Annotated in this window: 50 protein-coding genes (2 of these 50 cut by a window edge); 20 read left to right on the forward strand and 30 right to left on the reverse strand. The window is 73.2% G+C overall.

What is annotated here, in order from left to right; all coding sequences use genetic code 11:
- Positions 1-980: the 3' portion of a sensor histidine kinase gene (locus ACFY7C_RS06455; RefSeq protein WP_389644610.1), read on the forward strand. The gene continues 226 nt to the left of window position 1, outside the view; the window shows 980 of its 1,206 coding nt (coding positions 227-1,206); its start codon lies beyond the left edge, outside the window; it ends in the stop codon at positions 978-980.
- The gene (locus tag ACFY7C_RS06460; RefSeq protein ID WP_389644613.1) at positions 977-1,603 is read left to right on the forward strand and encodes a response regulator; all 627 of its coding nucleotides are present in this window, start codon (positions 977-979) and stop codon (positions 1,601-1,603) included. Before ACFY7C_RS06455 ends, ACFY7C_RS06460 begins: the two co-directional genes overlap by 4 nt.
- A 38-nt stretch (positions 1,604-1,641) precedes the next feature.
- Here ACFY7C_RS06460 and ACFY7C_RS06465 read toward each other — a convergent pair whose 3' ends face one another.
- A complete protein-coding gene (locus ACFY7C_RS06465) occupies positions 1,642-1,980 on the reverse strand; it encodes an alpha-amylase (RefSeq protein WP_389644616.1) in 339 nt (112 codons plus the stop codon).
- A gap of 296 nt (positions 1,981-2,276) precedes the next feature.
- Positions 2,277-2,636, reverse strand: a complete 360-nt coding sequence (locus ACFY7C_RS06470; protein WP_389644619.1) for a DUF5955 family protein — start codon at positions 2,634-2,636, stop codon at positions 2,277-2,279.
- 158 nt (positions 2,637-2,794) lie between these two features.
- Here ACFY7C_RS06470 and ACFY7C_RS06475 point away from each other — a divergent pair, with 158 nt between their 5' ends.
- The 3 genes from ACFY7C_RS06475 (at position 2,795) to ACFY7C_RS06485 (ending at position 6,742) form a co-directional block, all read left to right on the forward strand.
- Positions 2,795-3,484 (forward strand): NTP transferase domain-containing protein, encoded by a 690-nt coding sequence (locus ACFY7C_RS06475; RefSeq protein WP_389644622.1) that lies wholly within the window; start codon positions 2,795-2,797, stop codon positions 3,482-3,484.
- A 227-nt stretch (positions 3,485-3,711) separates the two neighbouring features.
- Entirely contained in the window at positions 3,712-5,334 is a 1,623-nt protein-coding gene (gene aceB, locus ACFY7C_RS06480; RefSeq protein ID WP_389644625.1) for a malate synthase A, read from the forward strand.
- 259 nt (positions 5,335-5,593) lie between these two features.
- Positions 5,594-6,742, forward strand: coding sequence for a GDSL-type esterase/lipase family protein (locus tag ACFY7C_RS06485; RefSeq protein WP_389644628.1), 1,149 nt, complete (start codon positions 5,594-5,596; stop codon positions 6,740-6,742).
- Here the strand turns inward: ACFY7C_RS06485 and ACFY7C_RS06490 are convergent.
- Both ACFY7C_RS06490 and ACFY7C_RS06495 read right to left on the reverse strand, forming a co-directional pair.
- Positions 6,729-8,558, reverse strand: a complete 1,830-nt coding sequence (locus tag ACFY7C_RS06490; RefSeq protein ID WP_389644631.1) for a hypothetical protein — start codon at positions 8,556-8,558, stop codon at positions 6,729-6,731. The genes ACFY7C_RS06485 and ACFY7C_RS06490 overlap by 14 nt on opposite strands.
- A 34-nt stretch (positions 8,559-8,592) precedes the next feature.
- Entirely contained in the window at positions 8,593-9,561 is a 969-nt protein-coding gene (locus ACFY7C_RS06495) for a fibronectin type III domain-containing protein (protein WP_389644634.1), read from the reverse strand.
- Between the two features lie 165 nt (positions 9,562-9,726).
- Here ACFY7C_RS06495 and ACFY7C_RS06500 point away from each other — a divergent pair, with 165 nt between their 5' ends.
- A complete protein-coding gene (locus ACFY7C_RS06500; RefSeq protein ID WP_389644637.1) occupies positions 9,727-10,290 on the forward strand; it encodes a hypothetical protein in 564 nt (187 codons plus the stop codon).
- 88 nt (positions 10,291-10,378) lie between these two features.
- On the opposite strand, the gene ACFY7C_RS06505 is transcribed toward ACFY7C_RS06500, so the two are convergent.
- The 9 genes from ACFY7C_RS06505 to ACFY7C_RS06545 form a co-directional block, all read right to left on the reverse strand.
- Positions 10,379-11,098, reverse strand: a complete 720-nt coding sequence (locus ACFY7C_RS06505) for an aspartate/glutamate racemase family protein (protein ID WP_389644640.1) — start codon at positions 11,096-11,098, stop codon at positions 10,379-10,381.
- Positions 11,099-11,169: 71 nt separating this feature from the next.
- Complete coding sequence (locus ACFY7C_RS06510; protein ID WP_389646009.1) at positions 11,170-12,519, reverse strand: nucleobase:cation symporter-2 family protein; 1,350 nt, start codon at positions 12,517-12,519, stop codon at positions 11,170-11,172.
- A gap of 394 nt (positions 12,520-12,913) precedes the next feature.
- Positions 12,914-14,305: an 8-oxoguanine deaminase gene (locus ACFY7C_RS06515; protein WP_389644643.1), complete on the reverse strand. Its 1,392-nt coding sequence runs from the start codon at positions 14,303-14,305 to the stop codon at positions 12,914-12,916.
- A gap of 48 nt (positions 14,306-14,353) precedes the next feature.
- Complete coding sequence (locus ACFY7C_RS06520) at positions 14,354-15,760, reverse strand: nucleobase:cation symporter-2 family protein (protein ID WP_389644646.1); 1,407 nt, start codon at positions 15,758-15,760, stop codon at positions 14,354-14,356.
- Positions 15,761-15,832: 72 nt separating this feature from the next.
- Positions 15,833-16,756, reverse strand: coding sequence for a factor-independent urate hydroxylase (pucL, locus tag ACFY7C_RS06525; RefSeq protein WP_389644648.1), 924 nt, complete (start codon positions 16,754-16,756; stop codon positions 15,833-15,835).
- A gap of 5 nt (positions 16,757-16,761) precedes the next feature.
- Complete coding sequence (uraH, locus tag ACFY7C_RS06530) at positions 16,762-17,169, reverse strand: hydroxyisourate hydrolase (RefSeq protein ID WP_389644651.1); 408 nt, start codon at positions 17,167-17,169, stop codon at positions 16,762-16,764.
- Positions 17,169-17,684 (reverse strand): 2-oxo-4-hydroxy-4-carboxy-5-ureidoimidazoline decarboxylase, encoded by a 516-nt coding sequence (gene uraD / locus ACFY7C_RS06535; RefSeq protein WP_389644654.1) that lies wholly within the window; start codon positions 17,682-17,684, stop codon positions 17,169-17,171. The genes uraH and uraD overlap by 1 nt, the downstream gene beginning before the upstream one ends.
- A gap of 155 nt (positions 17,685-17,839) precedes the next feature.
- On the reverse strand, positions 17,840-18,178 hold the full coding sequence (locus tag ACFY7C_RS06540; RefSeq protein ID WP_389646012.1) for a helix-turn-helix domain-containing protein: 339 nt from the start codon (positions 18,176-18,178) through the stop codon (positions 17,840-17,842).
- 44 nt (positions 18,179-18,222) lie between these two features.
- On the reverse strand, positions 18,223-18,498 hold the full coding sequence (locus tag ACFY7C_RS06545; RefSeq protein ID WP_389646015.1) for a hypothetical protein: 276 nt from the start codon (positions 18,496-18,498) through the stop codon (positions 18,223-18,225).
- 141 nt (positions 18,499-18,639) lie between these two features.
- On the opposite strand from ACFY7C_RS06545, the gene ACFY7C_RS06550 reads away from it, so the two are divergent.
- The 4 genes from ACFY7C_RS06550 (at position 18,640) to ACFY7C_RS06565 (ending at position 23,259) form a co-directional block, all read left to right on the forward strand.
- Positions 18,640-19,473 (forward strand): TIM barrel protein, encoded by an 834-nt coding sequence (locus ACFY7C_RS06550; RefSeq protein WP_389644657.1) that lies wholly within the window; start codon positions 18,640-18,642, stop codon positions 19,471-19,473.
- A gap of 66 nt (positions 19,474-19,539) precedes the next feature.
- Positions 19,540-20,430 carry a 2-hydroxy-3-oxopropionate reductase gene (locus ACFY7C_RS06555; RefSeq protein ID WP_389644659.1) on the forward strand — a complete coding sequence of 297 codons (891 nt, stop codon included), beginning with the start codon at positions 19,540-19,542 and terminating at the stop codon, positions 20,428-20,430.
- A 191-nt stretch (positions 20,431-20,621) separates the two neighbouring features.
- Positions 20,622-22,079 carry a catalase gene (locus ACFY7C_RS06560; RefSeq protein WP_389644661.1) on the forward strand — a complete coding sequence of 486 codons (1,458 nt, stop codon included), beginning with the start codon at positions 20,622-20,624 and terminating at the stop codon, positions 22,077-22,079.
- Between the two features lie 505 nt (positions 22,080-22,584).
- Positions 22,585-23,259, forward strand: a complete 675-nt coding sequence (locus tag ACFY7C_RS06565; protein WP_389644664.1) for a DUF1524 domain-containing protein — start codon at positions 22,585-22,587, stop codon at positions 23,257-23,259.
- Here ACFY7C_RS06565 and ACFY7C_RS06570 read toward each other — a convergent pair.
- Complete coding sequence (locus ACFY7C_RS06570; RefSeq protein WP_389644667.1) at positions 23,195-24,397, reverse strand: MFS transporter; 1,203 nt, start codon at positions 24,395-24,397, stop codon at positions 23,195-23,197. The two genes, ACFY7C_RS06565 and ACFY7C_RS06570, sit on opposite strands and share 65 nt — an antisense overlap.
- A gap of 111 nt (positions 24,398-24,508) precedes the next feature.
- Between ACFY7C_RS06570 and ACFY7C_RS06575 the strand changes: the two genes are divergently transcribed.
- A complete protein-coding gene (locus ACFY7C_RS06575; protein ID WP_389644669.1) occupies positions 24,509-25,549 on the forward strand; it encodes an ArsR/SmtB family transcription factor in 1,041 nt (346 codons plus the stop codon).
- Between the two features lie 33 nt (positions 25,550-25,582).
- On the opposite strand, the gene gcl is transcribed toward ACFY7C_RS06575, so the two are convergent.
- A complete protein-coding gene (gene gcl / locus ACFY7C_RS06580; protein ID WP_389646018.1) occupies positions 25,583-27,361 on the reverse strand; it encodes a glyoxylate carboligase in 1,779 nt (592 codons plus the stop codon).
- Between the two features lie 225 nt (positions 27,362-27,586).
- Between gcl and ACFY7C_RS06585 the strand changes: the two genes are divergently transcribed.
- The 3 genes from ACFY7C_RS06585 (at position 27,587) to ACFY7C_RS06595 (ending at position 30,137) form a co-directional block, all read left to right on the forward strand.
- Complete coding sequence (locus ACFY7C_RS06585) at positions 27,587-28,639, forward strand: hypothetical protein (protein ID WP_389644672.1); 1,053 nt, start codon at positions 27,587-27,589, stop codon at positions 28,637-28,639.
- A 75-nt stretch (positions 28,640-28,714) separates the two neighbouring features.
- Positions 28,715-29,500 carry a TIGR04222 domain-containing membrane protein gene (locus tag ACFY7C_RS06590; protein WP_389646020.1) on the forward strand — a complete coding sequence of 262 codons (786 nt, stop codon included), beginning with the start codon at positions 28,715-28,717 and terminating at the stop codon, positions 29,498-29,500.
- Between the two features lie 115 nt (positions 29,501-29,615).
- A complete protein-coding gene (locus ACFY7C_RS06595; protein ID WP_389644675.1) occupies positions 29,616-30,137 on the forward strand; it encodes a GNAT family N-acetyltransferase in 522 nt (173 codons plus the stop codon).
- A gap of 12 nt (positions 30,138-30,149) precedes the next feature.
- Here ACFY7C_RS06595 and ACFY7C_RS06600 read toward each other — a convergent pair whose 3' ends face one another.
- Together ACFY7C_RS06600 and ACFY7C_RS06605 are read right to left on the reverse strand one after the other, a co-directional pair.
- Positions 30,150-31,799, reverse strand: coding sequence for an AMP-binding protein (locus ACFY7C_RS06600; protein WP_389644677.1), 1,650 nt, complete (start codon positions 31,797-31,799; stop codon positions 30,150-30,152).
- On the reverse strand, positions 31,796-33,523 hold the full coding sequence (locus ACFY7C_RS06605) for an AMP-binding protein (protein ID WP_389644679.1): 1,728 nt from the start codon (positions 33,521-33,523) through the stop codon (positions 31,796-31,798). Before ACFY7C_RS06605 ends, ACFY7C_RS06600 begins: the two co-directional genes overlap by 4 nt.
- Before the next feature lie 107 nt (positions 33,524-33,630).
- Here ACFY7C_RS06605 and ACFY7C_RS06610 point away from each other — a divergent pair, with 107 nt between their 5' ends.
- Positions 33,631-34,437 (forward strand): response regulator transcription factor, encoded by an 807-nt coding sequence (locus tag ACFY7C_RS06610; protein ID WP_389644682.1) that lies wholly within the window; start codon positions 33,631-33,633, stop codon positions 34,435-34,437.
- Between the two features lie 41 nt (positions 34,438-34,478).
- Here ACFY7C_RS06610 and ACFY7C_RS06615 read toward each other — a convergent pair whose 3' ends face one another.
- Positions 34,479-35,570, reverse strand: coding sequence for a winged helix DNA-binding domain-containing protein (locus ACFY7C_RS06615; RefSeq protein WP_389644685.1), 1,092 nt, complete (start codon positions 35,568-35,570; stop codon positions 34,479-34,481).
- A 186-nt stretch (positions 35,571-35,756) separates the two neighbouring features.
- On the opposite strand from ACFY7C_RS06615, the gene ACFY7C_RS06620 reads away from it, so the two are divergent.
- Entirely contained in the window at positions 35,757-36,848 is a 1,092-nt protein-coding gene (locus ACFY7C_RS06620) for a magnesium and cobalt transport protein CorA (protein WP_389644687.1), read from the forward strand.
- Between the two features lie 10 nt (positions 36,849-36,858).
- Here the strand turns inward: ACFY7C_RS06620 and ACFY7C_RS06625 are convergent, their stop codons facing one another.
- Positions 36,859-38,853 (reverse strand): serine/threonine-protein kinase, encoded by a 1,995-nt coding sequence (locus ACFY7C_RS06625; protein ID WP_389644690.1) that lies wholly within the window; start codon positions 38,851-38,853, stop codon positions 36,859-36,861.
- Positions 38,854-38,952: 99 nt separating this feature from the next.
- Complete coding sequence (locus tag ACFY7C_RS06630) at positions 38,953-39,477, reverse strand: hypothetical protein (protein WP_389644693.1); 525 nt, start codon at positions 39,475-39,477, stop codon at positions 38,953-38,955.
- A 351-nt stretch (positions 39,478-39,828) separates the two neighbouring features.
- Here ACFY7C_RS06630 and ACFY7C_RS06635 point away from each other — a divergent pair, with 351 nt between their 5' ends.
- The 4 genes from ACFY7C_RS06635 to ACFY7C_RS06650 all read left to right on the forward strand — a co-directional run bounded on the left by ACFY7C_RS06635 (position 39,829) and on the right by ACFY7C_RS06650 (position 44,794).
- The gene (locus ACFY7C_RS06635) at positions 39,829-40,869 is read left to right on the forward strand and encodes an inosamine-phosphate amidinotransferase 1 (protein WP_389644696.1); all 1,041 of its coding nucleotides are present in this window, start codon (positions 39,829-39,831) and stop codon (positions 40,867-40,869) included.
- Between the two features lie 116 nt (positions 40,870-40,985).
- A complete protein-coding gene (locus ACFY7C_RS06640) occupies positions 40,986-42,251 on the forward strand; it encodes an ATP-grasp domain-containing protein (protein ID WP_389644699.1) in 1,266 nt (421 codons plus the stop codon).
- A gap of 24 nt (positions 42,252-42,275) precedes the next feature.
- On the forward strand, positions 42,276-43,481 hold the full coding sequence (rocD, locus tag ACFY7C_RS06645) for an ornithine--oxo-acid transaminase (RefSeq protein WP_389644701.1): 1,206 nt from the start codon (positions 42,276-42,278) through the stop codon (positions 43,479-43,481).
- A gap of 23 nt (positions 43,482-43,504) precedes the next feature.
- Positions 43,505-44,794: an ATP-grasp domain-containing protein gene (locus tag ACFY7C_RS06650; protein ID WP_389644704.1), complete on the forward strand. Its 1,290-nt coding sequence runs from the start codon at positions 43,505-43,507 to the stop codon at positions 44,792-44,794.
- 33 nt (positions 44,795-44,827) lie between these two features.
- Here ACFY7C_RS06650 and ACFY7C_RS06655 read toward each other — a convergent pair whose 3' ends face one another.
- From ACFY7C_RS06655 to ACFY7C_RS06700, 10 genes are all read right to left on the reverse strand, one after another.
- Positions 44,828-46,630: an ABC transporter ATP-binding protein gene (locus tag ACFY7C_RS06655; RefSeq protein WP_389644707.1), complete on the reverse strand. Its 1,803-nt coding sequence runs from the start codon at positions 46,628-46,630 to the stop codon at positions 44,828-44,830.
- Positions 46,627-48,366 (reverse strand): ABC transporter ATP-binding protein/permease, encoded by a 1,740-nt coding sequence (locus ACFY7C_RS06660; protein ID WP_389644709.1) that lies wholly within the window; start codon positions 48,364-48,366, stop codon positions 46,627-46,629. Before ACFY7C_RS06660 ends, ACFY7C_RS06655 begins: the two co-directional genes overlap by 4 nt.
- On the reverse strand, positions 48,363-49,772 hold the full coding sequence (locus ACFY7C_RS06665; protein ID WP_389644712.1) for a SagB/ThcOx family dehydrogenase: 1,410 nt from the start codon (positions 49,770-49,772) through the stop codon (positions 48,363-48,365). The genes ACFY7C_RS06660 and ACFY7C_RS06665 overlap by 4 nt, the downstream gene beginning before the upstream one ends.
- Before the next feature lie 8 nt (positions 49,773-49,780).
- Positions 49,781-51,160, reverse strand: coding sequence for a YcaO-like family protein (locus tag ACFY7C_RS06670; protein WP_389644715.1), 1,380 nt, complete (start codon positions 51,158-51,160; stop codon positions 49,781-49,783).
- Positions 51,157-52,776, reverse strand: a complete 1,620-nt coding sequence (locus tag ACFY7C_RS06675) for a CocE/NonD family hydrolase (RefSeq protein ID WP_389644718.1) — start codon at positions 52,774-52,776, stop codon at positions 51,157-51,159. Before ACFY7C_RS06675 ends, ACFY7C_RS06670 begins: the two co-directional genes overlap by 4 nt.
- Positions 52,773-53,747, reverse strand: a complete 975-nt coding sequence (locus tag ACFY7C_RS06680) for a hypothetical protein (protein ID WP_389644721.1) — start codon at positions 53,745-53,747, stop codon at positions 52,773-52,775. The genes ACFY7C_RS06675 and ACFY7C_RS06680 overlap by 4 nt, the downstream gene beginning before the upstream one ends.
- A 90-nt stretch (positions 53,748-53,837) precedes the next feature.
- Positions 53,838-53,951 (reverse strand): streptamidine family RiPP, encoded by a 114-nt coding sequence (amiA, locus tag ACFY7C_RS06685; RefSeq protein ID WP_389644723.1) that lies wholly within the window; start codon positions 53,949-53,951, stop codon positions 53,838-53,840.
- 56 nt (positions 53,952-54,007) lie between these two features.
- Positions 54,008-54,838 (reverse strand): ABC transporter ATP-binding protein, encoded by an 831-nt coding sequence (locus ACFY7C_RS06690; protein WP_389646022.1) that lies wholly within the window; start codon positions 54,836-54,838, stop codon positions 54,008-54,010.
- Between the two features lie 31 nt (positions 54,839-54,869).
- Complete coding sequence (locus ACFY7C_RS06695) at positions 54,870-55,877, reverse strand: FecCD family ABC transporter permease (protein ID WP_389644725.1); 1,008 nt, start codon at positions 55,875-55,877, stop codon at positions 54,870-54,872.
- Positions 55,874-56,350: the 3' portion of a FecCD family ABC transporter permease gene (locus ACFY7C_RS06700; protein ID WP_389644727.1), read on the reverse strand. 579 nt of this gene lie beyond the right edge of the window; 477 of the gene's 1,056 nt are visible here — the last part of the coding sequence; the start codon falls outside the window, past its right edge — the gene reads right to left on this strand; its stop codon occupies positions 55,874-55,876. The genes ACFY7C_RS06695 and ACFY7C_RS06700 overlap by 4 nt, the downstream gene beginning before the upstream one ends.

Raw genomic sequence — 56,350 nt, forward strand, 5'->3', positions numbered from 1 at the left:
GGCTGCTGTGGGCCACCCCGGAGGCGCTGTGGATCGCCTTCCCGCTGTACTTCCTCCAGCTGCATCTGCTGCCGGTGCGCTGGTCGCTGCCCGCGGTGGGGCTCACGGCCTGCGGGGCGATCCTGTCGTACGTGGGGCACGGCGCCGCGCTGAATCCGGGCGTGTTCATCGGGCCGCTGCTCGGCGCGGCGGTCGCGATCGCGACCGTGCTCGGCTACCAGGCGCTGTACCGGGAGAGCGAGCGGCGGCGCAGGATGGTCGAGGAGCTGATCGCCACCCGGGCCGAGCTCGCGGCGGCCGAGCGGCACGCGGGGACGCTCGCCGAGCGCGAGCGGCTCGCCCGGGAGATCCACGACACCCTGGCCCAGGGGCTCTCCTCGATCCAGCTGCTGCTGCGGGCCGCCGAGCGGGTGCTGCCGGAGGGTTCGCCGGCCGCCGGGCACATCGACGAGGCCCGGCGGGCCGCGCAGGACAACCTGGCGGAGGCACGGCGCTTCGTCCGGGCGCTCACCCCGCCGGACCTGGAGCACGGTTCGCTCGCCGGGGCCCTGGAGCGGCTGTGCGGGACGACGGGTCCGGACGGCCCCCGGGTGCGGTGCTCGGTGAGCGGGACGCCGGTCGCGCTGCCCACCCCGTACGAGGTGGCGCTGCTGCGGATCGCGCAGTCGGCGCTCGCGAACACGGTCCGGCACGCCTCGGCCTCGCGGGCCGAGATCACCCTGTCGTTCATGGGCGGGTCGGTGACGCTGGACGTGGTGGACGACGGCGAGGGCTTCGACCCCGGCTCCGTACGGCCCTCGTCGGACGGCGGTTTCGGGCTGCCGGCGATGCGGTCGCGGGCCGAGTCGCTGGGCGGCTCCTTCACGGTCGAGTCCGCGCCGGGCCAGGGCACCGCCGTGGCCGTCTCCCTCCCTCTCCCCCTTCCGCACCCGCTTCCCCTTCCGCACCCGCCTCCTTCGCCGACCGGAGCCGACGCATGACGATCCGACTGCTGCTCGCCGACGACCATCCGGTGGTACGGGCCGGGCTGCGGGCCGTCCTCGACACGGAGCCCGGCTTCACCGTGGTCGGGGAGGCGGCGACGGCCGAGCGGGCGGTGGAGCTGGCCGCGGCCGGAGGGGTGGACGTGGTGCTGATGGACCTGCAGTTCGGCGCCGGGATGCACGGCTCGGAGGCGACGGCCGCGATCACCGCCGTACGGGGCGGGCCGCGGGTGCTCGTCCTGACGACGTACGACTCGGACGCGGACATCCTGGCGGCCGTGGAGGCCGGGGCCTCGGGCTATCTGCTGAAGGACGCCCCGCCGGAGGAGCTGGCGGCGGCGGTACGGACGGCGGCGGCCGGTCAGTCGGCGCTCGCCCCGGCGGTGGCGCACCGGTTGATGGACCGGATGCGGACGCCGGCGGAGGCGCTGACCAAGCGGGAGCTGGAGGTGCTCCAGCTGGTGGGCGAGGGCCTGTCGAACCAGCAGATCAGCAAGGCGCTGTTCCTCAGCCAGGCGACGGTGAAGTCCCATCTGGTGCACGTCTTCGCCAAACTGGGCGTCGACTCCCGCACGGCGGCGGTGGCGGCCGCGACGGCCCGCCGGCTGATCAGACGCTAGGCCGCGCCTGCGCCCCGGGGTGGGGCGGCGCCGGGGGATCAGGCGTCGCTCGACGTGACCGGGTCGCAGGTCCGCAGGCCGGTCGCGTAGTTGCCGTCCGTGCCGTATCCGGCGAAGGTCGCCCATCCGCCGGGCGGGATCACACGGCAGGGCGCCGACTGGCCGTTGGTGTAGACGACCGTGACGGCGACCGTGTCGCCACAGCCGTTGTGGACGTCGGTGTATCGCCAGCTCTGGTAGTACCGCACGCACTCCGGAGCCGCGGTGTCGGTGGCCGCCGCGGCGGCGGGGCCGGCGGTCAGGGCCGCCAGGAGACCGGTTCCGGTCGCCACGGCGAGGGCGGCCGATCGCGTGACGTGCTGGAGAAGGTGTGTCATGCCCGCATATTCGAGACACCCACCGCGCTTGCGCAAATTCCCGCAAGGATGTTCAGCCACGGCTTCGGACGGGCTCCTTAACCCGCTGGTAATCGCCGCTTCAGGCGCTTGAAAGAAATTCCACCGCCGCACTCGCTCCAGCGGGCGGAAGGTTTCGCTCCGGCGCACGCCACCGCTCACACGAGGCCGGCTCCGGGCCGGGCCGACCGGAGAACACCGCGCTCACCGTGTCCGAGATGCGACTCCGGACACGAGGGGTGACGGTCCGAGCCGTCTTGCGCAGCTCCTGACCGCGCTCAGGCCCCGGCCCGCGGTCCCGGGACCGGCGGGTCGGGCGTCTGGCCACCGGTGGGGGGCGGGCCGAACAGCTCGACGGCGCCGCGGACGGCCGCGAGGCCTTCGGCGAGGGCGCTGACGGAGCCGACGGCGCCCGCGATCAGCAGGAGCGAGCGGCGCAGCCGCCACACCTCGGGGGCGCCGCTCATCGCCATCGCGTCCAGCGCGGCGAGCTCGTCCTCGGCGATCCCCCGATCGGCGAACTCGCGCCGGTGACCGGCCAGCTCCCGCCGGAGCCGGGCCACGGCGGTGCGCAGTTCGGCCACTCTCGGGTCCACGCCGTCAGCGGTCACTCGCCTCTGCCCCACGTCTCGCAACATGGTTCTCCCCCCACGCACGACTGTGTGCCGACCGTCGAGCGGTGGTCAGGCGCCCGGGGTCGCGGGCCAGTTAACTCCTTCGTGCGCCCGGCGCGCCAGCGGGCGGACACAGTTTCAGGCATCCGAGTGGTGCGGGCCGGATGAGGTATGCAGTCCCCATGAATCGTGAGACGAACCGTGAGACGGACGAAGCCGTCGCCGCCCGTCCCGCAGCCGCGCATCCCGCGCCCGCGCCCACCCGCCCCGCGCCCGCCGAGCCGCTCGTCGCCGGGCTGCTGCTGGCCGCGGGGGGCGGGCGGCGGCTCGGCGGGCGGCCCAAGGCCCTGCTGACCCATCGCGGCCGGCCGTTGGTCGAGCACGCGGTGCGGGTGTTGCGGGAGGGCGGCTGCGAGGTGGTGCACGTGGTGCTCGGGGCCGCGGCCGAGCGGGTACGGGCGGAGGCGCGGCTGCCGGGGTGCGTCCTGGTGGACAACCCGGAGTGGGCGCAGGGCATGGGCTCCTCGCTGCGGGCCGGGCTGGCGTCGCTGGAGGCGGAGGTGCTGCCGGTTCGGGCGGCCCTGGTGTCGCTGGTGGACCAGCCCGGGATCGGTGCGGCGGCGGTGGCCCGGGTCCGGGCGGCGTACGGGGGGCCGGACACGCTGGCGGCCGCCTCGTACGAGGGGCGGCGCGGCCATCCGGTGCTGTTCGGCGCGGGCCGCTGGGCGGGGATCGCGGCGGGCGCGCTCGGGGACCAGGGGGCACGGGACTATCTGAGGGAGCACCGGGATGCGATCACGCTCGTGGACTGTTCGGATGTGGCCGAGCCGTACGACATCGACACGGAGGCGGACCTGGTGCACCTGGAGTGAGGGGGGTGGCACCGAGCGCCATCTTGTGTCGACCCAAAGAATCTCGACATCAACAAACCATTGAACTTCCACCATGAGGAAACTAGTATCCACTGTTCAGAAGCGCCTGATCCTCCGTGACGGCGCTCCCGGTCGTATCCCGGCGCCTGTGGCACTGCGTGCCACACGACGACGCCCGGCGGCCGGATGGCACCGCCCGTGAAGTCCGCTGAAGGAAGTGACAGTTCATGTCCGCACCAGCGCCGTCCTCCCTGGTCGTCGTCGAAGCCGAGCCCCTGCCGCGCCAGGAGGAGGTGCTCACCGACGCGGCCCTCGCCTTCGTGGCCGAACTGCACCGGCGGTTCACCCCTCGACGGGACGAGCTGCTCGCTCGCCGGGCCGAGCGCCGCGCCGAGATCGCCCGTACGTCCACCCTGGACTTCCTGCCCGAGACCGCGGCGATCCGCGCCGACGACTCGTGGAAGGTCGCTCCCGCCCCGGCGGCCCTCAACGACCGGCGCGTGGAGATCACCGGACCGACCGACCGCAAGATGACGATCAACGCGCTGAACTCGGGCGCGAAGGTCTGGCTCGCGGACTTCGAGGACGCCTCCGCGCCCACCTGGGAGAACGTGGTCCTGGGCCAGGTCAACCTGATCGACGCCTACACCCGGAACATCGACTTCACCGACCCGCGGTCGGGCAAGTCCTACGCGCTGAAGCCGGCCGAGGAGCTCGCCACGGTCGTCATGCGCCCGCGCGGCTGGCACCTGGAGGAGCGCCACCTCACCGTCGACGGCCGCCCGGTGCCCGGCGCCCTGGTCGACTTCGGCCTCTACTTCTTCCACAACGCCCAGCGCCTGATCGACCTCGGCAAGGGGCCGTACTTCTACCTGCCGAAGACCGAGTCGCACCTGGAGGCCCGCCTCTGGAACGACATCTTCGTCTTCGCCCAGGACTACGTCGGCATCCCGCAGGGCACCGTCCGCGCCACCGTCCTCATCGAGACCATCACGGCCGCGTACGAGATGGAGGAGATCCTCTACGAACTCCGCGACCACGCCGCCGGACTGAACGCGGGCCGCTGGGACTACCTGTTCTCCATCGTCAAGAACTTCCGTGACGGCGGGCAGAAGTTCGTCCTGCCGGACCGCAACGCGGTCACGATGACGGCCCCGTTCATGCGCGCCTACACCGAACTCCTCGTCCGCACCTGCCACAAGCGCGGCGCGCACGCGATCGGCGGCATGGCGGCCTTCATCCCGTCCCGCAAGGACCCCGAGGTCAACAAGGTCGCCTTCGAGAAGGTCAAGGCCGACAAGGACCGCGAGGCCGGCGACGGCTTCGACGGCTCCTGGGTCGCCCACCCCGACCTCGTCCCGATCGCCATGGCCTCCTTCGACGCGGTCCTCGGCGAGAAGCCCCACCAGAAGGACCGGCTTCGCGAGGACGTCGCGGTGGCCCCCGGCGACCTCATCGCCATCGACTCGCTGGACGCGAGGCCGACGTACGAGGGTCTGCGCAACGCGGTCCAGGTCGGCATCCGTTACATCGAGGCCTGGCTGCGCGGCCTGGGCGCCGTCGCCATCTTCAACCTGATGGAGGACGCGGCCACCGCCGAGATCTCGCGCTCGCAGATCTGGCAGTGGATCAACGCGGAGGTCGTGTTCGAGAACGGCCGCAAGGCCACCCCCGAACTCGCCCGCGAGGTCGCCGCCGAGGAGCTGGCCGCGATCCGCGAGGAGATCGGCGAGGAGGCCTTCGCGGCCGGAAAGTGGCAGCAGGCCCATGACCTCCTGCTGCACGTCTCCCTCGACGCCGACTACGCCGACTTCCTGACCCTCCCCGCGTACGACCGGCTGGTCGGCTGACCGCACAGCAGCCGCCCGGCCCCTCACGAGGCCACGAAAGGCCCCGCCCCCGGTGTTCGCACAGCACCGGGGGCGGGGCCTTTCACCCTTTGCACGCTTTTCGATCCATGGTGTTTCACAAGTCACGTAACGCAACCGAGACGCGCAGCTACCTAGCGGTAACAAGCCACGGCATGCGAAATTCCGCCATGCCACCGGCCGGCGGCTGTCCCCCACCGCTCCGCGTACATCGCCGTACGCACACCGCAGGAGTACAGCCATGCCTTCGTCCCCTCACCGTGCGCTGCGCGGGTCGCTCGTGCTGTGCCTCGCCGCCGCGCTCTCCGCGCTGGCCCCCTCCCCCGCCGCCGCCTCGCCCGGCTCCGGCCCGACCGCCGTCGTCGCCATGGGCGACAGCTACATCTCCGGCGAGGCGGGCCGCTGGCAGGGCAACAGCCTCACCACCAGCGGCAGCCGCAACGGCACCGACCGCGCCTGGACCGGCAGCGCCTACGACCCCTCGCGCGTCTACGGCAGCACGGCGGCCAACGGCTGTCACCGCTCGGACACCGCCGAGGTCAAGAGCGCCGGACCGATCGCCTCCGCCCTGGTCAACCTGGCCTGCTCCGGAGCGACCACCGACAACGTCTTCCGCTCCACCCACGGCGGTGTGGCCTACAAGGGCGAGGCCCCGCAGGCCGACCAGCTCGCGTCCGTCGCCGCCACGCACGACGTGAAGCTGATCGCGCTGTCCATCGGCGGCAACGACCTCGGCTTCGCCGACATCATCACCACCTGCGCCACCGACTACATCGTCTGGTACTCCTACTGCCACGACGACCAGCAGGCCGAGGTCGACGCGAAGATCGACGGCGTGATGGCCGACGTCGGCAAGGCGATAGACGAGATCCGGGCCGTGATGACCGGTGCGGGCTACGCCTCCGGCGACTACCGGATCGTGCTCCAGTCGTACCCCTCCCCCATCCCCCGGGCCACCGAGAACCGCTACTCCGAGAGCGGCTGGAGCCGGACCAACACCGGCGGCTGCCCGTTCTGGGACAAGGACTCCGACTGGGCGCGCGACTCGCTCGTGCCGCAGATCGCGAACCGCCTGAAGGGCGTCGCGGCGGCCAAGGGGGCGCAGTTCATGGATCTGCGCGACATGCTGCAGGGGCGTGAGGTGTGCGCCAAGGCCAGCAAGCAGGTGAGCGCGACCGTGCCCGCGTCGGCGGCGACGAGCGAATGGGCCCGCTGGATCGACCAGAACCAGACCCAGGGCCCGCTCCAGGAGAACATGCACCCCAACGCCTACGGGCAGGCGGCGCTCGGCCGCTGCCTCGCGCTGGTCCACCAGCGCACCGGCGGCAACGTCAGCTGCCGCAACACCGCGGGCACGGGCGCGTCGGGGATGTACCTCACGGCAGGCTGATGCCGAGGGGACCCAGGACCCTGGCGGTCTCGTGCGGGTCGGCGTCCGTCATCGCGCGGACCAGGGCCGCCGAGCCGCCCGGCCAGGCCGCCGCGGCCGCGTCGAAGGCGGCCCGCCGGGACTCCAGCGGGCCCCGCTTGCCGGGCAGCTGGTCGAGGACGTGGAGGGCCCGGGCGGCCCGGGGCACCGCCTCCGGGTCGACCGTCTCCCCGCGGGCCCGCAGCTCCTCGGCCGCCCGCGCGCCGGTCACCGGGTCGGTGAGGGCCTCGCGCAGCGCCGCGACCGGGGCGCCGGACCAGTCGAGGACGCCGAGCAGCGCACGGGTGGCGGCGGCGTCGGCCGTACCCGCGTGGACGCTTCCCACCGCGCCGAGCAGCGCGGTCCAGGCGGCGTCGCCGTGGCCACGCAGCCAGTCGGCGAGGACCCGGGCCGCGACGGCCGGGGGCCAGCCCTGGGCGGCGGCCACGAGGGTGGGCGCGTCCCAGGCGCGCGTCTCGGCGCCGTCGGGCACGGCGACCCCGCGTACCGCGAGGAGGTAGCGGACGACGGCGGCACCGTGCGGGGTCAGACCGAAGGCGTCGCCGCTGCGGAAGACGAGTCCGGTCGCGGCCAGCCGGTCGACGACGGCGGCGAGCGCGTGCGCGGGCCGGTCGATCCGGGCCCGGTCGGTGTCGTTGGTGCCGGGCGCGCCGAGCAGCCGGGCGAGTTCACCGGCGGTCGGAGTGGTGTACGCCGGGGAGGCCGGCGGTGGTACGCGGACGGGGGCGTCCTCCAGGGCCGGGTCCACCGTCCAGTCCTCGAACTCGGCGGCCCTGCGGGCGACGGACTCGGCGGAGCAGCCGCGCTGGTAGAGGGTGTAGAGGAGGTGCGCGGCCTCGCCGCCGTACGCCCCGGTGTCGGGGTCGGCCTCGGCGAGGGCGTCGACGGCGGCGGCGAGCAGATCGGCTTCGCGCTCCAGGTCCTGTTCCCGTTCCTGTTGCCGGGGCTGCGGGGGGTCGTGGTCCTGCGCGGCCTCGGGCTGTGGTGGCGGCAGCGGGACGGACGGCTCCCCGTAGTAGTCGAGGTGCTCGTCGAGCAGGGCGTCGGCGAGGGCGAGGTGGGGGAAGTCGTCCGGCCCGGGCGCGAGGTGCGCGTAGTCGCCGGCCAGCCCCTCGACGAGCCCGGCCGCCGTCCACCGGTCGAGCAGCGCGGCGGCGACGGCGCCGATGCCCTGGGCCACGTCGTGGTCGCTCAGGACCGGCCCGGCGGCCGGCGGCCGCTCGGCGTCCCGTACGTACGCCCGGGTCAGGACCTCGGCCAGGAGCACGTCGGCGAGGGCGGTGCGCCCCATCAGATCGGCACCGCGCACCCCGTCGGGCAGGGGCGGTGCCTCCAGCCCGCCCAGCCAGGTCCTCACGGCCTCGGCGTCCTCGGGGTCGGTGCCGTCGGCGCGCAGGAGCTGGGCGTACCAGCGGGGCCAGGTGAGGTTCCCGGGGTCGCGCATGGCCCGCTCGAAGTCGCCCGCGGCCTCGCCGATCACCCCTTCGACGCGCGTCCGCCGTTCTCCGTCGAACCGCCCGGCGAGCGCCCTCAGCACCGCCGGGTACAGGGCCAGCTCCTCGGGCGCCGCGCAGACGAAGGCGGGCAGGTCCTCCAGGAGCAGCCGCTTCGTCAGCTCGGGCGTCGGCTCCGGCACCCCGGCGGCGCGGTCCGCGCCGCGCAGGGCGAGCAGACCGAGGACGGCGTCCACGGCTCGGGCCGCTCCGGGGCCCCGGAACTCGGGGTTCGCCTCCAGGAAGGCGTCGAGTCCGGTGTTGGTGAGAACGATCTCGGCCACGCTTCCCAGCGTAGTTCCGGGCGGGGCGGGACGCTCAGACCGTGACGGCGGTGCGCGGGGCGGAGAAGTCGCCCCAGGTTCCGTCGGGGAGTCGGGCGCGGAGGGTGAGGGAGTGGCGGACGCCGGGGGTGGCGGGGACGGTCAGGGTGTAGCTGACGGCGCCGGGCGGGGGCTGGGCGCCCCAGACGATGGTGGTGGCGAAGCGGCCGTTCAGGTGGAGTTCGTACTCCTTGACGGGGGCGCCGGTGATGGGCGGGGTCCAGGTGAGGGTGATCGCGCCCTTGGTGGCGCGGGCGGTGACGTCGGTGGGGGCGGTGTTCGGCCGGGCGCCGGGGGCGGGGGTGGTGGTGAGGTCGGCGGGGTCGCTGTCCGGGGAGGAGTTCTCGGCGGCGTCGCGGGCGCGGACGGTGAAGGAGTAGGCGGTGCCGGGGCGCAGGCCGGTCAGGCGGGCGGTGGTGGCGGTGCCGGGAACGGTGTGGACGCGGGCGTCGGCCTGGTAGACGTCGTAGGCGGTCACCCGGGTGTCGTCGCGGGCGGGGCGCCAGGTGAGGGTGGCGCCGTCGCGGCCGGCCGGGGCGACGCGCAGGGCGGTGGGGCGGGTGGGGGGTGTGCGGTCCTCGGCGGTGGCGGCGAGGGTGGTGGCGGTGACGGCCGCGCTGTCCGGGGAGGTGTTGCCGGCGGCGTCGCGGGCGCGGACGGTGAAGGTGTGGGGGGTGGCGGGGGCGAGACCGGTGATGTCGGTCATGAGGGTGCCGGCGGGGAGGTCCTTCACCTTGCGGCCCTGGAGGTGGACGGCGTAGCCGGTGACGGCCCGGTCGTCGGTGGCGGCGCTCCACATGACGTGGACGGTGCTCGCGCTGCCGGCGGTGGCGGTGACGGCCGTGGGGACGGAGGGGGCGTGGGTGTCCTTGGCGGCTTCGGCGGCGCCGGAGCAGGCGGTGACGGCGGCGAGAAGGACCGGTGCGGTGAGGGTCAGCAGGCTTGCGGCGCGCGGGCGTTGCACGGGTTGCCTCCGTCCGGCCGGGTGGTCCGCGAAAGGTCTGGACCTGTATGACACAGGGATCGGCGGCGGGGCAAGAGGGCGGCGGGAGGGGACGGGGAGAGGGCGTTGTCAGTGGGGTGCGCTTCACTGGATTCATCACTCTCCGTAGTCGAATCTGGGGGAATCGTGACGGACCGTACGACATATGTGTCCCTGGCCGGGCTGCGCGGGCGCGGCTGGAGCGACGCCATGGTCAGCGAGCTGCTGGGCCAGGCCGACGTCCAGGGCCGCGACCCGCGACGCTGGTCGCCCGCCCCGGTGCGGCTCTATCTCCTCGCGCGCGTCGAGGCCGTGGAGCGCACCCCGGAGTTCACGGCGGGCCGGACCTCCGCCGGGACGGGTGTGGCCGCGGAGGGCCGCCGCCGTGCCGTCCTGGCGGCGATCCGGGCGGAGCCGATCGAGGTCCCGCGCCTGCCGGCACCGGAACTGGAGCGCCGTGCGGTCCGCCACCGCCATCTGCTCGGGGCGCGAGGGCCCGGCGGCATCACGGCGGGCGCGATGGTCCGCTGGCAGGTCGGCTACCTCCGCCACGCCCTCTCGCGCTACGAGTCCCTCCTCGACGACCTGTACGGCGACACCGGCCGCGCCGAGGCCGAACGGCTCCTCCGCCGCCGGCTGTACGAGGCGATCGCGGCCGCCTATCCGGCGCTGGCCCAGGAGTGCCGGCGCCGGATGGAGGTGGAGCGGTGAGCGGGTGGCGGTGGATGCGGGCCCTCTGGGAGCGAGCGGTGCCGCCGGCCTGCGGGCCTTTCGCGGCCGGGCGGCGCCCTCGCGGGGGTCAGCCCGGTGCGCCCGGCTCTGCCAGCAGCCGCAGCACCCGGCGGCAGGCGGCCGGGACGGGGGCGATGACCGGGAGGGCGAGGCGGGCCTGGAGGGCGGTGGCGGCGTCGCCGAGCGGGCCGCCACCGATGACGACGGCCTCGGCCCCGTCCCGTACGGCGCAGGCGCGGACGGCCGCTTCCAGGGCGGTGAGCAGCGAATCGGGGCGGGAGGCGAGGTGTTCGGGCGAGCCGGGCGTGAAGCGCGTGCCCGTGAACCGGTCGGCGAGGCCGAGCCGTGCGACCTGGGCGGCGATCGAGCCGGCCAGCCGCGGGGTGGTCGTGGCGATGCCGAAGCGCCGGCCACCGGCCGCGGCCTCGGCGAGGGCCGCCTCGCCGATCCCCACCACGGGCACGCCCGCCCGCCCGTGGCCCCCCACCGGATCGGACGCGCCGGCTTCCGCTCCCCGCGGCGACCGGGCCCGCAGTTCCGCCACGCCCGGGTCGCCGAAGGCTCCCACGATCAGGGCCGCGCAGTCGCCCGGGGCCAGGGCCTCGTGGGCGGCGGCCAGGACATGGGGGACGGCGGCGTGGAGGGCGGAGGGGGTGGTCAGCATCGGTGGGCCGTGCGGGGCCGTGACGCCCCGGACGGGGAGCCCCGCGTCGGACAGGGAGCGGCGGGCGATCGCCGTCATCAGGCGGGTCGTCGCCGTGGAGGTGTTGGGGTTGATCAGCACCACGACCGCGGCCCCGGGCCCCGCGAGGTGCGCGGGGGCCGGGGCGGCGGGGCGGAGCGGCGGGCGGCGGTGGCTCAGTGGACGTGCGCCGCCTTCGCCGTACGGGTCTCGGAGATCTCCTCGCCCGGCTCCATCGGAGCGGTCACCTCGTCGTCGTCCCGGCGCCGGCCGAGGTGGTTGAAGACGATGTTCAGCAGCACGGCGGCGACGCAGCCGGTGGAGATGCCGGAGTCCAGGATGATCTTCGCCGTCTCGGGGAAGGCGTGGTAGAACTCCGGCTTGGTGATCGGGATGATGCCGACCGCCAGCGAGACGGCCACGATCAGCACGTTGTTGTCCTTCTCCAGGCCGGCCTTGACCAGGGTCTGGATGCCGCTGGCGGCGACCGAGCCGAAGAGGACGACGCCCGCGCCGCCGAGCACCGGCCGGGGCACGACCGAGATCAGCGAGGCGGCCACCGGGGAGAGGCCCATCAGGACCAGGAAGCCACCACCGGCCGCGACCACGAAGCGGCTGCGGATCCGGGTCATGGCGACGAGGCCGATGTTCTGCGCGAAGGCGCTGCACATGAAGCCGTTGAAGAGCGGGCTGAGGGCCGAGCCGAGGGTGTCGGCGCGCAGACCGGCCGCGATGGTCTTCTCGTCGGCGGGCCGGTCGACGATCTCGCCGAGCGCCAGCATGTCGGCGGTCGACTCGGTCATGGAGACCAGCATGACCACGCACATGGAGATGATCGCGGCCAGGGCGAACTGCGGGGCGCCGAAGTGGAAGGGGGTCGGGAAGCCGACGATGTCGGCCTCCGTCACCGGGCTGAAGTCGGTGGCGCCGAACGGGATGGCGATGACGGTGCCGATGACGAGTCCGACCAGGACGGCGACCTGCTTGAGGAAGCCGCGGGTGAAGCGGCGCAGCAGCAGGACCACCACGAGGGTGATGCCGGCGAGCGAGAGATAGGTGGTCGAACCGTAGTCGTCGGCCTGCGGGTTGGGTCCTTGGGCCCAGCCGAAGGCGACCGGCAGCAGCGACACGCCGATGAGCGTGATCACGGAGCCGGTGACGACCGGCGGGAAGAACCGCACGAGGCGGGAGAACCAGGGGGCGGCTATGAAGCCGAGGAGTCCGGCGACGATGATCGCGCCGAAGATGACGGGGAGGGCGTCGGCCTTGTCCTTCGTCGTGTCGATGATGGCGAGCATCGGGGCGACGCCGGCGAAGGTGACGCCGTTGACGAACGGCAGGCGGGCGCCGATCTTCCAGACGCCGAGGGTCTGGAGGAAGGTGGCGAGTCCCGCGGTGAAGAGACTCGCTCCGGTGAGGAACGTCAGTTCGGTTCCGGAGAGGCCCACGGCCGCTCCGACGATCAGGGGCGGGGCCACGACTCCCGCGTACATGGCGGCCACGTGCTGCAGACCGCTGGTGAGCATCTTGATGGGCGGCAGCGTCTCGTCGACCGGATGCTTCTCGCGGTCTTCGGGAGCGGAGCCTTCGTCTGGTGCATTGCGAACCTGGGGCTTGGCGGCCACGGCGGTTCCTCCGGTCGGTTACACGTCGGCGGCGACGAGGATGTCAGGGAGGTGGTGCGATGCGGTGCGGGTGCGAGGGTGCGGCTCGTTGCTCGGGTGGTGCGGTGCGCCGGGCGGAGGGGTGCGGCGCGGTGACGGTACGTCCGGTGGGGTGGCGGACGTGGGTTCACCGTTCCGGGGGGTGCCGTACGACTGGTGCGTACGTACACCCCCCGGCCCGGCTGCCGTGCACCCCGCTCGGGTTCACGGCGACCGACCGAGGGCCGTCCCCCTCGGTCGGACTCCTTGGGGAGGATCAGGCCTGGGCCGCGATGCGGGCCAGGCGCTGGGCCTCCGTGCGCGCGTCGCGCGCGATCTCGTCCTCGTCGGCGGTGAGCAGTCGGTTGTTCTCGACGATCTGCCTGCCGTTGACGAAGGAGGCGGTGACCGGGGCCGCCGCGCCGAAGACGATGGCGGTGACCGGGTCGGCGATCGACGAGTGGCCGAGGCCGTCGATCTTCCAGAGGACGAAGTCGGCGAGCTTGCCCGGCTCCAGGGAGCCGATGCTGTCGGCGCGGCCGAGGACCTGCGCGCCGCCGTAGGTGCCGAGGCGCAGGGCCTGGCGGGCGTTGAGCGCGGCCTCGCGGTGGGCGCCGAGGCGGTTGATCAGCAGGGCGTTGCGCAGCTCGGTGTGGAGCTCGCCCGACTCGTTGGAGGCGGTGCCGTCGACGCCGAGGCCGACCGGCACGCCCGCCTTGAGCATGTCGGGTACGCGGGCGATGCCGGCGGCGAGGCGCGCGTTGGACGACGGACAGTGGGCCACGCCGGTCTTGGTGCGGGCGAAGGCCTCGATGTCGGAGTCGTTCATGTGGACGCAGTGCGCCATCCACACGTCCTCGCCGAGGAAGCCGGTGGACTCGAAGTAGTCCGTCGGGCCCATGCCGAACAGCTCGTGGCAGAACTTCTCCTCCTCCACGGTCTCCGAGCCGTGGGTGTGCATGCGCACGCCGAGCCGGCGGCCGAGGGCGGCGCCCTCGCGCAGCAGCTCGGTGGAGATGGAGAAGGGCGAGCAGGGGGCGACGGCGACCTGGGTCATCGCGTCGAAGGAGGCGTCGTGGAACTTCTTCACCGTCTCCTCGGTCGCGGCGAGCGCGCCCTCGGTGGTCTCGACGGCGAAGTCCGGCGGCAGGCCGCCGTCCTTCTCGCTGCGGTCCATGGAGCCGCGGGCGAGGGTGAAGCGGACGCCCATGTCGCGGGCGGCGCCGATGATGGCGCCGGACAGGTCGCCGGAGCCCTTCGGGAAGACGTAGTGGTGGTCCATCGCGGTGGTCACACCACCGCGGGCCATCATGGCGAGGGAGCCCTGCGCGGCGACGCGGACCATCTGCTCGTCGATCCGCGCCCACGTCGGGTAGAGCGCGACCAGCCAGTTGAAGAGGTTGTGGTCGGTCGCGAGACCCCGGGTGATCCACTGGTAGAAGTGGTGGTGGGTGTTGATCAGACCCGGCGTGATCAGATGGCCGGTGGCGTCGATCCGCCGGACCACGTTCTCGAGGCCCTCGGGCGCCTTGCCGGCGCCGATGGACTCGATCCTGTTGTCGGCGACGACCAGGTAGCCGGTGGCGTACTCGGTGTCGTTCGCGTCGACGGTCGCGATCGCCGCGTTCTCGATGACGATGCGCTGGGGGGCTGCCGAAGGTGCTGCCATGGCGGTGCTTCCTTCATTCCAGGGGAGACGGTCGGGCACGGCAGGACCCTAGGAGGATTTGAGTGCCGGAGCCGTGTGACGGCTCCGGGTGCCGAGATGATGGAAGAACAGGTTCAGCAGGACGGCGACGAGCGCGCCCGCGCTGATGCCGGAGCCGAGCACGGTCTGCGCCCAGGCGGGGAATCCGGCGTAGAAGGTGGGAGCGGCGAGCGGGATGATGCCGGCTCCCAGGGCGACGGCCACCAGGATGATGTTGGAGCTGTCGTCGAGGCCCGCTTCCGACAGGGTGCGGATGCCGCTGACGGCGATGGAGCCGAAGAGGACGATGCCCGCTCCGCCGAGGACCGGCATCGGGACGAGCGAGACGACCGCGCCGAGGACCGGGAAGGCGCCGAGGACCAGGAGGGCGCCGCCGGCGACGGCGACCACGTACCGGCTGCGCACCCGGGTCAGCGAGACGACGCCGACGTTCTGGGCGAAGGCCGAGGTGGGGAAGCCGCCGAAGACGGGGCCGAGGAGGGTGGCGATGCCGTCGGTGCGCAGGCCGCGGGTGATGGTCCGGCCGTCGCTGCGCCGCTCGCAGATCTCGCCGAGGGCGAGCATGCCGGCGCTGGACTCCGTCATCAGGACCAGCATCACGATGCACAGGGAGAGGATCGCCGCGGGCTGGAACTCGGGGGTGCCGAAGGCGAAGGGGGCGGGCAGCGCGGCGACCGGCGCCTCGCGCAGGGCGGTGAAGTCCGCCATGCCGAAGGGGATCGCGGCGAGCGTGCCGATGAACAGGCCGAGCAGCAGGGCGATCTGCTTGACGAATCCCTTGCCGAAGCGCTGGAAGAGCAGGATGACGACGAGGGTGAAGGCGGCGAGCGCCAGGTACTTCGTGGCACCGAAGTCGGCGGCGGTCTTGTCGCCGCCCTGGGCCCAGCCCACGGGGACGGGCATCAGGGTGACGCCGATGAGGGTGATCACGACGCCGGTGACCAGGGGCGGGAAGAAGCGCAGGAGCCGGCCGAAGAAGGGGCCGACGGCGAGGCAGAACACACCGGCGACCATGACCGCGCCGTAGATGGCGGGGAGCTGGTGGCCGGGGGCGCTGGTCTCGGCGATGGCCAGCATGGGCGCGATGCCGGCGGAGGAGGCGGCGTTGACGAACGGCAGCCGGTTTCCGGCGAAGCGGCCGAGGCCGAGGGTCTGCAGGATGGTGGCGCAGCCGGCGATGAGCAGGCTGGCGGCGATCAGCCGGGTCATTCCGGCGGCGTCCAGGCCGACGGCCTGGCCGATGATGAGCGGAGGGGTGACGACGCCGGCGTACATCGCGGCGATGTGCTGGAGTGCCGCGGGGACGAGCCGCGAGGCCGGGAGCTTCTCGTCCACGGGGTGGCAGGCGGCCGGGGTGGACGGCGGGGTGGGACACGGGCCTTCGGCGGTTGCCGGCCCCTGTGCAGGCTGTGCCATGGAGGTTCCCTCCGGTCTGGTGCACCGGCCCCGCCCGACTGCGGGCGGGCGGGGCCGGTGACTCAGTGCCGCTTAGAGGTTGGTCATGTCGACCGGGATCTGCGCCGTGGCGCCGTCCCGGAGGACGGTGGCCTCGATGAGGCCGTACATGCGGTCGGCGGCGTAGTAGACCTCGTTGTCGTTCTTCAGGCCGAAGGGCTCGAGGTCGACCAGGAAGTGGTGCTTGTTCGGCAGCGAGAAGCGGACCTCGTCGATCTCCGCGCGGTGGTTGATGATCCGCGTGGCCATCTGGTAGAGCGTCTGCTGCAGCGAGTACGAGTACGTCTCCGAGAAGGCCTCGAGCATGTGCCTCTTGGTCTGCTCGTAGGACCGCTCCCAGTTGGGCATGCGCTGGTCGTCGTCGGTCCAGTTGAACCGCCAGCGGCCCGACACCTGGGTGGCCAGGATGCGGTCGTACGCCTCCTGGAGGGTGGTGTACTTGTCCTTGATGTAGCCCCAGAACTCCGAGTTGGTGGAGTTCATGACGACGAGGTCCTTGAGGCCGGAGATGACCTCCCACTTCTCGCCGTCGTAGGTGATCTGGGAAACGCGGGTCTCCTGGCCCTTGCGGGCGAAGGAGTGGTTGACCTCGTCCGAGCCGATGAACTTGGAGTTGGCGTCGGAGCTGGCGATCCGCTCCCAGGCGTACTCCTCGATCCGGATCCGGGCCCGCTTGATCGGCTCCTGGCTCGTCACGAAGTGGCGGGCGAGGTGGATGCCGAACTGCTCGGCGGACTCGATGCCGTACTCCTTGGCGAACGCGAAGACGGTGTTCTTCGTCGTGTCGGTGGGGAGGCAGTTGGCGTTGGAGCCGGTGAGGTGGACGTCGTCGAGGTCACCGGAGAGGGCGACGGAGACGTTGAGGTCCTTGATGTGGTGGGTGGCGCCGTCGCGGGTGATCTTGACGACGCGGTTCTCTGCTTTGCCGTACTGGTTCTGGCCGAGAATCGTGGGCATGTCTGCTAGCTCCCTCGGTAAACGGAGTAGCCGAACGGGTTGAGCAGCAGCGGTACGTGGTAGTGCTCGCCCGGCACGACGGCGAACGTGATCGCCACCTCCGGGAAGAACGCGACCGGAGCACCACTGTCCCGATTCGCGGGGGCGTCCTGCTGCGCCTCGGCTTGCTTGTTCTGCTTGCTCAGGAAGTACGCCTCGGTCTGGAAGTCGAGCCGTACGTGGGTCGTGCCCTCCGGCAGGGCCGGGAGGTCCTTGCAGCGCCCGTCCGCGTCGGTGGCGGATCCGCCCAGGGCGACCCAGTCGGCGTCGGAGCCGGCGCGGGCCGCGAGCGTGATGGCCACGCCCTCGGCCGGCCGGCCGACGCTGGTGTCCAGGATGTGGGTGGACACCGAGGCGGTGGTGTCGGTGCTCATCAGTTCTCTTCCTCGGTCTCTACGAGACGGGTCAGACGGATGCGGTTGATCTTGCCCAGTTCGGTGCGGACGATCTCCCGCTCCTGCTCGGGCGAGTTCTCGATCCTGATCCGGAGGGCGTCGCGCATCTGCTCGCCGGTCCTGCCGGTGGCGCAGATGAGGAAGACATGACCGAACTTGTCCTGGTAGGCCAGGTTGAGTTCGAGCATCTCGGCCTTGAGCTCCTCGGAGGCGCCGGCCATCCCGCTCTGCTCGCGGGAGGAGGTCGGGTCCCCTGCCTTCGGACGACCGATCGGCGGGTGGCCCGCCATCGCCTCGGCCAGGTCCTCGGCGGTGAGCTCGGCCATGGCGGCGTCACTGGCGAGGAAGAGGGCTTCGGCGCTGGCAAACGGGCGCTGGGCGAGAATCTTGCTCCCCCACGCCGAGCTGGAGCACACCTCGTGGAGCGCGGCGAGGGCGTCGCCCTCCGCCGAGGTGTTGAACCGGGTGAGGCCCGGTGTCGTACCTGAAGTCACGGGAAGCCTCCGTGGCTGTTTTTCGCTGTGCGTCGGACGGGCTGCGGATAGCTAACGCCCTCCGCAACACCACGTCAACACTTTGTTGAAAACTCGGCCACACAAAAGCCGTCGTCCCGACATCTGGACGACGGCTTCCGGTACTGATTGATCAACTAGCTGTCCTTCGGGGCTTTTTCCCTGTTCAGGGCGGTCTCCCGGTTCAGATAGTTGTACACGGTGAAGCGGCTGACCCCCAGGGCGCCGGCCACCGTCTCCACCCCATGGCGAACCGAGAAGGCACCCCGTGCCTCCAGGATCCGGACCACTTCCTGCTTGCTCTTGCGGTCGAGCTCGGCGAGCGGCATCCCGTGCCGCCGTTCCATGGCGGCCAGAATGTGGTCGAGGGATTCGGACAGCTGCGGCAGCCGCACCGCGAGCACGTCCTCGCCCTCCCAGGCGAGGACGACGTCGTCCGTCTCGGCCTGCTCCGGGCCGAGCAGCTCGGCGCCCATCGCGTCGACCAGCGGCTTCACCGCGGCGACCAGGGGATGCTCGGTCACTTCGCCCCCTCGTCGGTCACGTCGCCGCCACCGGCGCCGATCACGTTGACCTGGAGCGAGACCCGGGTGGCGCCGGCCGCCAGGGACCGCCGCAGCAGCGCGTCCACCGCCGTCAGCACCTCGTCCGCGCCCCCCTCCGCCGTGTTGCCGAAGGGTCCCACGTCGACCGCGTCCAGTTCGGCCGACTGGATGACCTCACGAGCCACGACCGCGTGCGCCGGGGCCTCGTCGAGGTCGAACGGCTCGGTCGTGAACTCCACTCTCAAACGCACCATGCCCCCACGCTACGGGCCGTTCGGCGGCTACGGGAGCCCCGGACCTGCGGGGACCTCTTGACAAGAGCGGCGCTCCGCTTGCAACATTCCGTCAGACAGAAAGTTACTTCCGCAATACGGAAGGAGCGCCGACCCCTCATGGGATACACGGACCAGCGCTTCGATGTGAACCTGTCGATCCTCTTCACGGAACTCCCGCTCCTGGAGCGCCCCGCGGCCGCCGCCGCGGCGGGCTTCACCGCGGTCGAGCTGTGGTGGCCCTGGATCGACACCGCCACCCCCGACCAGAGCGAGCTCGACGCCCTCAAGAAGGCTCTGGAGGACGCCGGCACCCAGCTGGTGGGCCTGAACTTCTACGCCGGACAGCTCCCCGGCCCGGACCGCGGCGCGGTCTCGGTGCCCGGTGAGGAGTCGGACCGCTTCCGGGCCAACATCGACGTCGCCGCGGACTTCGCCGCCTCGGTGGGCTGCAAGGCGCTCAACGCGCTCTACGGCAACCGCGTCGAGGGCGTGGACCCGGCCGTCCAGGACGAGCTCGCCCTGGAGAACCTGGTGCTCGCGGCCCGCGCCGCCGACCGGGTCGGCGCGATCCTGCTGATCGAGACCCTCAACAAGCCGGAGTCGCCGCTCTACCCGCTGGTGAGCGCGCCCTCCGCGATCGAGATCGTCGACAAGGTCAACGCGGCCACCGGGCTCGGCAACGCCAAGTTCCTGCTCGACATCTACCACCTGTCGATGAACGGCGAGAACGTCAGCGAGGTCATCGGTCGCTACGCCGACAAGACCGGCCACGTCCAGATCGCCGACATGCCGGGTCGCGGCGCGCCGGGCACCGGCGAGCTCCCGCTCGAGCAGCTCCTCGACGAGCTGAAGAAGGCCGGTTACGACGGCTGGGTCGGCCTGGAGTACAAGGCCGCCGACGCCGCCGCCTCCTTCGGATGGTTGCCGGAAGAGGCCCGCGCGGCCAGTTGAGTCCAGGCGTTCCGCCAGACGACCACCGACCTTTTCGTACGAAGCTTCAGAGAAGGACCCTCCCCAATGAGCAACCTCCCCAGCATCGCGTGGATCGGCCTCGGCATCATGGGCTCCCCCATGTCCGAGAACCTGATCAAGGCCGGCTACTCGGTCACCGGCTTCACCCTCGAGCAGGACAAGCTGGACCGCCTGGCGAAGGCCGGCGGCACCGCGGCCGGCTCGATCGCCGAGGCCGTCAAGGACGCCGACGTGATCATCACGATGGTGCCCGCCTCCCCGCAGGTCGAGGCGATCGCCTACGGCCCCGAGGGCATCCTGGAGAACGCCAAGTCGGGCGCCCTCATCATCGACATGTCGTCGATCACCCCGCAGACCTCCGTGGACCTGGCGAAGAACGCTAAGGAGAAGGGCATCCGCGTCATCGACGCCCCCGTCTCCGGCGGCGAGGCCGGCGCCATCGAGGCCGTCCTGTCGATCATGGTGGGTGGCGAGCAGGCCGACTTCGACGCGGCCCTGCCGATCCTCGAGGCCCTCGGCAAGACCATCGTCCTGTGCGGCCCGCACGGCTCCGGCCAGACGGTGAAGGCGGCCAACCAGCTCATCGTGGCCGTCAACATCCAGGCGTGCGCCGAGGCCGTGGTCTTCCTGGAGAAGTCCGGCGTGGACCTGAACGCCGCCCTCGACGTCCTCAACGGCGGCCTGGCCGGCTCCACGGTCCTGACCCGCAAGAAGGACAACTTCCTGAACCGGGACTTCAAGCCCGGCTTCCGGATCGACCTGCACCACAAGGACATGGGCATCGTCACCGACGCCGCCCGCAACGTCGGCGCGGCCCTCCCGGTCGGCGCCGTGGTCGCCCAGCTCGTCGCCTCCCTGCGCGCCCAGGGTGACGGCGGCCTGGACCACTCGGCCCTGCTGCGCGCCGTCGAGCGCCTCTCCGGCCAGCAGGTCTGACCCGCCCCCCGTCCGACGGGGCCCAGATTTCCGGGCGGCGGCGGCGCTGACACCTGTCCTGTCGCGCCCAGGCGTCGCCGCCGCCCGGAACACCAAACTTCGTTTTCAACAAACTGTTGACGTTGTTCGGCGGGCGTACTTACGCTCCAGAGCACTCCACCACTCAGCAGTGCAGCTCACGGAAGGTCACCATGTCGAAGCGCGTGCTTACGACCGAGTCCGGCGCCCCCGTCGCCGACAACCAGAACTCCGCCACCGCCGGCGTCGGTGGCCCCATCCTGCTCCAGGACCAGCACCTGCTGGAGAAGCTCGCGCGCTTCAACCGCGAGCGCATCCCGGAGCGCGTGGTGCACGCCCGTGGTTCCGGTGCTTACGGCTTCTTCGAGGTGACCGACGACGTCACGGCCTACACCAAGGCCGCGTTCCTCTCCGAGGTCGGCAAGAAGACCGAGCTGTTCCTGCGCTTCTCCACCGTGGCCGACTCGCTCGGCGGCGCGGACGCGGTCCGCGACCCGCGCGGCTTCGCGGTGAAGTTCTACACCGAAGAGGGCAACTACGACCTCGTCGGCAACAACACCCCGGTGTTCTTCATCAAGGACCCGATCAAGTTCCCCGACTTCATCCACTCCCAGAAGCGCGACCCGTTCACGGGCAAGCAGGAGCCGGACAACGTCTGGGACTTCTGGGCGCACGCCCCCGAGGCGACCCACCAGATCACCTGGCTCATGGGCGACCGCGGCATCCCCGCCTCGTACCGCCACATGAACGGCTACGGCTCGCACACCTACCAGTGGACCAACGAGGCGGGCGAGGCCTTCTTCGTCAAGTACCACTTCAAGACGAACCAGGGCATCCGCTCCCTCTCCGCCGAGCAGGCCGCCGAGCTCGTCGGCAAGGACGCCAACTCGCACCAGACCGACCTGCTGCAGTCCATCGAGCGCGGTGTGACCCCGTCCTGGACCCTCTTCGTCCAGATCATGCCGGCCGCCGAGGCCGCGGACTACCGCTTCAACCCGTTCGACCTCACCAAGGTGTGGCCGCACGCGGACTACCCGCTGCAGCGCGTGGGCCGTCTGGTCCTCGACCGCAACCCGGACAACGTCTTCGCCGAGGTCGAGCAGGCCGCCTTCTCCCCGAACAACTTCGTCCCGGGCATCGGCCCCTCGCCGGACAAGATGCTCCAGGGCCGCCTCTTCGCCTACGCGGACGCCCACCGCTACCGCCTCGGCGTCAACCACACCCAGCTGCCGGTCAACGCCCCGAAGGCGGCCACGGCCGACAACTACGGCCGCGACGGCTTCATGGCCACCCGCAACGGCTCGCGCCACGACAAGAACTACGAGCCCAACTCGTACTCCGGTCCGCGCCAGACCGACGTCCCGCTCTCCGCGCCGCTCGCCATCCACGGCTGGACCGGCACCCACGCGGCCCCGGAGCACGTCAAGGACGACGACTTCTTCCAGGCCGGTGAGCTCTACCGCCTGATGTCCGAGGACGAGAAGGCCCGCCTGATCGCCAACATCGCCGGCGGCCTGTCCCAGGTCTCCCGCGAGGACATCATCGAGAAGAACATCGCCCACTTCGCCGCCGCCGACCCCGAGTACGGCCGGCGCGTCGAGGAGGCCGTCCACGCCCTGCGCGAGGACTGATCCTCCGACACCCCGACTGCGTACGGTATCTGACGGGAGGTCAGTGTCCGTACGCGGTCCGGATCGCCGGCCCGGATGAGGGGTGGTCGGTGAACCGGACAGCGTGAGGACCGCGGTGGCGTCGAGCCAGTGCGGTGGTAAGGGCCCGCGGGTTCCCCTTCTTGACCTGAAGGAAGGGGACGGCCGCGGCGCCCGTCGGCACCACCGCGGTCCCAACGCCCCCCTTCTCGCACGGAAGGGGGCACCAACTCCGCCCGGCGGCGCGAACGTCCTGTCGCGCCAGCCTCGCACCGTCGGGCGGTCACCAGACGAGAGCGCGGAACCAGGTTTACGGTCCCTGGTTCCGCGCTCTTCCTCGTGTACGGGCTTCCCGGGACCTTCCCTCGGGTACGGGCCGCGCGGCCGCCGCAGCGCATCGTTTCTGCGGTGAACATCGACACCCGCTCGGGCGAGCCCACCGCGATTCGGCCCACCGGCGCGCCCGCCGGCCGCTATCCACTCGTACATGATCAAGAACCTGTTGCGGGGCCTGACCCCGCTCGCCCTGATCCTGTCCCCGCTCGCCGCGCCCGGCCCCGCGCCCGCCGCCCATGCCGCCTCGGTCGTCCTCCTGCCCGACGCCCTCGCCGAACTCACCGAGGACACCGAGGTCCCCGCGGGATTCAAGGCGTCGGCCTTCCGCCACTGGAACGCCGGTCTCGACCCGGCCGACGGCTGCGACACCCGCGGCGAGGTGCTCCTCGCCGAAGCCGTGGACGCGCCCGCGCTCGGCCCGAAGTGCACGATGACGGGCGGCCGCTGGACCTCCCCGTACGACGGGCAGACCGTCACCGACCCCGCCGCCCTGCGCGTCGACCACCTCGTGCCCCTCGCCGAGGCCTGGGGGTCGGGCGCCTCGGACTGGACCGCCGCCCGGCGCGAGAAGTTCGCCAACGACCAGGGCGCGGCCGGCACCCTCGTCGCCGTCACCGCCCGCAGCCAGAAGGACCGGTCGGGCCGCGAGCCGGCCGACTGGCTCCCCTCCGCCGAGGCCCACCACTGCCGCTACCTGGGCGACTGGGTGGGCACCAAGCTGCGCTGGGGCCTGACCGCGGACAAGGACGAGATGGAGACGCTCAAGCTGTTCGCCGACGGCCCCTGCGAGCAGACGGTCGTGTATCGCGCGGCGGCTCCTCGCTGACCCGCAGCGCGACCGTCACCACGAGCGAGCCGGCCGCAAGCACCGTCATCGCCGTCGCGGGCGAGGTGAGCTGGGCGACGGCCCCGGCGAGGGCGGCGCTCACGCCCTGGAGCGCGAGCATGCCCGAGGCGTGCAGGCCGAGCGCGTGGCCGCTGAGCTCGTCGGGGACCAGGGCCGTGAGCCGCTCCTGGAACAGCAGACTCGCGCTGTAGCCGACGGCGGACACCGTGATCGCGGCCAGGGCGAGCGGAAGCCCGGGGCGGAACGCGAAGACCAGGTACGGGGCCGCGAGCAGCGCCTGAAGGGGCGAGGCGAGCCGGCCCCGCCACCGCGCCGGCACGAACCGCCCGACCACGGTGTCCCCGGCCAGCATCCCGAGCGCCGCACACACGAACAGCAGTCCGGCGCGCTCGGGGTCGTACGGCACGAAGAGCGACTCACAGCCGACGATCAGCCCGTTCGGGACCCACAGCGCGAGGTAGGCCTGCCGGCGCGGCCGCGCGGACCACAGCAGGGCGTTGGTCCGCCAGGTCTCGGCGGCCGACGCCCGGCCGGTCGCCCGCGGGGCACGGCGGGAGAGTCCCCAGCGGGCGAGCGGAGCGCCCGCCAGATAGAGCAGGGCACCCGCCAGCAGGGTGCCGCGCGGCGAGAGCAGCGCGATCAGCAGCCCGCCGGTGGCGAAGCCGAGGATCTGGCAGACGCCGACGGCCATGTTGAACACGGAGCGGCCGATCAGGAGCCGTTCGCGCGGCAGGATCTCGGTGAGCAGCCCGTAGCGCACTCCCCCGGCGACGGAGCCGACCAGCCCTTGGAGGAAGAGCAGCGCGAAGACGGCACCGACCGGCAGGCCGGGGACGGCCTGGGCCGCGGTGCCGGCCGCGAAGACGAGGGCGATGGCGGTGAGCGCCGCGCGCGGCGGCAGCCGGTCGGCGGCCGAGAGCAGGGTGGTGGCGCCGAGGAGCTGCGCGAGCGCCGGACCGAACATCGCGAGGGCGGACAGCAGCGGGGAGCCGGTCGCCCGGAAGACGAGGGTCGCGAGGCCGAGCCCGGCGAGGGTCTGGGCCGCCGCCAACGCGGAGCCGCTGAGGAAGAGCGGGGTGAACTCGGGCGTGCGGAAGAGATCACGGTAACGGGGCATGCGGCGGAGTCTCGGGCAGGGCGTGCGCCGCCGATATTGTTTCGCACGGAGACGAAAGAAAGACGGAGAGCGGGACAGGGGCCACGGGGCAGAGGACGGGGGCGGGGGGCCATGGGCTGGTGGCACATCGGTACGGACGCGCTGGCGCGCGGCCGGTTCGTGGTGTCGCCGCTGGCCGAGGCGGTCGCCGCGCTCCTGACCCTGCACGCGGCGGCGGGCACCCATCCGGGCGAAGGTGCCTGGCTGGCCGGCCATCTGCCCGCGTACCGAGCACGCCTCGCCGCCGAGCCGCTCGACGCCCTGCTCGTACGGGCCGCGATCAGCCCCACCTGGAACGCCGACTTCCTCACGCCGACACCACTGGGCGAGGGCGAGCCGACCTTCGAGGAGGAGCTGGTGGCGGTACGGGATGCGGAACCGTCCTGCGCCGTACCCCAGTTGGAGGTGGCCGTCGGCGGGCCCGTACCGGAGCCCCTGCGGTCGCGGCGGGATCTGCCGCGGCGCATGGCGGGGGTTCTGGAGTGGGTGTGGCGGGAGACCGTCCTGCCGGAGTGGCCCCGCCGGAGGCGGATCATCGAGGCGGATGTGGTGGCGCGGACGGCCCTGTTGAGCCGGGGCGGCTGGGCCGCGGCGCTGGACGAACTGTGTCCGGGCAGGATGCGCTGGCTCGGTGACGGCCGGCTGCAGATCAACAGCCGTGACTATCCGCCGCGTTCGGTCGACGGCGGCAGGCTGCTGTTCGTCCCGGTGACACCGGGCAGGGGCTGGTCGTCGTGGGAGGGGACGGAGCGGTCCGCGATCGTCTATCCCTGCGCGGGCGTTCTGGCCGACGCGGCCGGGCCGGTGGTGCCCGAGGCACTGGGCGCGCTCCTCGGGCGGGCCCGCGCCGGCGTCCTGGTACGGCTCGGATCACCGAAGTCCACCAGCCAGTTGGTGGCGCTGACCGGGCAGGGCCTCGGTTCGGTGGGGCGGCACCTGAAGGTGCTCCTCGACGCCGGTCTCGTCCGGCGGAGGCGGGCGGGGCGGTCGGTGCTGTACGACTGGACGGAGGCGGGCGCCGTTCTCGTACGGGCGCCGTTCTCGTACGGGCGCGCGAACGGTGAGGCCCCCGCCCCGGTGCTCCTCGGGGCGGGGGCCTGGTCGACCCGCTGACGGGTCACGGCCGTCGGGTCGTGACCCGTACGGTCAGACCTGCAGGGCCTTGATCGCGGTGGGCGCGTGGCCGGGCTCGGTCGCGAGCTCCTCGAACTCGGTGACGTCGCTCATGTCGACCGTCTTGCTCATCGCGATGTTGGTGATGCGCTCCAGGATCGCCTCGACGACGACCGGGACCTGGAACTCGACGGCCATCTTCTTGGCCTGCTCCAGCGCCTCGCCCAGCTTGTTCGGGTCCTCGACGCGGATCGCCTTGACGCCGAGGCCCTCGGCGACCTTGACGTGGTCGACGCCGTAGACGCCGATCTCCGGGGTGTTGATGTTCTCGAACTCGAGGTTGACCTCGAAGTTGATGCCGAGACCGCCCTGCGCCTGACGGATCAGACCGAGGTAGGCGTTGTTCACGAGGACGTGGACGTAGGGGACCTTGTGCTGGGCGGCGACCGCCAGCTCCTCGATCATGAACTGGAAGTCGTAGTCGCCGGAGAGGGCGACGACCGGGGTCTCCGGGTCGGCGGTGGCGGCACCGATCGCGGCGGGGATGGTCCAGCCGAGCGGGCCGGCCTGGCCGCAGTTGATCCAGTGGCGCGGCTTGTAGACGTGCAGGAACTGCGCGGCCGCGATCTGGGAGAGACCGATGGTGGTGACGTAGCGCGTCTCCGGGCCGAAGGCCTTGTTCATCTCCTCGTAGACGCGCTGCGGCTTCATCGGGATGTCGTCGAAGTGCGTACGGCGCTGCAGGGTGGCCTTGCGCTCCTGCGCGGAGGCGGCCCAGGCGGAGAAGTCCGGCAGCTTGCCGGCGGCCTTGAGCTCCTTGGCGACCTCGATGAAGAGCTCCAGCGCGACCTTGGCGTCGGAGGCGATGCCGAAGTCGGGGGCGAAGATCTTGCCGAGCTGGGTGGGCTCGATGTCGACGTGGACGAACTTGCGGCCCTTGGTGTACGCCTCCAGGTTGTAGCCCGTGTGGCGGTTGGCCCAGCGGTTGCCGATGCCGAGGACGAGGTCCGACTCCAGGAAGGTCGCGTTGCCGTAGCGGTGCGCGGTCTGGACGCCGACCATGCCGGCGGCGAGCTCGTGGTCGTCCGGGATGGTGCCCCAGCCCATGAGGGTGGAGATGACCGGGATGCCGGTCAGCTCGGCGAACTCGACCAGCAGATCGGTGGCGTCGGCGTTGATGATGCCGCCGCCGGCGACGATCAGCGGGCGCTCGGACTCCAGGAGGAAGTTCAGGGCCTTCTCGGCCTGGGCGCGGCTGGCCTGCGGCTTGTAGACCGGCAGCGGCTGGTACGTCTCCGGGTCGAACTCGATCTCGGTCAGCTGGACGTCGATCGGCAGGTCGATGAGGACCGGGCCGGGGCGGCCGGAGCGCATGAGGTGGAAGGCCTGCTGGAAGACGCCGGGGACCTGCGCGGCCTCCAGGACGGTCGTCGCGGCCTTGGTGACCGGCTTGGCGATCGTGGCGATGTCGACGGCCTGGAAGTCCTCCTTGTGGAGCTTCGAGACCGGGGCCTGGCCCGTGATGCACAGGATCGGGATCGAGTCGGCGATCGCGGAGTACAGGCCGGTGATCATGTCGGTGCCGGCGGGGCCGGAGGTACCGATGCAGACACCGATGTTGCCCGCCTTGGCCCGGGTGAAGCCCTCGGCCATGTGGGACGCGCCCTCGACGTGGCGGGCCAGGGTGTGGCTGATCCCGCCGACGTTCTTGAGCTCACGGTAGAAGGGGTTGATCGCCGCGCCGGGCACACCGAACGCGTTGGTGACGCCTTCGCGCTTGAGGATCTCAACGGCCGCTGCGGCGGCGGTCATACGAGGCATGGGAGTGCTCCTGCTTCGGGGCCTTGACGGCTTGTTTCCATAATGCGGAAGTACTGTTCTGCTATACGGAAGCAATGTAGGTCGGGGGGTGGAGAGGCGTCAAGAGACGTCCGCAGAGGGGGACGGCGGACGCCGGGGCACGTGATGGCCGAAGTTGGTCCCCCGGACGACCGGATTGGTGGACGATGGGGACGCACGACGCAGAGGGGGTTCGGTGTGGGTGAGTCGGTACAGGTGCGCTGCCCGGAGTGCCTTCGCACGCTGCGCTACGCGGCGCCCGCCTTCCCCTGTTCCTGCGGCACCCCGGTCGCGCCCCCGGTGATCGCCGGCGCCACCGCCGCCCCCGTCACCCACCGCAACTGGTCGGACGAGTGGGTCACCGTCCACTGCCCCGCCTGCGCCCGGGCCTCGGACTGGCCCCATCCGGAGGTCGGCTGCCCGTGCGGAGCGGTGCTGCGGATGCCGGTACGGGAAGCGGGCGGGTCCGACGGAACGGGCGGGTCCGGTGGCTCCGGCGGGTCCGGCGGGTCCGGTGGCTCCGGCGGAGGTCCGGGGACGGGCGGACCCGTGACCGGCGGCCCGGAGCCCGTGGGTACGGAAACGGGAACGGGCGCGGGTATGGGGACGGGGACGGGGACGGCCGTGGGGCTGGACGCCGTCGCGGAGCGGGACGATCAGGGGCCCGGGGCGCTCGCCCCCGAGAGCCTCGAAACCGCCCCTGACCCGGATCCCGGCACGGACGCGACGGCCGCGCACCACCCGGCCCCGACCTCCGCGTCCGGTCCCGCGCCCGGTCCCGACGCGCTCTCCTCCTTCGTACGGCGGCATCCCTCGCCCGTGCCGCCGCCCCGACCCACGGCCGCGCGCCCCGGCCCCGAAGCCGCCCGTTCCGCGTTCCGTCCCGTCACGATCCGCACCACGCGGGACGCCGTCGCCGCGTCCGCCGGGTATCTGCGCTGGCTGGGGTTCCGGGACGTCGTCCAGCCCGAGGAGCGGTCGGCCTCGGCCGTGGACCTGCGGGCGCCCGGGCTCGTCGCCCAGGTGGACCCGAGCACGCGGCCCACCGGGCTGCGGGCGGTGGAGTGTCTGTGGCTCAACGGTCTCAGCAGTGCGGCGGTGAGCGTCTACTTCTCCCTCGCCGGATACACCCCCGAGGCCCATGAGCGCGCCGAGGGCCTCGGCATCCCGCTCTTCGTCCTCGACCTCACCGGCACGCCGCAGCCCGTCAACGCCCCCGCGAGCGAACTCCTCGCGACCGGAGCGCCGTAAGCCGAGGGAATTCGGCCATCCGGCATGTGACGATCGCCCCTCCCCCGGGCACAACACCTTCGGGGGGTGAACACCATGACGACGGGGATGTGGTGGTTCCTGGGGGTTGCGTTCGGTCAACTGGGTCTGGCTGCGCTGCTGTTGCATACCCGCAGCCAGGAGGGGCCCGAGCCGCCGCCGCAGGCGCTCGCGCTGCTGCGCGGCGGCCCGCGGGCGGCCGTCACCGTGGCCCTGGTCGCCCTGCACCAGCGCGGTGCGGTGGCGGCGGGCCGCCGGGGCACGATTCGCGCCAACGGCGGGGCCGGCCGGACTCACGACCCGCTCCAGCTCGGCGTGCACCGCTCGCTCCAGCGCGCGCTCGCCCTCCGGGTCCTGGCCACACGCCCCACGGCCCGCCAGGCCCTCGACGCGCTGAGCGCGGAGCTCGGCAGCAGGGGCCTGCTGCGCCCGCCGGGACGGCTGCGGGCGGCCCGGCTGCTGCTCGGGAGCGTCCCGGTCACGATCGGCACGGGCCTGGTCGCGACCGGCCTCTCCGGCCCGGCGCTCGCCGTCGGCGCCGTGCCGGTCCTCGCCGCCGCGGCCCTGTTCTGCGTCCCGCCCACGACCCGCGCGGCCCACCGGCTCCTCGCGAACCTCCGCGCCCGCCACCCGCTGCCCACGCACCGGCGGGCGGTGACCGACGGACGGGACGTGCTGCTGTACGTGGCGCTGTACGGCGACCCGGCACTCGCCCTCTTCCTGCCGCACTTCTCCCGCGACGGCGGCCTCCTGGACCGTCGCCGCACCGGCGAGGAGGGCTACGCCGGCGGGCGCGGCCGGCACCCGGACGGGTCCGCCTGCCCGGGCGGCATGCCGGAGTGAGCGCCGGCCGTCGTCGCTCCACGGGCGGTTCGGGGGTCGTCGCGAACAGGGCCGGCCCGCGCGGGAAACCGCGGGCCCTGACACCGCCCCTACCCGCGCCGCGCCATACTGGCGTATGCGCATCCGAGTGGCCGCACGGGCCGAACTCCCCCTGCTCCAGGACATCGAACGCGCCGCCGGCGAGGCCTTCCGGCCCCTCGGGATGGAAGAGATCGCCGACGACGAGCCCCTGCCGCTGGACGTCCTGGAGGCCTATCGCGGGGCGGGACGGGCCTGGGTCGCGGTGGACGGGGAGGACCGGCCCGTGGCGTATCTGCTCATGGACGCCGTGGACGGCGCCGCCCACATCGAGCAGGTCTCCGTGCACCCGGACGCCGCCCGCCGGGGCGTCGGCCGGGCACTGATCGAGCACCTCGCGGCGGCCGCCCGGGAGCAGGGGCTGACGGCGCTGACCCTGACGACCTTCGCCGAGGTCCCGTGGAACGCCCCCTACTACACGCGGCTCGGGTTCCGGCACGTCGGCGAGGACGACCCCGCGCTCACCGAGGGGCTGCGGGCGATCAGCCGGGCCGAGGCGGCGCACGGCCTGGCCGCCTGGCCCCGCGTCTGCATGCGCCGCGAGCTGCCCACGCCGTAAGGGGGCCGGCTCCTAAGGGGTCCCGGCCCCGGTCCCGGTCCCGGCCGCGGCCCCGGTCCCCACTGCCCCGTACCGCTCGCGCAGCTCCACCTTCCGCACCTTGCCGCTCACCGTCATCGGGAACTCCGCCAGGATCTCCATCCGCCGCGGGATCTTGTAGTGCGCGAGGCGGTCGCGGCAGAAGGCGGTGACCTCGTCGAGGGTCGGCGGGTCGGCCGGGTCGCGCGGGATGACACAGGCGAGGATCTCCTCGCCGTACCGCTCGTCGGGCACGCCGACGACCTGGACGTCGGCGATCTTGGCGTGCCCGTACAGGAACTCCTCGATCTCGCGCGGATACACGTTCTCCCCGCCCCGGATGATCATGTCCTTGATGCGGCCGACGATCCGCACGTAGCCGTCCTCGCGCATCACGGCGAGGTCGCCGGTGTGCATCCAGCGGCCCGCGTCGATCGCCTCGGCGGTCTTGTCGGGCTGGTCCCAGTAGCCGAGCATCACGCTGTAGCCGCGGGTGCACAGCTCGCCCGCGGTGCCCCGCGGGACGGTGAGGCCGGTCGCCGGGTCGACGATCTTCACCTCGACGTGCGGCATGACCCGGCCGACCGTACCGGTGCGCCGCTCCAGGTCGTCGTCGCGCCGGGTCTGGGTGGAGACGGGCGAGGTCTCCGTCATCCCGTAACAGATGGACACCTCGGCCATGTTCATCTCGGCGACCACCCGCTTCATCACCTCGACCGGGCACGGCGAGCCCGCCATGATGCCGGTGCGGAGGCTGGAGAGGTCGTAGGACGCGAAGTCGGGCAGGTTGAGCTCGGCGATGAACATCGTCGGCACCCCGTACAGGGACGTACAGCGCTCCTCCTGCACGGCCCGGAGGGTGGCGGCCGGGTCGAAGGACGGGGCGGGGATCACGATGCAGGCGCCGTGCGAGGTGGCGGCGAGGTTGCCCATCACCATGCCGAAGCAGTGGTAGAAGGGCACCGGGACGCAGACCCGGTCCTGCTCGCTGTAGGCGATCATCTCCCCCACGAAATACCCGTTGTTGAGGATGTTGTGGTGGGAGAGGGTGGCGCCCTTCGGGAACCCGGTGGTCCCCGAGGTGTACTGGATGTTGACCGGCTCGTCGCAGGACAGCGGCGCCGGCCGGACGCCCTCCGGCGCCCGGCGCGCCAGGAGTCGGTCCCAGCTCGCGTCGCCGAAGTAGACGGCCTCCCGCAACCGCGGGCACGCGCCGCGCACCTGCTCGACCATCGCCCGGTAGTCGCTGGTCTTGTGCGTGAGGGAGGCGAAGAGCAGCGAGACGCCCGCCTGCTGGAGCACGTACTCCAACTCGTGTGCGCGGTAGGCCGGGTTGATGTTGACCATGATGGCGCCGATGCGGGCGGTGGCGTACTGGACGAGTACCCACTCGGCGCAGTTGACCGCCCAGATGCCGACGCGGTCGCCCTTCGCGACGCCGCTGCCGAGCAGCGCGTCCGCGAGCCGGTCGACGTCGGCGCCGAACGCGGCGTACGTCCAGCGGCGCCCGGTGGGGAGGTCGACCAGCGCCTCGCGCTCCGGCCAGGTGGCGACGGCCCGGTCGAGATCGGCACCGATGGTGTCGCCGAGGAGGGGGGTGTCCGACACCCCGTGCGCGTAGCTGAGAACGGCGATGTCGCTCATGCGAGGTCCCCCTCGGTGTACTCGGTGCCGGTGTTCCCGTCCGCGGTGAGCCTGCGCAGTTCGACCCGGCGGATCTTGCCGGAGACCGTCTTCGGCAGTTCGGCGAACTCGATGCGACGGATCCGCTTGTACGGGGCGAGGACCTCGCGCGAGTGCGCGAAGAGCGCCTTCGCGGTGGCGGCGTCCGGCTCCCAGCCCGCGGCGAGGACGACGTACGCCTTCGGGACGGCGAGCCGCAGCGGGTCGGGGGCGGGGACGACGGCGGCCTCGGCGACGGCCTCGTGTTCGAGGAGCGCGCTCTCCAGCTCGAAGGGGCTGATCTTGTAGTCACTGGCCTTGAAGACGTCATCGGCCCGGCCGATGTAGGTGATGTAGCCGTCGGCGTCGCGCGCCCCGATGTCGCCGGTGCGGTAGTAGCCGTCGGCCATCGCCTCGGCCGTACGCTCCGGGTCGCCGTGGTAGCCGGTCATCAGGCCCACCGGGCGGGCGGAGAGGTCGAGGCAGATCTCGCCCTCCTCGACGTCCGGGCTGCCGCTGACCGGATCGACCAGGGTGACCCGGAAGCCGGGGCTCGGCCGGCCCATCGACCCCTCCTTGAGCCGCTGCCCCGGACTGTTGGACACCTGCACGGCGGTCTCGGTCTGGCCGAAGCCGTCCCGGATGGTGACGCCCCAGGCGCGGCGGACGGCCTCGATGACCTCGGGGTTGAGCGGTTCACCGGCGGCGACGACCTCACGGGGCGGGGTCGTCAGCTGACCGAGGTCGGCCTGGATCAGCATGCGCCACACGGTGGGCGGGGCGCAGAAGCCGGTGACGCCGTGCTTCGCCATCTCGGTCATCAGACGGGCCGGGTCGAAGCGGCTGTAGTTGTGGATGAAGACGGTCGCCTCGGCGTTCCACGGCGCGAAGAGATTGGACCAGGCGTGCTTGGCCCAGCCGGGCGAGGAGATGTTCAGATGCACGTCGCCGGGCCTGAGGCCGATCCAGTACATCGTCGCGAGGTGCCCGATGGGGTACGAGGTGTGGGTGTGCTCGACGAGCTTGGGGCGGGCGGTGGTGCCGGAGGTGAAGTAGAGCATCAGGGTGTCGTCGGCGAAGGTGTCGCCGTCCGGCTCGAAGACGGCGGACCCGGCGTAGGCGTCCTCGTAGCCGAGCCAGCCCGCCCCGTCGCCACCGACCCCGCCGGCACCGTCGGCATCGCCGCCGACCGCGATCCGCGTGTAGTCCCCGGGGACGTCGTCGAACTTGGCGCGGTCCTCGGCACGTACGAGGACATGGCGGGCCCTGCCGCGGTCCACCCGGTCGCGCAGGTCGGCGGGGCCGAGGAGCGGGGTGGCGGGGATGACGACGGCACGCAGCTTCATCGCGGCGAGCATGGTCTCCCACAGCTCGACCTGGTTGCCGAGCATGACGATCAACCGGTCGCCGGCCCGCACGCCCTGCGCCCGCAGCCAGTTGGCGACCCGATTGGACCGGGCGGACATCTCGGCGAAGCTCAGCCTGGCCTCGCGGCCGTCCTCCTCGACGATGTGCAGAGCGGTGCGGTCGTTGCCGGCGGCGATGACGTCGAACCATTCGAGCGCCCAGTTGAACCGCTCGGGACGGGGCCAGACGAAGCCCTCGTACGCCGTCTCGTAGTCCTCCCGGTGCCGCAGCAGGAAGTCGCGGGCGGCCCGGAACCGCTCCGTCGCCTCCGTCGGCCGCGCCGCGCTGGTTGCCGTCATGTGTCCTCCTCGTTGCGGGACCCGTCCCGCACATCGTGTAATCAGTGACCCAGGTCTCACTACCCCCGTTCGGGGGTAGGGCGGCGGCGAAGGCGGAGGAGCGCGGAGTGTCCGAGCACGAGGAGTCGGCGGAGCTGCGCGGCGCGCTGCTGGGGCTGCGGCGGGCCACCGGTCTCCAGGTGGTGTTCGGGGGGCTGGGCGACGACGGCCGCGCGATGCGGATCGCGGAGCTGAACGGGGCGGTGACGCCGGCGCTGCGCGGTCTTTCGATCGCGGCCGGCTCCGGCCTCGGCGGCAAGTGCCTGGCCCTGGCTCGCCCCTGCGCGGTCACGGACTACGCGTCGGCCCGGCACATCACCCACGAGTACGACGGCGCGGTCGCGGCGGAGGGGCTGCGCTCGGTGATCGCGGTGCCCGTCGTCGTGCGCCGCCAGGTCAGGGGCGTGCTGTACGGCGCGCTGCGCGACGCCCTGCCGATCGGCGAGCGGATCTTCGACGCGGCGGTCGCGGCGGCCCGGGACGTGGAACAGGCCCTGGCCGTACGGGAGGAGGGGCGGCGGCTCGCGGCCGAGCGGGAGGAGATGCGGCTGGCGTACGGGGAGCTGCGCGAGCTCGCCCCGAAGGTGGCCGATCCGGAGCTGCGGGAGCGGCTGCTCGCGGTCTGCGGCCGCTTCGGGACCGCCTCGGGCGGCGCGGGAGGCGGCCGGTCCGGTGCCGGCGTGCTGCTGACCCCGCGCGAGACGGACGTGCTGGCGGCGGTGGCGTCGGGGGCGACGAACGCGACGGTGGCCCGGCGGCTCGGGCTGCGCCCCGAGACGGTGAAGGGCTATCTGCGCTCGGCGATGCGGAAGCTGGGCGCGCACACGCGCCTGGAGGCGGTGGTGGCGGCGCGGCGGGCGGGGGCACTGCCGTAGGGGCCGGGTGCGGCTGCCGCAGGGCTGCCGCTTCCGCGCGCTCAGGAGGTCGCGTAGGTGATCTCGTACGGGATGTCCTGAGCGCTCATGAGGCGCAGGGTCCGCTCGGCCTCGGTGGTGAGTTCGGCGCGCTGGGCGCGGGTGAGGCGTCCGAACGGCTCGATGGTCATGGTCGTGCGCTCCTTGGTCTCCTCCAGGTGCCAGATGCCGGCGAGGAAGCCGTCGAGGAGGAAGACGCGGTGGGCCTGGTTGCCGGTCCAGGTGCGGGTGCGGTGCTCGGCGGGGACGACGCGGGTGCGGTCGGCGTGGGACAGCAGCAGGTTGTCGAACTCGGGGAGGAAGCGGGGCGGGGCGGGGGTGTCCTCGTCGGGCCGGGGCGCGTCGGGCAGGTCGAACAGCTCGGTGCCGCGCTCGTCGCGAAGGACGAGGAGCCGGGGCCGCAGGCGCTCGAAGGCGGGCCGCAGCCGGGTCAGGCCGCACCAGGTCTGCATGTCCTGGACGGAGGCGGGCCCGAAGGCGCCGAGGTAGCGGAGCACGGTCTCGTCGAGGTCGGCGGCGTCCTGCGCGTCCTGGTCGAACCACTTCTCGGCCGGGGAGAGCGCGACCTGCCCGCCCCTGCCCCAGAGGCCGCGCGGGGTGACCTGGACCATCGGCAGCAGGCAGCGGGCGGCGACGCCGAGCGCCAGGGGATCGGCGGTGGGCCACTCCCGGAGCAGGTGTTCGCGCAGCTCCTTGGGGGTGCGGGGCCGCTCGTCGACGTGGGCGGCGGTGAGTGCGGTCAGTCGGTCGAGGTCGACGCCGTCGAGCCCTTTGCGGAACTGTCTGAGTTCCCGGTCGATCGCCCCGGCCTGGACGAGGCGGCGCAGGGGGACGGCGTCGGCGGCGGTGTGGGTGTGGACGGTGGAGCGCAGGGAGACGATGCGGGCGACCTCGCGGGTCTCCATCAGGGCGGACAGGTCCTCGGGCCGGAAGCCGTCGAGGCGGGCGGCGAGCGCGTAGTACGGGGGCTTGGTGTTCTGCGCCTGCAGGCCGACGAGGTGGTGGACCGCCTGCTCGGCGGAGAGCCGGGCGGGGCGGAGCAGCAGCTGGCGGTCGAGGGTGGCGCGGTTGAGGGCGCGTGTGGTGAGGACCATGGTGGGCACGCTAACGGGGATTGCGGACAGGGAGGGTCCGCGATGACGGGTCATCACGAGCACAGTGGCCCGATTCACCCCTATATCCTGCACTATGCCGAATACCGCATACCGAGTGCCCCATCCCTGACCGCGCCGGCAGCCGACCGCCCCTCGTCCGGCCCTCGTCCAGAAGGTGACCGCCCGATGCCCGACCGCTCCGACCCCCGTCCGCGCGCGGCGGCCCGGCGCCGCCCGCCGGAGCCGCCGCCGCACCGTCCGAGCGTGGTCCAGGCGACCGTGTACCGCGACGGCCGCCGCGTCTCCTCCCCCGACACGCTGGCGGAGACCTTCCGCCGGCTCCGCGAGCACCCCGACGGCATGGCCTGGATCGGCCTGCACCGTCCGACGGAGGACGAACTCCACTCGCTGGCCGCGGAGTTCGACCTCCACGAACTGGCCGTCGAGGACGCGATGGAGGCCCACCAGCGGCCGAAGCTGGAACGGTACGGCGACACCCTCTTCGTCGTGCTGCGCGCCGCCCGCTATCTGGACGCCCCGGAGGAGGTCGACTTCGGCGAGCTCCACGTCTTCGTCGGCCCCGACTTCCTCATCACCGTCCGCCACGGCGCCGCCCCGGACCTCTCCGCCGTCCGCCACCGCATGGAGGAGAACCCCGACCTGCTCCGCCTCGGCCCGGAGGCGGTCCTCTACGCGATCCTGGACGCGGTCGTCGACGGCTACGCCCCGGTGGTCGCCGGCGTCCAGAACGACATCGACGAGATCGAGACCGAGGTCTTCGGCGGCGACCCCGCGGTCTCCCGCCGCATCTACGAACTCTCCCGCGAAATGGTCGAGTTCCAACGCGCCACCCGCCCCCTGGTCGGCATGCTGCACGGCCTGATGGCCGGCTTCGCCAAATACGGCACGCACGAGGAACTCCAGCGCTACCTCCGCGACGTCGCCGACCACGTCACCCACACCAGCGAACGCGTCGACGGCTTCCGCCAGGCCCTGACGGAGATCCTGACGGTCAACGCGACCCTGGTCACCCAGCAGCAGAACGCGGAGATGCGGGCGCTGGCGGAGGCGGGCTTCGAGCAGAACGAGGAGATCAAGAAGATCTCCTCGTGGGCGGCGATCCTCTTCGCTCCCACACTCGTGGGAACGATCTACGGCATGAACTTCGACGCGATGCCGGAGCTGAGCTGGACCTTCGGGTACCCCTTCGCGGTCGGCTTGATGGGGGTCGTCTGCGTCAGTCTGTACGTGATCTTCAAGCGGAAGGACTGGCTGTAGAAGTCGCCCCTCAGGTGCCCGCGGGGGTCAGCTCTCCCACCCAGTGCTTGGCTTCGACGAGGGGTGTGTCGATGCCGCGGAGGGGCCCGGACGACAGCTTCCGCTTTCCCTTGTCCGCGCTCCCCCAGAACGTCAAGGAGGGGGTGCTCTTGGCGCAGCCCGACGGCTGCTTGCCGTCGGCGAGCTCCGCGGGCGCGGTGCGGAGCCGGGCCGAATCCTGGGAGAACACCTCCGCCTTGTACACGCACCTCTCCCCCACCGCGCTGATGGACACGAGACGAATGTCGCGCTTCGTCGCCCCCTCGCCCATCGTGAACTCGAAGCGGTAGGTGCCGTCCTCTCCCCGGCCGCTCCACGAGCCCCGGAAGTTCTCCGGCAGCGCGCCCGCGGCGGGCGGCACCTTCTCGAACATCTCAGGTTCGTAGGAGGTCTGCCCGTCGTCGCGGTGGTCGTAGAAGCCCGGGTCGTCTTCCCACTCGAACGCACCGTTCCATACGGCTACGAACGCCCCCGTACCGTCCGGGGCGGAGGAACCGTAGTCATCGTCATTGTCCTCGCAACGTTCCGCCTCGGACGTGGGGCTCGCCCTCTTCAGCCGGCTCGAGCCGAGTTTGATCGCGTCGCTTCTGGAGTCGGTGATGGTGCTTTCCCAGACGCACAGCCGCTCCTCGTTCAGCAGGGAGTACTCGGCGGTGCCCTTCGCGTCGATGACGAGGCGTGCGAGGACCCCGTCGGGACGCGTCTCCCAGCTCCCCTGCAACATCTTCGGAGCACTCAGCGACGGTGATTGCCCGGCACCGCCCTGCCACGGGCGGAGCGCGAGCAGGCCCCCGACGGTGACGAGCACCACGACGGCTGCCGCCCCCGCCACGACGGCCGGGCGACGCCGCGGTTCCGGGGTCCGCTCCGGAACGTGCGAGCGTGCCGTCTCGTCGTGTCCCGGCCCCACCGTGGGCGCGTGCGCGAGCGCGTCCGCCGGGGAAGCGGCAGGCGCTTGCACGGGCCGAGGTGCGGCGGGCGCGTGCGCGGGCCGGGGTGTGGGGACGGGCCGGGCGGGCGCCGGCGGAGTGAGAGCCTGGCCCGGCACGAGGGCCGTGTGCGGCCGCAGCGGGTCGAAGTCCAGCAACTGTGCCGCATGCCGCCCCAGTTGCCCGAGCAACGCACCCGGCAGCCATTCGTCGACGCCTTCCGTGGCGGTGCGGGCGGCGATCTGCTCCGGCGTGGGGCGTTGTGCCGGGTCTTTTCGCAGACATTCCCGTACGAGTCCGAGGAGCGCCTCCGGCACCCCGTCCAGGTCGGGCTCCTCCTCGGCGACCCGGAACAGCTGGGCGTGCAGCCCGTTGCCGGTCGCCCCGAAGGGCTGGCGTCCGGTGGCGGCGTAGGCGAGGACGGAACCCAGGCAGAACACATCCGAGGCGGCGGTGACGTGGAGTCCGCGGACCTGCTCCGGCGACATGAAGCCGGGCGATCCGATCACCATGCCCGTACGGGTCTGCAGGCTGTCCCCGCTGATGCTGTCCAGCGCACGGGCGATACCGAAGTCGATGACCCGGGGCCCGTCCACGGTGACCAGGACATTGGACGGCTTGAGGTCGCGGTGGACGAGGCCTGCCTCGTGGATGGCCTTCAGGGCGAGCGCGAGCCGGTTGGCCAGGACCCGCACCGACTGCTCGGGCAACGGCCCGTGCCGCTCGGCCACGACGGCGTGCAGATCGGGTCCGGGAATGTACTGGGTCGCGACCCAGGGCGTCTCCGCGTCCGTGTCCGCGTCGAGCACGGCCGCGGTCCAGGCCCCGCCGACCCGCTTCGCGGCGGTGACCTCGCGCGCGAACCGCGCCCGGAATTCGGTGTGCTGAGCGAACTCGTGCTGCACGACCTTGACCGCGACAGTGCGCCCGCCTTCGGAACGAGCGAGGTAGACGCGGCCCATGCCGCCGGCGCCTAACCGGGCCATGAGGCGGTAGGGGCCTATGTGGGTCGGGTCTTCGGCGGTCAACTGGTCCACGAGGAAGGAGGGTAGCCCACTGCCCGACAGCGACGTCGTGGGCGCTGACGCTCCTCCTCCCGAAACCGAGCTGCCGGTGACCCCGCGCCCCCCGCCCCGTCAGCGGTAGTCGTCCGGGTGGCCCTGCATCCAGGTGTTGATCCGGTCGCGGGTGCCGATCAGGAGCGTCTGGTGCCGCTTCAGGTTCTCGAAGGACCGGTCGCCGGCGAGTTCCGCGTCGAGCTTCGCGATCAGCTCGATCGGGCGGGTGAAGTGCCCGGCGCCCTTGGGGTCCGCCTTCATCGCCCGGTCGAGGCGGTGCAGTTCGTCGTGGACGCGGCCGAGGAAGTAGGCGCAGTTGTCCGGCGTGCAGGAGTCGTTCAGGGTGGCCTGAAGGCCCGCGAACGCGTCGCGGACGCGCTCGGGCGGTGCCACGTCCGGGGCGGTGGGCGGCGGGGTCACGCCGGCCGACGCGTCGGCCTCGGCCGCGGCGTCGGCGGCGTCGGCCGCCGAGGTGGGCACCGTCGCGACGGTGGTGGCGTCGGCCCGCGGCCGGTCCGTCGACGGAGCCGTGCTGCAGGAGACGCTCAGCGCGGCCAGGGCGACGGCGGCGAGGGCGGCGCCCCGCATCGAGGACGTGAACATGTGTTTCCCCCCGTGATCGTGAAATCACAGGAGCCTACCGCGGTCCCGGGTGCGCCGGGCCGGGCGGGGCCGCACGCCGTCAGCGGCCGCCTCGGCGCGGGGCCGGCGCGGCCGGGCCGCGATGCCTGAGGTCGACCGCCACGGCCCTGGCCACCGCCACCGGGTTCAGGAAGCGCAATTCGCCCGCTCGCGCGCGCGGCCCGGAGGGGACGTGTGGCGTTTACTTCGCCCGCTCGCGGGTGCGCACTTCGCTTACCCGGGCCGGGCGCCGCCCGTGCCAGGCTTGGCGGCGGTGTTCGAACGGCTGACTGGCGCCGCGTCGGCGGCGCCCGGCATGGGAGGGACAACCCGATGAGCCTGGTGGATGTGTACACCGAGTGGGATCCGCTCGAGGAGATCGTGGTGGGGACCATCGCGGGTGCGCGGGTGCCGATGACCGACCGGAGTCTGCTCGCCGCGGAGTACGGGGACATCAACGATCCGCAGGAGATCGCCCCCGGCCCGTATCCCGCCCACGTGGTCGAGGAGACCGAGGCCGAGCTCGAAGAGCTCGTGGACATCCTCACCGGTCTCGGCGTGAAGGTGCGGCGGCCCGGCGGGCGCGATCACAAGTCCGTCGTGTCCACCCCGGACTGGAGCACCGACGGCTTCCATGACTACTGCCCCCGGGACGGCTTCCTCGCGGTCGGCAAGACGCTCATCGAGTCGCCGATGGTGCTGCGCTCCCGGTGGCTCGAAGGGTTCGCCTACAAGGACCTGTTCGTGGAGTACCTGGAGAGCGGCACGCGCTGGATCTCGGCGCCCAAGCCGCAGCTCCTCGACGACATGTACGAGCCGGCCGCACCGCCCGGAGAGCGGCTGAAGAACCTGGAGCCGGTGTTCGACGCGGCGAACGTCCTCAAGTTCGGTACGGACGTGCTCTACCAGGTCTCCGACAGCGGCAACATGCTCGGCGCCCGCTGGCTGCAGGCGGCGCTGGGCGACGAGTACACCGTGCACGCCTGCCCGGGCATCTACACGTCCACGCACATCGACTCCACGATCGCGCCGCTGCGCCCCGGCCTCGTCCTGGTGAACCCGTCCCGGGTCAATGACGACAACATGCCTGATTTCCTTCGGGGTTGGGACCGGATCGAATGCCCGGAGCTGGTGGACCAGGGCTTCGTCGGTCCGCACCCGCGCGGGTCGGTGTGGATCGGGATGAACTTCCTGACGGTCGGCCCCAGCAAGGTCATCGTGGACAAGCGGCAGGTGGACCTCATCCGGCTGCTGGAGAGCCACGGCGTGGAGTGCATCCCGGCGCAGCTCACCCACGCCAGGTCGCTCGGCGGCGGCTTCCACTGCGTCACCCTCGACGTGCGCCGCACCGGCGAGCTCGCCACCTACCGGTAGAGCACGCCGCCGGCCGGCTCTCCGCCGATGCGCCTCGCGTCGACGGAGGGCCGGTCGCGCGTGCCCACGCCGCGCGCCGGTGACGAAGTTCCGACTCACAAGGGAAGTAGCTGACGATGGTGAACCGCTCCCGCGCGGGAACGACCCGCGTGGCGATCGTCGACTGCCGCTCGACAGGTCGCTACCTGCCGGCCGCGCTGCTCCGGCACGGCATCGAGTGCGTACACGTCCACTCGGAGCACCCCGACGTCCACATGGCCTTCGACGCCGACGGCTTCGTGGACGACATCCGGCACGACGGCGACCTCGCGGCCACGGTGGCCGCGCTGCGCAAGCACGGCGTCGGCCATGTGATCCCCGGTACGGAGTCGGGCGTCGAGCTGGCCGACCGCCTCTCCGCCGAACTCGGCACCCCCGGCAACGGGATGAGCCGGCCGTCCGCCCGCCGCGACAAGCACGAGATGGTCCTGGCCCTGCGCGACGCGGGGCTCGCGCACGCGGCCACCATCGTCTCGTCCGACGTGGACGAGATCATCGCGTGGGCGGGGACGACCGCGGGCTATCCGGTCGTCGTGAAGCCGGTCTCCAGCTCCAGCACGGACAACGTGACGGCCTGCGCGACCCCCGAGCAGGTCCGGGAGGCCCACGAGACGATCATGACGAGCACCGACCGTCACGGGATGACCAACACGGTCGTGCTCGCGCAGGAGTTCCTGGACGGGGACGAGTACTACGTCAACACCGTCAGCCGGGCCGGCCGGCACCGTACGGTCGAGATCTGGCGCTACCACAAGCGCCGCGTCCCCGGCGGTGACTTCATCTACGACTACGACGAGCCGCTGGCGCCCGACGACCCGGTCGCCAGGCGCCTCGAGACCTACGCCCACCGGGTGCTGGACGCCCTGGAGATCCACAACGGGGCCGCCCATACCGAGATCATGCTGACCGCGCGGGGCCCGGTGCTCGTCGAGTGCGGTGCCCGCACCGGCGGCGGTCAGGTCCCCGAGATCATCACCGGCTGTTTCGGCGTGAACCAGGTGGATCTGCTCGCCCTGTCCGTGGCCGACCCGGACGCGTTCGACCGCCTGCCCACCACCGCGTACCGACTGCTGAAGCACCCTCGCTTCGTGGCCCTCATCAACCCGAGGGACGACGGTGTGGTCCCGTCCCACGAGGCGATGGCCCCGGTCCGCGCGCTGCCGTCGTACGCCCACACCGTCATGGCGCACCCGGAAGGGCATGCGCTGCCCCGGACCGTCGACGTCGCCACCTGGCCGGGCTATGTGTACCTCATCTCCGATGACCCGGCGCAGGTGCGCGCCGACTACGACACGCTGCGGCACATCGAAGGTGACTTTCTCTACGCCAACAGATCCCTCTGAGGAACCTGTCGAAGGAGTGTCGATATGACGACCACGGACGTCACCTCCACCGAGGACTACATCGCTCTCGCCGAGCGGTGGGGCGCCGACGACTACGTCCCGCTGCCCGTGGTGCTCACCCACGGCGAGGGCGCCTGGGTGACCGATCTGAACGGCCGGCGCTATCTCGACTTCCTCGCCGGGTACTCCGCGCTCAACTTCGGCCACCGGCACCCCGACATCGTCGCCGCCGCCAAGGCCCAGCTCGACCGCCTGACGCTGACCAGCCGGATGTTCCACCACGACCAGTTCGCCCTCTTCTGCCGCGAACTGGCCGAGCTGACCGGCACGGAGCGGGTGCTGCCCTCCAACTCCGGTGGCGAGGCGGTCGACTCGGCCGTGAAGATCGCCCGGAAGTGGGCCTACCGGGTCAAGGGCGTGCCGGACGGCGCCGCCGAGATCGTCGTCGCGCGCTCCAACTTCCACGGCCGCACCACGACGATCGTCTCCTTCTCCACCGACGCGACCGTCCACGACGGCTTCGGCCCGTACACGCCGGGCTTCAGAACGGTGCCGTACGGCGACATCGACGCGCTGCGCTCGGCCGTCGGCGAGAACACGGCGGCAGTGCTGCTCGAACCGATCCAGGCCGAGGCGGGTGTGGTCGTCCCGCCGAAGGGCTACTTCACCGAGGTCCGTCAGCTGTGCGACGACACCCGCACGCTGTTCATCGCCGACGAGGTCCAGTCCGGCCTCGCGCGCACCGGCGCGACCCTGGCACTGGAGCACGAGGGGGTCCGCGCGGACCTGTACACCCTGGGCAAGGCGCTCAGCGGCGGTCTGATGCCGGTGTCCGCGGTGGCCGGCCGGGCCGATGTCATCGGCGTGCTCAAGCCCGGCGAGCACGGCTCGACCTTCGGCGGCAACCCGCTGGCCGCCGCCGTCGGCCGGGCGGCGGTGCGGCTGCTGGCGACCGGGGAGTTCCAGGAGCGGTCCCGCGAGCTCGGCTCGTATCTGCACTCCCGGCTCCGCGAACTGGACGGCGTCACCGAGGTCCGCGGCCGTGGCCTGTGGGCCAACGTACGGATCGCCGACGGCCGGCCGAAGGGCCGCCAGGTGTCCGAGGCGCTGCTGGAGCGGGGCCTGCTGTGCAAGGTGGCCGAGGAGAACCTGCGGGTGTCGCCGCCGCTGGTGATCACCCGTGAGGAGCTCGACTCCGGCATCGAGGCGATCGCCGGCGTCCTGGGATGACAGCAGAACCGAGACAAGGAGCCATGTTGTCCGACCATGTCGCACCCACCGGCCGGCCTCGCGTGCTGGTCGTCGGCGGCCGGCTGAAGCAGGTCCGCAAGGCCCGCGAGCTCGGCCTCGACGTGGTGTACGCCCAGCATCCGGACGCGTACGACCGCGAGCACTGGCCCTATGTCGACCAGGCGCTGCTCGTCGACTACTGCGACGTCGACCGGCTCCTGCCGATGGTCCGGGCGCTGCACGAGGTGTATCCGTTCGCCAAGGCCGTGACGCTGACCGAGTTCGCGCTGCTGCCGGCCGCGCGGATCAACGAGGAGCTCGGGCTCACCGGCGAGTCCCTCGACACCGTGGAACTGTTGCTCGACAAGGCGCGGATGCGCCGGCACCTGGCGGCGAAGGGCATCAGCCCGGTGGCCTCCGCCGTGGGCCGTACCACGCGGGACGTACGGGACTTCGTCGCGGCCCACGGGCTTCCGATCATCGTCAAGCCGGTCCGCGAGTCGGGCAGTCTGGCGGTGTTCTGCGTCCACGACGAGGCCGAGGTGGACGCCGTCGCCGAACGGTACCGGTCCCTGAACGACAAGGAGTGGGCCCCGGGCGACGTGGCCTTCGCCGACTCCTTCCAGGAGTTCCTCATGGAGGAATACCTGGAGGGACCGGAGTTCAGCGTGGAGACCCTGAGCTTCGACGGCCGGCACGTGGTCGTCGCGACGACCGACCGGGAGCTCGGCGGGACCGGCTTCGCCGACTTCGGCCGCACCGGCTTCGCGGAGATCGGGCTGTGGCAGCCCAGCGCCCACCCGCCCGAGCAGGTGCGCGAAGCCATCGATCTCGTCCGGGAGTTCCTCGACGCGGTCGAACTGCGCGACGGGCCGGCACACACCGAGGTCAAGCTGACCCCGCGCGGCCCGCGGATCATCGAGTCGCACAACCGTGTCGGCGGTTACGCGCTCAACGAGATCGCGGAGCTCGTGTACGGCGTCGACATGGAGCGCCACGCGCTGGCCGCCGGGCTCGGGCTGCTCGAGCCGCTGACCGAGTCGCCCGAGCCGCGCGGCGCGGCTGCCCTGCAGGCCCTGATTCCGGAGCCCGGCCGGGTGGTGGAGGTGACCGGTGTCGACGCCGTGCGCGCGGACCCGGCGTTCGTGGACCTCCGGCTGATGGTGGAGCCGGGCGACGTGGTGTCCCCGCTGACCTGGAACGAGGACATCGGCGGTTACGTCGTCGCGCGCGGCGCCGACACCGCCGAGGCCATCGCGCACAGCAAGCGGCTGGCCGCGGCCGTCAAGGTCCGCACCGAGCCCGTCACGTAATTCCTGTCGCCCGCATCCCTTCCTGAGGACCCCTCAGGAAGGGATGTGGGCGAGGCTGCGGTTGAGGGCGCTGTCCGGGCGGCCGGTGAGCTCCTCCCAGGTGCCCTCCTCCGCGATGCGTCCCGCTTCGAGGACGGCGATGCGGTCGGCCCTGCGGATGGTGGCGCGGCGGTGGGCGATGACGACCGTGGTGCGGCCTTCCTGGTGGAGTGCGGCGGCGAGGTGGGCGTCGCTCGCGTTGTCCAGGTGGGCGGTGGACTCGTCCAGGATCAAGACCCTCGGCCGGCCCAGGAGCGCGCGGGCGAGGGCGATGCGGGCCCGCTGGCCGCCGGAGAGGGTGGCGCCGCGCTCGCCGACCGGGGTGTCCATCGGGGCGATCCGGTCGACGCCGCACCGGCGGGCCGTCTCCGCGAGCAGGTCGTCGTCGGCGTCGGGGGCGGCGAGCCGCAGGTTCTCGGCGAGCGTGCCGTGGAAGAGGGGCGTCTCCTGCCCCACGAGCGCGACGGCGCGCCGGAGTTCGGTGTCGTCGAGCTCGCGGAGGTCGACGGCGCCGCCGTCACCGGGCAGCAGCTGGACCCGGCCCGCGGACGGGTCCCAGAAGCGGGCGAGGAGGTGGGCGCAGGTCGACTTGCCGGCGCCCGAGGCCCCGACCAGGGCGAGCGTCTGCCCGGCGGGGACGGTCAGCTCGACGCCGTCGAGCACGGGGCCGCCGCCGTAGTCGAAGCTCACCCGGTGCAGCCGGACACCCAGTGGGCCGGGGGGAAGCGGGCGGGGCGCGGTGGGCGGCGGGGCGAGCGCGGGGGCCTCGACGGCCGCGCCGACGCGGGCGGCGGCGGCGCGCAGGGCCACGGCCTGGCTCAGGGAGCGGGCCGACTCCGCGACGGGGCCGAGGACGGCCAGGGCGAGTGCCATCGCCGCCGGGGCCCATGCGCCGTGCAGCCGCCCGGCGGTCAGGGACTGCGCCGCCGCGAACACCACGCCGAGGAGCGCCGTCACGATGAGGAGGTCGCGGACCGCGGCGGCGACGGCCTCCCACGTGGCCTCGGCGCGCTGGGCGTCGCCCACCTGCCGTCCGCGTTCCGCCAGTCGTCGGCGCCGTCCGGTGAGGGCGCCGAAGGCCAGCAGCTCGCGCAGTCCGTCGACGACCTCGACGGTGTCGGCCGACAGCGTCGTGACGGCCGCCCGGGTGCGGGCGCCGCGGGCCGCGCGCCCGCGCGCCTCGGCGAAGGGGGCCGCGGTGAGCAGCGCCGCGGCCGGCAGGACGGCCGCGAGCAGCCACGGCTCCACGCCGGCGAGGACCACCGTGCCGGCGGTGAGGACGGTTCCCGAGGCCAGGAGCTGGGCGGTGGTGTGGGCGTAGAAGAACTCCAGGGCCTCCACGTCGGCCATGGCGGTGGCGGCGAGGTCCCCGCTGCGCCGGCCGGCGACCCGGGCGGGCGCGCTGCGGGCGAGCCCGTCGAAGACCCGTACGCGCAGCGCGGCGAGCACCCGGTACGCGAGGTCGTGCGAGAGGTCCATCTCGCGCCAGGTCATCAGGGCCCGTACGAGGACCAGGGCGAACAGCGCGGTGACGGTGCCGGCCGAAGGGGCCCTGCCGTCGGTGACGGCCGTTCCGACGGTGTGCGCCGCCAGGGTCACCAGCGCGACGAGGGAACCCTGTTCGAGGAGCGCGGCGGCGCAGGTGCGGGCGGTCATGGCGCGGTGCCCCGCGAGGGCGGGCAGCAGGGCGCGCAGGGCCCCTCGCTCGGGCCGGACGGCGCCGGGGGGCACGGTGGCGGGGGTCAGGGTGGCGGGGGCTGGGATGTCCGTGGCCGGGGTGTCGGTGGTGTGGCTCATGCGGCGAGTTCTCCTGGGTGGGTACGGCCGGCCTCGACGAGTCGCGCGTAGACGCCACCGGCCTCGACCAGCCGGGCATGGTCGCCGACGGCGTCCACCCGCCCCCCGTCGAGGACGACGATGTGGTCGGCGTGCCGGACGGCGGCGAGCCGGTGGGCGATCACCAGGACGGTGCGGTCGCCGGCGGCCTTCAGCAGCTCGCGGACGATGTCCGCCTCGCGGCGTTCGTCGACCGAGCTCGTCGCCTCGTCGAGGACGAGCACGGGTGCGTCCGCCAGCAGGGCGCGGGCGAGCGCGAGCCGCTGTCGCTGCCCGCCGGACAGGGTCGCGCCGCGCTCGCCGAGGACGGTGGCGTAGCCGTCGGGGAGGGCGCTGATCTCGTCGTGGACCCCGGCGGTGCGCGCCGCCGCCGTCAGCTCGTCGTCCGTGGCGTCCGGCCGGGCCATCCGCAGGTTGGCGGCGATGGTGGCGTGGAAGAGGTAGGTGTCCTGGGACACCACGGCGATGCCCTGCCGGAGCGCGTCGAGGGAGTAGTGGGTGGTGCGGCGCCCGTCCAGGGTGATCCGCCCCCGGTGCGGGTCGTGGTGGCGCAGCAGCAGGGCGAGGAGGGTGGACTTGCCCGCGCCGGACGGGCCGACGATCGCGGTGGTGCGTCCCGCCGGGGCGGTGAAGGAGACCCCGTGGAGGGTGGGCGCCGGTGCGCCGTCGTAGGTGAACCGGACGTTCTCGAAGCGGAGTTCGGGCGGCGTGGGCCAGTGGGCGGGGGCGGATCCGGTGTCGGTGACCTCGGGTGCGGCCGTACGCAGGGCCGCGATGCCGTCGGCGGCCGACACGCCCAGGTATCCCGCGTGCCATTCGCGGGCGAGGTCGCGGACCGGCCGGAAGCACTCGGAGGCCAGCAGCAGCACCAGGTAGGTGCCGGTCGCCGTGGTGGATCCGCTGACGGCCGACCAGCAGGCGAGGAGCGCGGCGGCGGCGGTGCCGCCCTGGACGGCGAGGTCGGTGATGCCGGTGTCGACCAGGGAGACGCGCAGTTTCGCGACGGTCGCCCGGTGCAGGGCGGCCGAGCGCTCCTCCAGGCGGGCGCGGGTGCGGCCGACCGCGCCCGCGGCGCGCAGGGCGGACATGCCCTGCAGGGCTTCGAGGTAGTCGGCGCCCAGTCCTTCGTACGTGTCCCAGTGTTCCCTGCCTCGGGCGGCGAGGAGCCGGTCCCAGGCGCGGGGACCGACCAGGGCGAGCAGCAGGGCGGGGACGAGGCCGAGCAGCACCGCCGGTTCCACCGCGAGGAGGGCGGCGAGCACCAGGGGCGGCACGGTCAGGGTGATCAGGAGCTGGGGCAGATAGCGGGAGACGTAGGCGTCGACGCCCTCCACGCCGTCGACGAGGGTGGTGCGGACGGCGCCGGCGCGGGCGGTGGTGAGGTGCGCGGGCCCCAATTGGGCGAGGTGGGCGAGGAGTTCGTCCCGCAGCACGACTCTGGCCTCGGCGCCGGCGCGGGTCGCGGTGCGCCGCTGCCAGGTGGCGAGCGCGGCACGGGCGGCGACGACGGCGAGCACCGCGGCGAGCAGCCAGGGCAGCCGGTCCGTGTGCCCGCCGGCCAGTCGGGCGAGGGCGAGGGCGAGCAGGGCCGCCTGCGCCAGATGGGTGAGGGTGACGGCGCCTTGCAGCAGGGTGGCGGCGAGCAGGGGGCGCCGTACGCGGCGTGCGGCGCGGCGCAGCTCGGGGTGGACGATCACGTGGTGTTCTCCTCGTCGGCGTGGAGGGTGCCGAGGGCAAGGCCGTGGACGATCCAGTCCTGGCCGGGTGGGGCGCCGAGCGCGGCGCCGAGGTCCGCCTGCTGCCACGAGCCCACGGGCCGGGCGGCGAGCCCGTGGCGCCGGGCGGTGACGTGGGCGAGGTGGACGGCGAACCCGGCCCGCAGGTGGGTGCGGCGGATGTGCGGCCCGTCGGCGTCCGAGGGGCAGCCGCGGGCGAGCAGGACGGCGCCCGCCTCCGCGATCCACCCCTGCCCCGCGGCCCAGGCGGCGAGCGTCGGCCTGGCCTCCCCGACGGCGTACCGCCGCAGTCCGGTGCCGTCGGCGTCCGGCTCCATCAGCCCCGGCCTCGGCCCGCCGACGGCCACGCACCACCGCAGCTCGCCCCCACCCGCCCGCACCGCGGCGGCGACGACCGCCCCCAGCGCCTCCGCCCCGGGCGCCCCGACCAGCGGCGGCGGGTCGCTGCGCCGGGCGAGGAGCTCCTGGGGAGTGGGGAGGGGTACGGGCCCGGGGTGCGCCGACCGGCGCAGCGGCGGGCCGCCGGACCGGTGCCCCGGCCGGGGCGAGGCGCTCTCGGACTCGCGGCCCGGGTCGTCCACGCAGCCGTGTCCGCGACCGTCCGGCTCGGCCGCGAGGCCGTCCGGGCCGGACGCGAGACCGCCTGGGCCAGGCCGAAGGCCGCCCGGACCGGACGAGGAGCCGTCCGGGTACGCGAGGCCGTCGAGACGGGAGGTCGAGCCGAGGGACCTGCCGCCCCGGCCGGGCGCGGGTGCGGCCGACGCAGGGGCAGTGCCCGGCACGGCGACGTCGTGGCCCGGCGGCGGGATGTGTACGGCGGCGAGGGGGCGTTCCGTGCGTCCGTCGAGTCGTGGTTCGGGCTCGCCCGTGTCCAGCGCGCGGGCGGCGAGGAAGAGGGCCGCGGCGGCGTGGCCGGTGTCGAGGAGGAGGAGCGGGAGGGCGCGGTGCCCGTAGTGGGAGGCCGTACGACGGGGGGTGACGGTCAGTTCGGCGGTGACGCCCGGGAGCGTGCCGTCCGGCCGCGGGCCGAGGCGGTGGACGCGGTGGCGCAGCGGGTCGTAGCCGTAGCGGCCGGGCGGCAGGGAGCAGCCGGCGCCCACGACCAGTTCGGTGTCCACGGGGTGCAGCGCACCGGCGGAAGCGGCGGGCCGCAGCCGGCCGGAGGCGTCCGAGGCCGCCAGGGAGAGGCGGAGCAGCGCCCGGAGGTCGAGGTCGCCCGGGCCGGCGTCCGGGATCGGGTGCGACGGCCCGGGCCAGGCCCGGACGGCCCGCCCGGCGGGTGTGTCCGGGCCGGGGCGCCGCGGGGAGCGGGCCAGGGCGAGAGCGGCGGCGAGGTCCGTCGGGCGGTCCTCATCGAGGTGGTCCACGGTCGTCCTCACATGTGCGGCGGAGGCGCCAGCGTGAAATCCTCGGGGGCGCCGGACACCTCCGTGCGCCAGCCGCGCCGTACGGCCGCCTCGGCGAGCCGTGGGCAGCCGAAGTAGCCGAAGGCGGCGGGTGCGTTGGGGAGGAGTCCGGAGACGAGAACCCGGGCCACCCGCAGGGACGTCTCGGCGACGTCCTCGGTGGTGAGGTCGAAGGTCATGACACGGTGGCCGTCCGCGTGCAGCGCGCGCTCCAGCCGCTCGCGGCTGCCCGGCTCGACGACCTCGACGGACACGGTCCCGTGGGCGGGTTCGGTGAAGCGCCGGGCCTCGGCGGCCATCCGCGGGTCCAGCCACACCTGCACGTGCGCGCCCAGGTCCCGTACGTGCTCGAACCGCTCGCCGCACGCGTCGAGATAGCGGCCGTCGGCACGGTGCTCCAGGTAGAGCCCTCGGGCGAGCAGGCCGGCCTCGACGGCCTGGAAGACCCAGCCGTCCGGGTCGGTCAGGCCCTGGGTGAAGACCCAGGTGTGGACGGCTTCGAGCACCGCCTTGCGCGCGGCCTCGGCCGGGTCGTACTTGCAGGCGAACCCGGCCGCGTACAGCCCGAGGCGCGGGTCGTGGACGAGGGCGGCCATGCAGGGGGCGAACTCCGACGGCATCTCGACGAGGTGGACCTCGAGCGCGGATCCGGCCAGGTCGTCCATGAGTCCGGGCACACTGGCCGGGTCGATGCCGCGGGTGGGTCCGTCGAGGTGCCACCACAGTTCCAGGGCGTCGCGTTCGACGATCTCCAGCAGGCCGCGTTCGACGGCGTCGTCGAGTCCCTGCCCGGTGGCGATGCCCGCGTAGTTGAGGTGGTGGGTACGGGGCAGCTCACGCAGCTCGCCCTGACGCCAGTTGAGGTGGGTGAGGGCGACGGGCGCCCAGACCTCCGTCGTCCCTCCGTCCGGCAGCCGCTCGGTGCCGCGCGTCCACAGGGACGGGGTGTCGGCGGTGAGCCGGCGGTAGGGGAACTTCTCCTGGTCGTACTGCCAGGGCGCGTACGTGGGCAGGTCGCCGGGGCCGTAGAGCCGCAGGCCCTTTTCGGCCAGTTCGGCGGCGGTGGCGCGGAGCGGGCTGTCGGGGTGGCCGGGCGGCGGCACGCGGTTGCCGCAGTACCGTTCCACGCCCTCGGCTATCGCGGCGATCCGGGCCTGTTCGGGGTCGCCGAAGGTGGTGCCGAGGGAGACCCGGTCGGCGGGCCACAGACCGAGTCTGCGGGCGTCGGAGATCTCGGCGGTGAGCGCGGTGTAGCGGGGCGGGGCGCCCGCGGGGTGCTCGACGGGCTTGACCTTGCGGACGATGCCGCAGACGGGGTCGACGAGTGCTTCCAGCGGCAGCGCCGTCATCGCAGGATCTCCTTGGCGGGATCGGTGGGCATGGGTCGGGACGGGAGGACGGGCAGGGTCAGCGTCACGCTCTCCGGGTCGACCTCCCGCCGGGAGGCGAGCAGCCGGTCGGCCGTGATCGGGTCCTCCCCGGTGTGGGGGTTGCGGGCGTGGGCCGGGAAGTGGTGTCCGGCGATCTCGAGCCGCAGCCTCGTTCCGGCCCGCAGCCGGCGCGCGAGGTGTCCGAGCTCGATGGTGAATTCCGCTCCGTGAGAAAGAAATCGGCGAGGAACCTCGACCGGACGGTCGTGGTGCTCGTCCCGTTGCGCACGCGGCTCGGCCGACGGCGCCCGCCCGGCCGGTTCCTCGCGGCGCAGGACGCCGACGGCGAGCCGTTCGGCGCCCCCTTCCGGTGTGAGGGCCACGAGACGGGCGGCCCAGTCGGCGGACGGGGTGTCGGCGGTGGCGCGCAGCCGGACCCGTACGGGTCCGACGACGTCGAGCGGGCGCGGCAACGGCGCGGTGACCAGCACGCAGCGGTCGGCGGCGGCTCCGGTGGACGCAGCGGGCGCCGAGGCCACGGTGAGGTCGTCGGAGCGCACCGGGCGGTCGGGGTCGGCGGTGAAGACGGCGCCGTGCAGCAGCCGCAGGCGCTGCGGGCGCGGTTCGCCCTCGGTGCCGGCGGGGAGCCACAGGTCGGCGTCGCCCAGCGCCAGCGCGCCGTGGCAGCCGGGCGCGAGGTCGCCGGCCAGGGCGCGGTGGGCCCATCGCGCGTACAGCTCGCCGAGGACCATCCGGTGCGCGGGGCCGGCGTCGGGGCCGGGCGCGGCGACGAGGCCGTGCCCCCAGGGGCCGAGCAGCAGGCGCGCCGAGGGGCCGCCCCAGGTGCGCCACAACGCGAGGGTGTCCTCGGTGAAGTGGTCGTGGTGGCCGCCGACCGCGAGCAGCGGCATGCCCGCGTGCGCGGCCCGTGCGGCGAGCCGGCCGCGTCCCCGCTGCCGCCACAGGCCCGGCCAGGAGGGCAGGCCGCGGCCGAGGCGTCGGGGCAGGCCGGTGAGCGGCAGGTGGGCGAGCAGGCCGGGGTCGTCGGCGAGGGCCTTGCGCAGCGCGTCCTCGTCGGAGTCCCGCCGGTCGCCGTGGGCGGCCCACCAGCCGGCGCGGGCCGACAGCCGTTCCACGCCGGAGGGTTCGCGTGCCGTCTCGGCGCTGCCGAGCGCGGGCACGGCGACGATGACGCCGTGCGGTGGGGCGTCTCCGTGCGCTTCGAGTGCGAGGGCGAGAACGAGGGCGCAGTGGGCGGCGTACGAGGCGCCGACGGCGACGAACCGTCCGTCGCTCCACGGCTGTCGCCGGATCCATCGGGCCGTCATCGCGCCGTCGGCGGCCTCGTTCTCGTACGGGCGCCACTCCCCCGGTGACGCGTGTCTGCCCCGCACGTCCTGGACGACGGCGGCGAAGCCACGGCGGGCCCAGCCGCGGGCCTCGGCCAGGTGGCGGGTGCGGTCGTAGGGGGTGCGGATGAGGACGGCGGGGAAGGGGCCGACGCCGTCGGGGAGACAGACGTCCGTGGCGAGTTCCGTGGCGGGCCCTTCGACGAGTGCGGTGGTGCGGGGCACCGCGGAGGCCGAGGACGTCATCCGGCCTTCCTCGGCATCGGTGCGACGTCGGGCACCGGCAGGACGGGGTGTTCGGTGACGGTCAGCGTGCGCAGGTCCACGCGCCGGAGCCGGCGTCGGGCCGGGAAGCCGGCCGTGTCGGGGGCGCCGGTGGCCCAGCGGGCGAGGTCGTCGGCGAGGAGGGCGGCGAGCAGCGCGGCGGCCGGCACGGTGAGCCGGACCGGTGCGCCGGACGTGCGGGGCCCGCTCCAGTAGGCGGCCAGCTCGCGGTGGGCGGGCGTGGCGGCCAGGCGACGGGACCGGATGTGGGCGGAGGTGACGTCTCCGGGAGCGGCGGCGAGGGGCTCGACGTACGCCTGCCAGCCCTCGCGGTGGCAGCGCAGCCAGGCGACGCCGTGCTCGGGCAGTCGGTCGGCGGCCTCCCACAGCCCGTCGGGCACGGGTCCGTCGAGGCACCAGACGACGGCGGCGGGGTTTCCGTCGAGCAGGTCCCCGAGGTCCGGCGCCGATACGGCGGTCCCGGTCGGGATCGGCGTCGACGTGCCGGGCTCCCGCGCCGGAGCCGCCCCCGGCGCGACGGCTGTCGTCCGCGGTTCCGCGCCCAGGGCCGCCAGCTGCGCGGCCAGGGGGGCGGTCAGGACCGGGTCGCCGAGGAGCCGGATGTCGCGGCGGGCCGCGGGCCACTCCGGGAGCCCGGTCCCGTCGTCCTCCAGATAGCCGGCCGCCTCGAAGGCCCTCATGACACGGTCGAGTTCCTCGCCGGAACCGGCGGCCGGCCCGGCGGCGGGCCCGGCATCGGCGTCGGCGTCGGCGTCGGGCGCCGCGTCGGCCGGGGCGGCCGGGGCGGCGCCGGAGAGCAGGGCGAGCAGGGCGTTCTCGTCCGCGTCGCGGGTCCTGACGCCGAGGAACTCCCCTTCGGTGGTGCGGACGGCGAGACCTCGCCCGGGCACGGCGACGACTTCGACACCGGGTACGAGCCGGCTGCGGGACACGACGATCCTCCTGACGACGGAGCTGGGGATGGGCGTGGGCCCGCCCGGAAGGCAACGGGCGGGCCCACGTCGAGGGTGCGAGGCCCTCGCTTACTCCTCGTTGTCCTCGAAGGGGTTCTCGACGAGGGCGTTGGAGTGGGAAGCCGAGTCGTGGGCCAGCTGGCCGGGGTCGGCGATCGGGGCGAAGATCTGCTCGTTGTCCATGAACTCTCCTTGTTCATAAGGGAGATACGGCGTTCGGATGAGCGCCGCGGTCGACACTAATGGAACTGATTTTCATTTTCTAGTACTGGCTCGTCGTCCAGGGGGTGATCTGGGTAACACACCGGCCAGCCGCCCTCGGGGTCCCGGCCGACCCGGCCGGCCACCTTCAGCACATCCGCGAGCAGACCGGGCGTGACGACCTCCTTCGGCGCCCCGTCGGCCACCACGCGGCCTTCGCGCAGCGCGACGATGCGCTCGGCGAACCGGGCGGCGTGGGCCAGGTCGTGCAGCACCATCACCACGGTGAGCCCGCGTTCCTCCCGCAGCCGGACCACCGTCCGCAGCACGTCGAGCTGGTGGTGCAGATCGAGATACGTGGTCGGCTCGTCGAGCAGCAGGACGCGGGTGTCCTGGGCGAGCGCCATCGCGAGGCGCACCCGCTGCCGCTCGCCCCCGGACAGCGCGTCGACGTCCCGGTCGGCCCACCCCTGCACCCCGACGTCCCGCAGCGCCCGGCGTACGACCGGATCGTCGCCCTCGCGCAGCATGCCCAGCGGGCCGCGCGCCGCGTAGCGCCCCTGCCGCACCAGGTGACGTACCGTCATGCCCGGGACCGACGGCGCCGATTGGTGCAGCAGCGCCACGCGGGCGGCCGTCGCGCGCCGGGAGAGCCCGGCGAGGTCGTCCGCGCCCAGCAGCACCCGCCCCCGGTCCGGCCGGAGCAGCCCGGCCGCCAGCCTCAGCAGGGTCGACTTGCCGCAGCCGTTGAGGCCGATCAGCGCGGTCAGTTCGCCCGGCCGTACGGTCAGGTCGACGCCCCGCAGCACGGGCCGGGCGGGGTAGCCGAAGTGGACCCCCTCGACGTGGATTCCCAGGGGCGTCCCCATGGACTCGGTCATGCTCTGTCCTCCGTCGGCTTCAGAACGTTCGGCTCGGCGCACGGCGCACCACGACCAGCAGCAGGGCGGCGCCGAGACAGGCGGTGAGCGCCCCGACCGGGAGCGTGAGGCTCCCGGACTCCAGCGCCCCGGTCAGCAGCCGCGAGGACAGCTGCGCCACGGCGTCCGCCCCGCACACCACGACCGCGCCCAGCAGGGCGGCGCCCGGGAGGCTCGCCCGCAGGTCCGCGCCGAAGACGGCCAGGGCCAGATGCGGTACGAGGAGACCCACGAAGCCCAGCGCCCCGACGGCCGCCACCGCGCCCGCCGTCAGCGCCACCGCGCACATCAGGGCGAGGGTGCGGGCCCGCCGGGCGGAGAGGCCGGCGGCGAGGGCAGTCTCGTCGCCGCAGCGCAGCAGGGTCAGCGGCCCGGCCATCAGCCAGGCCGCGGCCCCCCAGACCAGTGCCCAGGGCCACAGCAGGTGCCAGTGCGCCCAGACCCGGCCCTCCGTGGTGCCCACCAACCACTGGACGACACTGCCCAGTTCGCCCGGTTCGACGAGCAGCACCATCGCGGTGAGTCCGCCGAGGACCGCCGACACCAGCACGCCGTGCACGGCGGTCCGGGTGGGATCGCCTCCGGCGCGGCCGGCGAGCAGCCACAGCAGCAGCGCTCCGGCGCACCCTCCCGCGCAGGCGGCGAGGACCACGGCCAGCGGCGAGTCCCACCCGGCGAGCCCCAGCGCCGTCGCGGTGACGGCGCCGAGGACCGCTCCGGGTGTCACGCCCGTGACCTCGGGCCCGGCGAGCGGATTGCGCAGCGCGGACTGCAGGACCAGCCCGGCCACGGCGAGGCACGCGCCCGCCCCGAGGGCCACCAGCGCGCGGGGTACGCGCAGTTGGAGCAGGATGTGCCGTTCGGTCGGGTCGCCGCTGCCCCCCAGCACGTCCCAGACGGCACCCGGGGACATCCCGCGTCCGGCCACCAGTTCCCCACCGGCGCACACGACGGCAAGGACCGCAAGGACCGCGAAACGTCGCTTCACCGCGTCTCCTCTCCCACGGTCTCGGGCCGATGCCCGGTCGCCGTCGTACGACGGCCCCCAGCGCCCCGACCGCCCCGGCGGCCCGACCGCATCAGGGCGATCCCGGCGGGCACTCCCAGCAGGGCCGTCCAGGCGCCCGCCGGCGTCTCCACGGGCGCCAGCGCGAGCCGGGCGGGGACGTCGGCGACCGTCACGACGACGGCACCCCACACGGCGGACCACGGCAGCCAACGCACCGCCCCGGAAGCCGGGTCGAACCACCGGGCCAGGTGCGGGGCGAGGAAACCCACCCAGGCGACGGGCCCGCACACGGCCGTCACGGGCGCGATCAGCACGACGGCGACGGCCAGCGCGGCCAGCCGCGCCCGCTGGGCGCGAACGCCCAGCGCCTCGGCGTCCTCGTCGCCCAGCCGCATCACCGAGAGCACCGGCGCGCACAGCACGAGGGCGGGCGCGGCGACGAGCAGCCACGG

Source organism: Streptomyces sp. NPDC012769 (assembly GCF_042901205.1).
In the GTDB taxonomy this organism is placed as follows: Bacteria; Actinomycetota; Actinomycetes; order Streptomycetales; family Streptomycetaceae; genus Streptomyces.

Excerpts from the sequence above, each read along its gene's own strand:
- ACFY7C_RS06460 (WP_389644613.1), top strand. The coding sequence starts at position 977 with ATGACGATCCGACTGCTGCTCGCCGACGACCATCCGGTGGTACGGGCC.
- ACFY7C_RS06465 (WP_389644616.1), bottom strand. The coding sequence starts at position 1,980 with ATGACACACCTTCTCCAGCACGTCACGCGATCGGCCGCCCTCGCCGTG.
- ACFY7C_RS06470 (WP_389644619.1), bottom strand. The coding sequence starts at position 2,636 with ATGTTGCGAGACGTGGGGCAGAGGCGAGTGACCGCTGACGGCGTGGAC.
- ACFY7C_RS06475 (WP_389644622.1), top strand. The coding sequence starts at position 2,795 with ATGAATCGTGAGACGAACCGTGAGACGGACGAAGCCGTCGCCGCCCGT.
- aceB (WP_389644625.1), top strand. The coding sequence starts at position 3,712 with ATGTCCGCACCAGCGCCGTCCTCCCTGGTCGTCGTCGAAGCCGAGCCC.
- ACFY7C_RS06485 (WP_389644628.1), top strand. The coding sequence starts at position 5,594 with ATGCCTTCGTCCCCTCACCGTGCGCTGCGCGGGTCGCTCGTGCTGTGC.
- ACFY7C_RS06510 (WP_389646009.1), bottom strand. The coding sequence starts at position 12,519 with ATGCTCACCAGCGGTCTGCAGCACGTGGCCGCCATGTACGCGGGAGTC.
- ACFY7C_RS06515 (WP_389644643.1), bottom strand. The coding sequence starts at position 14,305 with ATGGCAGCACCTTCGGCAGCCCCCCAGCGCATCGTCATCGAGAACGCG.
- ACFY7C_RS06520 (WP_389644646.1), bottom strand. The coding sequence starts at position 15,760 with ATGGCACAGCCTGCACAGGGGCCGGCAACCGCCGAAGGCCCGTGTCCC.
- pucL (WP_389644648.1), bottom strand. The coding sequence starts at position 16,756 with ATGCCCACGATTCTCGGCCAGAACCAGTACGGCAAAGCAGAGAACCGC.
- uraH (WP_389644651.1), bottom strand. The coding sequence starts at position 17,169 with ATGAGCACCGACACCACCGCCTCGGTGTCCACCCACATCCTGGACACC.
- ACFY7C_RS06540 (WP_389646012.1), bottom strand. The coding sequence starts at position 18,178 with ATGGGCGCCGAGCTGCTCGGCCCGGAGCAGGCCGAGACGGACGACGTC.
- ACFY7C_RS06550 (WP_389644657.1), top strand. The coding sequence starts at position 18,640 with ATGGGATACACGGACCAGCGCTTCGATGTGAACCTGTCGATCCTCTTC.
- ACFY7C_RS06555 (WP_389644659.1), top strand. The coding sequence starts at position 19,540 with ATGAGCAACCTCCCCAGCATCGCGTGGATCGGCCTCGGCATCATGGGC.
- ACFY7C_RS06560 (WP_389644661.1), top strand. The coding sequence starts at position 20,622 with ATGTCGAAGCGCGTGCTTACGACCGAGTCCGGCGCCCCCGTCGCCGAC.
- ACFY7C_RS06565 (WP_389644664.1), top strand. The coding sequence starts at position 22,585 with ATGATCAAGAACCTGTTGCGGGGCCTGACCCCGCTCGCCCTGATCCTG.
- ACFY7C_RS06570 (WP_389644667.1), bottom strand. The coding sequence starts at position 24,397 with ATGCCCCGTTACCGTGATCTCTTCCGCACGCCCGAGTTCACCCCGCTC.
- ACFY7C_RS06575 (WP_389644669.1), top strand. The coding sequence starts at position 24,509 with ATGGGCTGGTGGCACATCGGTACGGACGCGCTGGCGCGCGGCCGGTTC.
- gcl (WP_389646018.1), bottom strand. The coding sequence starts at position 27,361 with ATGACCGCCGCCGCAGCGGCCGTTGAGATCCTCAAGCGCGAAGGCGTC.
- ACFY7C_RS06590 (WP_389646020.1), top strand. The coding sequence starts at position 28,715 with ATGACGACGGGGATGTGGTGGTTCCTGGGGGTTGCGTTCGGTCAACTG.
- ACFY7C_RS06595 (WP_389644675.1), top strand. The coding sequence starts at position 29,616 with ATGCGCATCCGAGTGGCCGCACGGGCCGAACTCCCCCTGCTCCAGGAC.
- ACFY7C_RS06600 (WP_389644677.1), bottom strand. The coding sequence starts at position 31,799 with ATGAGCGACATCGCCGTTCTCAGCTACGCGCACGGGGTGTCGGACACC.
- ACFY7C_RS06605 (WP_389644679.1), bottom strand. The coding sequence starts at position 33,523 with ATGACGGCAACCAGCGCGGCGCGGCCGACGGAGGCGACGGAGCGGTTC.
- ACFY7C_RS06615 (WP_389644685.1), bottom strand. The coding sequence starts at position 35,570 with ATGGTCCTCACCACACGCGCCCTCAACCGCGCCACCCTCGACCGCCAG.
- ACFY7C_RS06620 (WP_389644687.1), top strand. The coding sequence starts at position 35,757 with ATGCCCGACCGCTCCGACCCCCGTCCGCGCGCGGCGGCCCGGCGCCGC.
- ACFY7C_RS06630 (WP_389644693.1), bottom strand. The coding sequence starts at position 39,477 with ATGTTCACGTCCTCGATGCGGGGCGCCGCCCTCGCCGCCGTCGCCCTG.
- ACFY7C_RS06635 (WP_389644696.1), top strand. The coding sequence starts at position 39,829 with ATGAGCCTGGTGGATGTGTACACCGAGTGGGATCCGCTCGAGGAGATC.
- ACFY7C_RS06640 (WP_389644699.1), top strand. The coding sequence starts at position 40,986 with ATGGTGAACCGCTCCCGCGCGGGAACGACCCGCGTGGCGATCGTCGAC.
- rocD (WP_389644701.1), top strand. The coding sequence starts at position 42,276 with ATGACGACCACGGACGTCACCTCCACCGAGGACTACATCGCTCTCGCC.
- ACFY7C_RS06650 (WP_389644704.1), top strand. The coding sequence starts at position 43,505 with ATGTTGTCCGACCATGTCGCACCCACCGGCCGGCCTCGCGTGCTGGTC.
- ACFY7C_RS06655 (WP_389644707.1), bottom strand. The coding sequence starts at position 46,630 with ATGAGCCACACCACCGACACCCCGGCCACGGACATCCCAGCCCCCGCC.
- ACFY7C_RS06670 (WP_389644715.1), bottom strand. The coding sequence starts at position 51,160 with ATGACGGCGCTGCCGCTGGAAGCACTCGTCGACCCCGTCTGCGGCATC.
- ACFY7C_RS06675 (WP_389644718.1), bottom strand. The coding sequence starts at position 52,776 with ATGACGTCCTCGGCCTCCGCGGTGCCCCGCACCACCGCACTCGTCGAA.
- amiA (WP_389644723.1), bottom strand. The coding sequence starts at position 53,951 with ATGGACAACGAGCAGATCTTCGCCCCGATCGCCGACCCCGGCCAGCTG.
- ACFY7C_RS06690 (WP_389646022.1), bottom strand. The coding sequence starts at position 54,838 with ATGGGGACGCCCCTGGGAATCCACGTCGAGGGGGTCCACTTCGGCTAC.